Origin of the sequence: Halarcobacter sp., assembly GCF_963676935.1 — a bacterium.
GTDB lineage: Bacteria > Campylobacterota > Campylobacteria > Campylobacterales > Arcobacteraceae > Halarcobacter.
This window is the reverse complement of sequence record NZ_OY781470.1, coordinates 2,997,415-3,055,085: the sequence shown is the minus strand read 5'-3', so window position 1 is coordinate 3,055,085 and position 57,671 is coordinate 2,997,415. Positions and strand designations below refer to the sequence as shown.

The following is a 57,671-nucleotide window of genomic DNA, read 5'->3' as shown; positions in this document are numbered from 1 at the left end:
TTTCTTAGTTTTTTTTAAAAATCGTTATATACTTAAAGATATAACAAAAGGATAAAAAGTGGAAATATCATCAAGTTTAACTCTTGAATTGCTAAATCAACCTTTTTTATTAGAAAAAAGAATAGATCTTTTATTTGCTATTAAAAAATGTGGTTCAATAAGCAAAGCAGCAAAAGAGGTACCAATGAGTTATAAAAAAGCTTGGGAAGCAATTAATACTATGAATAACCTATCATCTAATCCAGTTGTTCAAACAGAAACAGGAGGAAAAGGTGGAGGGGGTACAAGTTTAACTCAATATGGAGAAAATATACTTAAAACCTATCTTGTATTAAAAAAGGAACATAATAAGTTTTTAAATAACTTAAAAGAGATGGCGGATATAGATACTGGTACCTTAAAAAATATTAGGAGATTGGCTATGCAAATAAGTGCAAGAAATCAAATAAGTGGAATAGTTGAATATATAAATGAAGGTCGTGTTAACGCAGAAGTTTTTATAAAACTTAAAAGTGGTTATACCCTAGTTTCAAATATAACTAAAGGTGCAGTAACTAACCTTGGACTTAGTGTAGAAGATGAAGTAACAGCTATTTTTAAATCAAGTACTGTACTTTTAACAACAGATTTTACACTTAACATTAGTGCCAGAAATAAATTTCAAGGAATCATTGAAAGTATTCATGAAGGTGAAGTTAATTCAGAAGTTATCATAAATATCGGAGGAAGCGACAAAATTGCATCCGTTATAACCTCAAGCTCAATAAAAACACTGGGATTAAAAGAGGGAAGTGAAGTTAGTGCCGTAATAAAAGCTAGTGATATTATGGTTGGTAAATAAATTTATTATAGGAGAAAAAAATGATTAAAAAGATTTCGTTAGGATTACTTTTATTAGTAAGTAGTGTGTTTGCAGATAAAATAAATATAGCAGTTGCTGCAAATGTTAGTTATGCAATTAGTGAATTAAAAGCTGAATTCAACAAAATTTATCCAGATATTGAAGTGCATGAAACACTTACAAGTAGTGGAAAGCTAACTGCCCAAATCAAAAATGGAGCACCATATGACCTGTTTATGGCAGCAAATATGAAATATCCAAATGCTTTATATAAAGATGGTTTAGCAGTTACAAGACCTTTAATTTATGCACAAGGTTCCTTAGCATATCTAAGTAATAAAAAACTTGATTATTCAAAAGGAATAAATCTTGTAACCCAATCAAATATTGAAAAAATTGCAATTGCAAATCCAAAAACTGCACCGTATGGAAAAGCAGCAGTTGAAGCCATGACAAATGGTGGAGTATACGATAAAATAAAAGGAAACCTTGTATATGCAGAATCTATTTCACAAACAGTTACTTATGCACTAACAGCTACAGATGTAGGTTTTATTGCAAAATCAACACTGTATAGTGATAAAATGAAACAGTACAAAAAAGGTGTAAATTGGGAAGATGTAGATTCAAAACTTTATACACCAATTAATCAAGGAATTGTTCTATTAAAAAGAGCAGAGAATAATCCTAGTGCAGCTGCTTTTTATACATTTATGTTAAGCAGTAAAGCTAAAAAAATATTAAATGATTACGGATATTTAGTACCATGAATAAAATAGTTGCAACTATTTCTCAAATTCACAATATTGATAACCTCAATATTGTGGAATTTGATTTTGAAAATATGAAATTGAAAATGATGAGTCTTGATTTATCAAATGATATTAAAGTTGGACAAAAAGTTATTTTAACAGTAAAACCAACAAATGTTGCAATGGCAAAAAACTTGCAAGGGGACTTAAGCTATTCAAATCAAATACCAACAGATGTAGAAAAGATTGAAGAGGGAAAACTTTTAACAGTAGTTAATACTAAAACAAAAAATACTAAACTACAATCTATTTTTACAAGCTCATCTTTAAAAAGAATGAATATAAAACAAAATGATAAAGTTACACTTTTATTTAAAGCAAGTGATTTATCAATATTGGAAGTGATTAATGATTGAAATATTAAAAAGCCTAGAGTTTGAACCTTTTTTACTATCTTTTAAATTAGCAGGAATTACAACTTTGATTTTGTTTGTAATAGCATTACCACTAAGTTGGTACTTATCACAAACAAAATCAAAATTAAAACCATTTTTAGAAGCATTAACAGCACTTCCTATTGTTTTGCCACCTTCTGTTTTAGGTTTTTATATTCTTTGGGCTTTATCACACAACTCCCCTTTAGGAGTATTTTTTGAAGAGTTATTTGGATATAAACTTGTATTTAACTTCACAGGACTTGTAATAGCTAGTTGTTTTTATTCTTTACCTTTTATGGTTCAACCTATGCAAAGCGGTTTTGAAAGTGTAAATAAAAATATGTTAGAAGCTAGCTTTATAGCAGGAAAAGGGAAAATACAAACTTTATTAAAAGTTGCTCTACCAAATATAAAACCCTCACTACTTACTGCAATTATTGTAACTTTTGCCCATACAGTAGGTGAGTTTGGAGTTGTACTTATGGTAGGTGGAAGTATCCCCGGAGAAACAAAAGTGGCATCAGTTGCAATTTATGAATTTGTTGAGATTATGGATTATACAGCAGCTCATGTATATAGTGCAATAATGGTGGTCATAAGTTTCTTGGTACTTTTATGTGTATATATTTTTAATCACAAACAAAATAAAAAGCTTGGACTTTAGTCTTATACTTGACAATACAAGGATAATATATGAAAAAGAAAAATTTACTACTTATAATTTCAACAGATAATGTTGATTCAATATTAAAATTTCCATTACTTTATGGTGGAGTATCAATTCCAAGAGGATATTGGAAAAGAGTTCATATTATGTTTTGGGGAGCTTCTATTAAAGTTGCAGCATCAAAAAAGAAAATAAGAAAAGAGATTAAACAGATGCAAAAAAATGGTGTAGAGTTTAGCTCATGCATTGTTTGTGCTGAAGAGTATGGGGTAGTTAAGTCTTTAGAAAAAATAGGAATAAGATGCAACCATACAGGTGAACTTTTAAATAAAGCATTACAAAATGACAAATTATGGGCAACACTAACAATATGATAAAAATAGATATAAACAAACAATTACATGGCTCTACAGGAAAAATGGATTTAAATGTAAACCTTGAGATAAAAAATAGAGACTTTGTTGCATTGGCAGGAGTAAGTGGAAGTGGGAAAACAACACTTCTTAGAATACTTGCTGGACTAGAAAATGCAAAAGGAACTTTAGAGGTTGATAATGAGATTTGGCTTGATGAAAAGTTTTCACTCCCTCCTCAAAAAAGAAAAATAGGTTTTGTTTTTCAAGATTATGCACTCTTTCCAAATATGACAGTTTTGGATAACCTCTTATATGTAACAAAAGATAAAAAGTTAGCAAACTATTTACTTGAGATTACAGAATTGAAAGAACTATCAGAAAGGTTACCAAATAGTTTAAGTGGAGGTCAAAAACAAAGAGTAAGTCTTTGTAGAGCTATGATGAACAAACCAAAGCTTTTACTAATGGATGAGCCTTTATCTGCACTAGATCCAAGTATGAGAACTAAACTTCAAAATGAGATTTTACAACTGCATAAAGAGTTTAATACCACAACAATAATGGTAAGCCATGATCCAAGTGAAATATATAGATTAAGTAATAGAGTTATTGTTTTAAACCAAGGTCAAATGATAAAAGATGGAAAAGCAAAAGATATTCTACTTCAAACAACTGGGAGTGCAAAGTTTTCTTTAGAAGGAGAGCTTCTAGATATAACAAAAGTTGATGTGATTTATGTTGCTATTGTAGCTATTGGGCAACAAATTGTTGAGATTGTAATTAGCAGTGAAGATGCTCAAGATTTAAAAGTAGGAGAAAAAGTAAATGTAAGTACAAAAGCTTTCGCTCCAATGATAAGACAAAATTAAAGGGGATAAAATGTTAAAAAAAATATTTATATTAACACTTATATTTACTGTTTTTGTAAATGCAGAAGATTTAAAGATTGCTTCTGGTGCAGGTTATAAAAAAGTAGTTCTAAAAGTAATAAAAGAATATGAAAAAAATGGAAAAAATATAGACGGTTTCTTTGGAAATATGAGACAAGTATCTACTCAAGCAAAACAAACTGATATTGATTTAGTTATTGGAGACAAAAACTTCTTATTAAATAAAAGTGGTCTTGATATAAAAAACTATAATTCTTTAGGAAAAGGAAAAGTTGTTATTGCCTTCCCTAAAGACACAATACTTACTTCATCAAAAGACTTATTAAAAAAAGAGATAAAAAAAATTGCAATGCCTCAACCTAAAAAAGCCATTTATGGAATTGCTGGTTTAGAATTTCTAAAAAATGAGCAACTTTACAAAAATGTAAAAGATAAATTATATGTAGTTGCAACTGTGCCCCAATCCTTAACTTACATACTTACAAAAGAAGTTGATGCTGCAATTATAAATCTAACTGTAGCCCTAGAAAATAAAGATAAGATAGGTGGATATATTGAAGTAAATCAAAATAGTTATTCCCCTATTGAAATTATAGCAGCTAAAACTACTTCGTGTAAAGATGAGTGTGAAAAGTTTTTAGAGTTTATGCAATCTACTAAAGCAAAAGAGATTTTTAAAGCTTACGGACTGTAAAATGGAAGCTATAGCCTTAGAACAAATATCAAATCCTCTTTGGCTAAGTTTTAAAACCCTTTTTGTCACACTTATATTATTTTTACTTTTAGGGGTTCCAATTTCATACTTATTAACTAAAAAAGAGCTTCCTTTTAGATGGCTTTTAGATACTTTAGTTACATTGCCTTTGGTATTTCCTCCTATTGCTGTAGGTTTTTTTCTTCTTTTGCTTTTAGGAAAAGAGAGTTTTATAGGGAAAATACTTCTACAAGTTGATATTGAGATAATTTTTAGTTTTACAGGAATTATAATTGCAGCATTTATTGCAGGGCTTCCACTAATGGTTAAACCATTGCAAGCAAGTATAGAACAGTTTCCAAAAGAGATAAAAGAAGCTTCTTACTTAAGTGGTAAATCAAAAATATTTACATTTTTGTTTATAATACTACCAAATGTAAAAAATGCCTTAATTATTGCATTATTAATTTCATGTGCCAGAGCATTAGGTGAGGTTGGAATTACACTAATGCTAGGGGGCAATATTATTGGCAAAACAGATACTATATCTTTAGCCATATATAATGCAGTATTTGATGGAGAATATAACTTAGCAATGGTTTTGAGTGGAATATTAGTATTTATATCCCTTTTATTTTTTTTGGCACTTAATTTTTTTGAAAAAAGAAAAAAAGTATTATAATATTGCTAATTATCTAAAAAACAAATGATACATTAAAACAAATTTATAGAGGTAACATGTTTAACTTATCTACAACCGAATTAGAAAAATACATACAAGATGACATCCCATACGATGATTTAACCACAAGTTTACAAAATTGTAATAACAAAAAAGCCCAGCTTGAAGTTTATACAAGAGAGGATATTATTGTATCTTGTACAGAAGAGGCAGCAAAAATAGCCAAACTACTTAATTGTGAAGTTGAATATTATGTTAAGAGTGGATTACAAATATCCAAAAATGATATTTTATTAAGATATAATGGTTTCTATGAAGATATACACAAAGCCTGGAGATTAACACAAATATTACTTGAATACAGTTGTAAAATCTCAACTCAAGCATCAAAAATGAAACAATTAATAGATGAAGTAAACCCTTCATGTGAACTTCTAATAACAAGGAAAACTTTTCCTTTTTCAAAAAGATTTTGTATAAAAGCAGCTATTGCTGGTGGAGCAATGCCCCATAGACTAGGTTTATCTGAGTCAATTTTATTTTTTGATGGGCATAGACTTTTATATAAAGATTCTCAAGAGTTTTATAATGATATAAAAAGAGTTAAAAAAGTCTCTTCTGAAAAGAAAATTGCAGTTGAAAGTGAAGATTATGAAGATTGTCTAAAGTTAATGAAAGCAGGAGTAGATACCTTACAATTAGACAAAATCGACTTTCAAACTTTAAAAAAACTTGTTTCATACAAAAATGTAAACTTTCCAAATATAAAGATTTTAGCTGCTGGAGGAATTAATTTATCAAATGTAAAAGATTATGCTTCTTGTCAAATAGATGGGGTAGTTACTAGTTCAGTTTATGTAAGTGGAATGGCAAATTTAAGTAGTAATATAAAGATTATAGAGTAGAGGAATGTATATTGCAATAACTCTAAAAAAACATGGAGTTACCAATGGATATAGAAAAAGTACTATTCCCTTTAGTTTTAATTGCTTATATTACCCTCGCTATTTTATACGCAAATTATAAACATAAAAAGAACTAAATTTTATGGAACACTTCTTGCATATAAATTAATACCTTTTGTAAATTAGATTTAAAAGAGTAAGGAATTCAATGCCCCTTGCTCTTTTATTTTTTACAAATACTAAAAAAGGAATAGATTCTTATGCAAGTGGCAACTACAGAAGCAACACTAAATTATGCTAAAAAATTTTCCAATTATAAAGATTTTTATATAAAACATAATGACTTAATTTTTTCAAAACTTGGACTTGGAACATTTAATAAAGAACCTTATAAAGAAGAAAACTATGTATTTCATTATATTGAAGCCGTTAAAGAATCAATCAAAAAAGGTATTAATCTAATTGATACTGCAAGTAATTATAGATATGGACAAAGTGAAAAAGAGATAGGTATTGCATTAAAAGAATTATATGAAGAAGATAGTGTAAAAAGAGAAGAATTAATAATATGCTCAAAAGGTGGGTTTATTCAACTTGATTACCCATTTCCAGAGAATCCATATGAATGGATAAATGAAAATATAATAAAAGCTAAATTAGCAACACAAGATGATATAGAATTAGACCAACACTGTCTAAGTGCAGATTTTATAGAGTGGTCATGTAGAAGATCATTAGAAAATATAGGTATTGATACTTTTGATATCTATTATCTACATAATCCAGAAATTCAATTATTAAAATTAGGAAATGACAAGTTTCTAAAAAAAGTAGAGTCTATATTTAAACGATTTGAAAAAATGGTTAATATGGGACTTATTAAATATTATGGTGTAGCTGTATGGAATGGTTTTATTAGTGAAATACGTGAAGAAAATATAAACTTAGAAGATTTAGTTAAAATTGCCAAAAAAGTTGGTGGAGAGAATCACCACTTTAAATATATTCAAACACCATTCAATATAGGTAAAACTTCAATTTACACCTTACCTTCTCAAACTGTAAAAGGTGAAGAATGTACTTTATTACAAGCTGCACACAGACTTAAAATAGGTGTAATTTCAAGTTCATCTTTACTTCAAATGAATCTATTTAAAAAATCATTCAAAGCAGAAACTGGTTACCTACTAGATCCTAAAATGATTTTGAAAAATGATATTCAATTAGCACTACAATTTGTACGTTCAACGCCAGGGATTATAAGCTCACTTTTTGCATCAAAAGCACCAATTCATATTAGAGAGAATTTAGAGATAACAAAAATTAAAATAACTCCTAGAGCAAACTACGACTTAATGTATAGAGTATAAAAGGTTATTATATGATATATGATGTAATAGTTGTAGGTGGAGGTGTAGCAGGGCTTATGGCTGCAATTGAAGCTAAAACAGATACAAATAGAGTAGCTATTATCACTAAAGGCAATATCTTTAAATCAAATTCAGCAATGGCAAGTGGTGGAATAAATGCTGTATTAGACCCAGAAGATAAATCTGCTTTGGAATCACATATTGAAGATACTTTTAAATCATCAAAAGGATTAGGGGATAGAAAAAATATAACCTATATGTGTAAAAGATCTTCTGAAATTATCTCAAAATTAGTTTCTTATGGAGTTCCTTTTCAAAGAGATGAAAAAGGAAATATTGAACAAAGACCATTTGGTGGAGCAGGAATAAATAGAACTTGTTATGTAGGGGATAAAACAGGTAGTGCAATTACTCAGTCTTTAATAAAAAAAGCAAAAGAGTTAGGGATAAAATTTCTTGTAAATACCTATGTGATGAATATTATTAAAGATTCAAATAGAGTATGTGGAGTTATCTCCTTAAGAAGATTAGATTCTACAGTTTTAGTTTATCCTGCAAAATCAGTTGTATTAGCTGGGGGAGGTTATGCAGGAATATATAGAGGAAATTCTACAAATGCACAAGATTATACAGGAGACCTTTTAGCAGTTGCTCTAAGAGCAGGGCTTACCTTAACAGATATGGAATTTGTACAATTTCATCCAACAGGTATTGCTAAAACAAATTACCTTGTAACTGAAGCCGCTAGAGGTGAAGGGGGATATCTAATCAATAGTGAGGGTGAAAGATTTGTAAATGAACTTGATACAAGAGATAAAATTGCAAAAGCTATTTTGGAACAACAAAACAAAGGACAAAAAGTTTATCTTGACCTAAGACATATTGGATTAGAAAAAATCCAAAAAAAGTTGCCCTCTTTATACACAGTAGCTTTTAATCAAGTAGGTATTGATATAAGTAAAGAACTACTTGAAATAAAACCTGTTGCCCACTATACAATGGGTGGTGTTTTATGTGATATGACCCAAACAAAAATAGAGGGGCTTTATGTTTGTGGAGAGATGTCTGCAAATAAAATACATGGAGCTAATAGATTAGGAGGAAATTCACTTCTTGAAGGAACAGTTTTTGGAGAACTTGCTGGACAAAAAGCTTTAGAGTTTTCAAAAAAGCATGAATTTTCAACTATTGATTACAATCTCGTAATCAAAGATATTCTTAATGTAGATAAAATTTTTGCAGGTGAAACATCAAAAAACTTTAATGCAATAAGAGTTTCATTAGGAAACTCCATGTTTAAATATGTAGGTATATTAAGAACTAAAGAGAGTTTAGTGAAAGCCTTTGATTATATTAAATACCTTAGAAACCAGTCTTACTCTTTACACTGTATAAATAAAGAAAGAAGAAATAATGTTGAACTTATCTCTATTTTAGAGTTAAGAAATGCCCTAGAGGTTTCAGAAGCAGTTATTTTAGCAGCTAAAAAAAGAAAAGAGAGTAGAGGTGCACATCACAGAAGTGATTATGAAGAAACAAAAGAAAAGTACACCAAACATATTTTAATAAAAGAGATTAAAAAAGGTTTCTTCAAATTAGAACTAGAAGAAAAAGATCTCTTAAACAAAATAAGAGAACTTATTATCAATAAACACTAGAGTGTAATTTAACTTAAAAAAGGAGAAGATATGGCAAAAGTAATGCTTAGAGAAGATAGTGGTGTGATATATTTTTATGTTGCAAAAAAAGATATGGAAGAAACAATTGAATCTTTAGAATTTGATACTGAAGAAAACTGGGGTGGAGAAGTTGAACTTTCAAATGGTGAAACTTGGTGGATACAACCAGGGCCTAAAAACTTACCAAAAGAAGAAGTTTGTAAAAAGATAGCTGACTAATCATTCATTGGGTATTTTATAGACATGACTAGCTGTAAATACCCTAATTTTTATACTATAATATAATAACTATACAATCTAATGTTTATACTGCAAAAGGAGTTCAATAATGGCATTAATGGATAAATCTGCATGCGAGGGATGTTTAACAACAAAAGAATTAACAACACTTTATGATATCGCTTCGATGATGGCAAATAATTATGATTTGAAAACATCATTGGAAAAATCAATGAAGATTTTAAAAAACTCGCTAAGTCTTACAAATTGTACAATTCACCTCTTAGAAGAGGATGATACTCTTAATGTTTTTGCCTCAGTTGAACTTTCATCAATACAAAAAAAACTTTCATGTTATAAACTAGGAGAGGGTGTTACAGGTATGGCAGCAGAAGCTAAAGAACCTGTTGTAGTAGAAAATATACATAATGATTCACTATTTTTAAATAAATCAGGAAAAAAAGATTTTAATAACCTATCATATGTTGCTGTACCTTTAGTTATAGAAGATGTAACCATTGGGGTATTAGGAGCAGCACTTACAAAAAGTACAGAAATAGGTTTTGAGGACTGTGTTAGAATATTGACAATTATTGCTTCAATATTTGCACAATCAATTTACTCTTATCAACTAAATAATAGAGAGAAAGAGAGATTAAAAGAGTTGAAACTTTATTATAAAATGGAATGGGATTCAAAAGTTCACAACTTTGGAGATATTATTGGAGATAGTCCTAAAATGCAACAGGTATTCCAAGTAATACAAAGAATCGCTCAATCAGATGTTACAGTACTAGTTAGAGGGGAAACTGGTACAGGTAAAGAGTTAGTAGCAGCTGCAATACATAAAAGAAGTAAAAGAAAAGATGAGCCTTTTATTAAACTAAACTGTGCTGCTATTACAGATACATTATTAGAGAGTGAACTATTTGGACATGAAAAAGGTGCATTTACAGATGCAAGAGAAACTAGAAAAGGTAGATTTGAATTAGCAGATGGAGGAACACTATTTTTAGATGAAATAGGTGATATATCTGCATCAGCACAAGTAAAACTTCTAAGAGTTTTACAAGAAAGAGAGTTTGAAAGAGTTGGTGGAAGCAAAACAATAAAAGTAAATGTTAGGCTTGTTGCAGCAACTAATAGAAACCTTGAAAAAATGGTTGAAGATGGAGAGTTTAGAGAGGATTTATACTATAGACTAAATGTTATTCCTATTGATTTACCACCAGTTAGAGAAAGGGGAGATGATATTAGACAATTAGTTGAATTTTTCCTAGAAAGAGCTATTAAAAACCATAAAAAAGTTGTAAAAATAACTGATGAAGCAATGGAGATACTTATGAATTATCCATGGCCAGGGAATGTAAGGGAGCTTGAAAATACTTTAGAAAGAATAGTTTTAATGGGAAATGAAGAGGGGATTAATAAATTTGATATGTTGCTTCTTCTTCCTGCACTTAATGATGATAATCTTAAAAAAGGATACAAAACTATTCCTATGGAAAACAAAACCCTAGAAGAGATAGAAAAAGAGGCAATAGAAACTGCTTTAGAAAATAATAACTTTAATCAATCTCATGCAGCAAAAGAGTTAGGCATTACACTTAGACAAATTGGTTACAAAATCAAAAAATATGGAATATCAAATGATTTATAAAAATGAAGAATTTAAAATTACAGATGAGATTATAGATATAGGTTATATGGCTGAAGATGTTGATGTTGAAGATGTTAAAGATCAAGAATTAACCATAAAAAAAGCAAGTCCCGAAAGAACAATTCAAATATTTTTATCATATCCAGATTTTGAAGATTTCAAAGAGGAGATAATATTTTTTGATGATTTTATAAATGACTCAAAAGTGGAAATAAATACATATCTTTTCTTTAATAAAAAGATAGAATTACCCAAATTAAAGAAGTTAATTCCAGTTTTTGATGTAAATAATGAGTTTGGAGAGATGTACGGAACGAAAATTGTAAGTGGGTCTATGGAAAACAAATTAACAAAGGCTTTATTTATAATTGGAAAAGATGGAGCTATTTATCATATTGATATACCCCAAGACTTAGAAAAACCTCTTGATATCGAAAGAGTAAGAGTTGAGCTTAATAAGGTATATCAATCCTACACAGGAGTTGGATGTCATGGATGATATTATTGAAAAATTAAAAAGTGGTACCTTAATTCCATTTTTAGGAATGGGTGTCTTTGAAGGTACAATAGCATCTGATGGTACACAATTACCATTTGATAGCGACTCAATGATTTTAGCACTAAATAATGGTAGAGCTATGAGTCCAAGGTTAATGTATGAGTATAGTCGTGCGGCAATGAGCTTAGAACAAAGAAAAGGTAGAGAGTTTGTTGTTCAAATGACAAATCATATCTTTAGTTCAAAGGAGTATGAAGTACCAAAAGTTTACCAATGGTTATCAAAATTTAAACCAAAATATATAATTGATACCACAGTTGATGACTCATTGCAAAAAGTATATAGTGATTGTGACCACTTCTTAATCACAGGGATTTCTAGAATTACAGCAGATTATGACAGATTTATTATTTATAAATATGAAGTATCATCTAGTGAATATAAAAAAGTGGAAAAAGAGGAATTATCATTAGATTTACCAATTCTGTTTAAACCAATGGGTTCAACAAAACCTGAAATGAATTTTATCATTTCAGATGCTGATTTTGTTGATTGGTTAACTGAAGCTATGGGTGGATATGCAATTCCTCCTATATTAAAAGATTATAGAAAAGATAAAGAGTATCTTTTTATGGGAGTTGACTTTTCAAGAGATACTTTTAGAATGGTAGCAAATGAAGTAACTATTGGTCTTAAAGGTGGTTTTACACTTTTAAATAAAGAAGAACTAACAAAGAAAGAGGATAAATTTATCAAAACTCATTCATTAGAAAATGTTAAAATGAGTATTAATGAATTTATAGATAGCCATGGCGAATAAAACAAGTACCTGTGACTTCTGCGGGAAAGAGATAAAAGAAGTAAAGAAAATATTTAGTAGTGAAACTTCACATATTTGTGATGAATGTATAACAATGTGTTCAACAGTTTTAGAAAAAGAAGCTATACAAACATCTAAAAAAGAGTTTCAAAAAGGGCTAAATGTACCTATAAAAATAAAAGAACACTTAGATGAATATGTAATTGGACAAGAAGATGCAAAAAAGGTATTAGCTGTTGCATTATATAACCATTACAAAAGAATAGACAAACCTATCATAAAAAATGTAGAGATTGAAAAATCAAATATTATGTTAGTTGGACCAACAGGTTCAGGGAAAACACTTTTAGCAAAATCTTTAGCAAAAATCATGGATGTACCCTTTGCAGTTGCAGATGCAACAGCCTTAACTGAAGCTGGTTATGTGGGAGAAGATGTAGAATCTATCCTTTCAAGATTACTTGCAGCTGCTGATTTTGACCTTGAAAAAGCAAAAAGAGGTATTGTATATATCGATGAAATTGATAAGATAGCTAACAAAAGTGAAAGTGCCACAAGTGGTAGAGATGTAAGTGGAGAGGGTGTTCAGCAAGGACTTTTAAAGATTTTAGAGGGTGCTGATGTATATGTTCCTGTAAAAGGAAGTAGAAAAAACTCAACTGCTGAAACTGTTTTATTTGATACTACACATGTCTTATTTATCTGTGGGGGAGCCTTTGTAGGTTTAAGAAAAGATACAGAGAAAGAAAAAGCTTCAGTAATGGGATTTGTTAATGGTAAAAAGGAAGAGGAGATAAAAAAAGAGATAGAGCCAAAAGAGCTTATCAACTTTGGACTTATTCCTGAATTTATGGGAAGAATCCCAGTAATTGCTGAACTTGATAAATTATCAAAAGAGGATTTAATAAGAGTTCTAAAAGAGCCTAAAAATGCCATTACAAAACAATATGAAATCCTTTTTGAATTAGATGGGGTTGAATTAAACTTTAGTGATAGTGCACTTGAAGAGATTGCAGAAATTGCAGTTGAAAAAGATGTAGGAGCTAGAGGCTTAAGAGGTATTATAGAAAAGATAATGCTTCCACTACAATATACTATACCTTCAGAAGAAAACTTAAATTCATGTACAATTACTAAAGAGTATATAAATAAAGAAAAAGAGATAGATTTAGTTTATAAAAAACCTTCAGAAGAAAAACTTACAAACAAAAAAGAGATAAGTTACAGTGATATTAAAAAATAATCTACAAATACGTAATGCAGAGATTGATGATATAGAGTCATTAATCCCTCTTTTAAAACAACTATTTACGATAGAGAAAGATTTTTGTTTTGATAAAGCAAAACATGAAGAGGGTTTAAGACTTTTATTAAAAAGAAAAGAAGCTATTGTTGTAATTGCAAAATTTGAAGAAGAAACTATTGCAATGGTTACCATGCAGACAATCATTTCAACAGCTGTGGGAGCAAAAACTGGGCTTATTGAAGACTTTATTGTAAGTGATGACTATAGAGATATGGGAGTAGGAACTTACCTTTTTGAATATCTAAAAAAATATGCAAATAAACATCATATAAAAAGATTACAATTAGTGTGTGACAATGACAACACTAATGCAAAAGAGTTTTATCTAAAAAAATCATTTAAAAAAAGTAACCTATCAGCTTGGTATAACCATTTAGATTAATTATGGAATAGTTTTTGCATCTTTAACTCTATATTTTAAAGCGAAGGATGAAAAAATGGCAGTTAGAATTACAGAAGAATGTATTAGTTGTGAAGCATGTGCACCAGAGTGTCCAGTTGCAGCTATCTTAGAAGAGGGTCATGAGAAGAATCCATATGAAGATTACTTTTATGTTAAACCAGAATCATGTGTTGAGTGTGTTGATCATGCTGATGCTCCAAGATGTGCAGAAGCTTGCCCAACTGAAGGTGCAATAGTTTGGGATATGCCTTATACTGCAGAATTCAATGAATATTATGCAGAAAAAAATGAACAGGGTATTTACAAAATTAGAGAACACAAGAAAAAAGGTCTTATGTTACCTGAAGTAAAAGAACAAAAATTTATTGCAGATATCTCAATGGCTGATAGAGAAGCAGCAGCAAACGTTCAAGATTTTTAATAGTAAAAGAAGAGTATCCTCTTAATAGAATACTCTTTTATAACCTCTCTTTAGGGAGAGGTTTTGAGAAATAAAAACCTTGAAAATATTTACAACCTAATTTTTTTAGTTTTTCATAAATCTCTTTAGTTTCTACACCCTCTGCAATAACATCAAAACCAAATTTATTTCCTAAATCTAATATAGCAATTACTAATATTTCATCATTATCATCAACTAAAATATCTTCTATAAAAGATTTATCAATTTTTAATTCATCTATTGAAAGTTTTTTTAAATAAGCTAAAGAAGAATATCCTGTACCAAAATCATCAATTGAGATAGATATACCAAGCTTCTTTAAATAATCGATTTTTGAGATAGCATCATCAATATTATTTAAAAGTATACTTTCAGTAATCTCCAGCCTTAATAATTTTGCATCAATCTTATAGTCTTTTATAATTTGTTCTATAAAAAATACAAAATCATTTTTACTAAATTGGCTTAAACTAACATTTACAGACATTCTCCATATGGCTCTTTCTGGATTTGATTGCCATTTCTTAATAACTCTTGCAGTCTCTTCAAGCAAGTAATATCCAAACTCAATAATAAGTCCACTCTCTTCAGCTATGGGGATAAATTCATTAGGACTTATATTTCCTAACTTTTCATCTTTCCATCTAGCTAATGCTTCAACACCTACTACATTGGTATTAATATCTACTTGCTTTTGATAAGCTATAGATATCTGTTTTAATTTAATTGCTTCCCTTAGCTTTCCTGTTATAATTGCTTTTCTTTCCAACTGGCTTTGAAGAGCAGAATCAAAAAAATTGTAATTGTTTCTGCCACTCTTTTTTACAAAATTCATAGCACTATCTGCACATTTTAGTATTTCATAATAACTAAAGCTTTCATCAAAGATAGAGATACCAATACTTGCTGTTAAAAGATACTCTTCATCTTTAATATAAAAAGGTTTTTGAATATTATGTAATATTTTTTTTGATATATCTTTTATAGTATTAGCTGCATCAAATTTATCGTGAAAGTCAGTATCAATGAGAATAAAAAACTCATCACCACCAAACCTTGAGATAGTATCACAACTTCTTATTAAATGTTGTAATCTTTTTGCACATTCTATTAAAATTTTATCTCCTACAAAATGTCCTTTTGTATTATTTATATTTTTGAAGTGATCTAAATCTATTACAATTAGACCTCCATAGTATTTTGTTCTTGCTAATTTAGCAAGAAAAAGTTCCACTCTATCTTGAAGTAATGCTCTATTTGGAAGATTTGTCAAAGAATCATAAAAGGCAAGTTTAACAATCTTATTATCTTTCTCTTTATCTTGACTTAGATCGAGAATCGCTACAACTCTAACTTTTTCATTATTTAAGTAGATATATTTACCCTTAACTATACAAGGAAATTTTTGTCCACATTTTCTAAGCATTGTTATCTCATAAGGCTCTTCATAACCTGTAGCAAGAACTTTTTTTATAATAGGTAAAGAATCTTTATCTATAAAAGTTCTCACATCTTTACCCACCATTTCATCTTTTGTATAACCAAAAGTTTTCAAAGCTACATCATTTAGCTTAATACACTTTTTATTGCTATCATATACTAAAGTTGATTCAATAGTTGAGTTTAGAATAGCCTCAATTGTCTCAATATTTTTTATATTTTGTTCTCTTTTTTTACTTTCTTTGTCCTTTATTGTTGTTATATCAACGCCTACTCTGACTTTTACACTGATTCTTTTTTTATAATCTTCAATTACTTTTTCACTAAATAAATATATTTTATTATTTATAGTATTTAGATACTCATTTACATTTTCCCCCCAATGAAACTCATCATAAGAATCTAAATAATATTTATCCGTGACTTTTTCTAATAATTCATGACACTTAAGACCAATTATATTACCAAACTCCTTTGTACATTTCTCATTACAGAAAATGATCTCTTGTGTTTCAATATTAACTGTATAAACAAGAGCATTAACTTGATTGGTAAAGGAGTCCATTGGATATTTTTTGACCTTTTTATAAGGAACTTTCTCTTCCATTGTAGACTCCTTTTACGCAATCTCTTCTATCTCAACAACATCATCTTTTTTCTTTTTCTCTTCTATTTTAAGATTTCTATCAAACTCTTTTTCATTTACACTCTCAACAATAGTCTTAGCTATTGCATCAGTTTTAGTAGCCACCTCATGGGTTTGTGTTGCAATAGCTGCATTTTGTTGTGTCTGCTGATCTAATGAAGTAATAGCATCATTAATCTGTTCAATACCTGTAGACTGCTCTTTACTTGCCATCTCAACATCAGAGATGATATCTAAAGTATTTTTGATATTTTTATTAAGTCCTTCATATCCAACTATCATCTCATCAGCGATCTCTTTTCCATAATTAGCTTTTACTGTTGCATCCCCAACTAACTCTTTAATCTCTTTAGCAGCTTCAGCAGATCTTGAAGCTAGATTTCTAACCTCTTGTGCAACAACAGCAAAACCTTTTCCAGCTTCACCTGCAGTTGCTGCTTCAACAGCAGCATTAAGTGACAAGATATTTGTTTGGAAAGCAATCTGATCAATTACAGTAATAGCTTCATTAATAGAGTTAACCTTATCATTAATATCATCCATTGCTGAAGTTGTTTTTGTTGCTAAATTTTGTCCATCATTTGCCGAGTTACTTAACTCTTTTGCATAATTAGACATCTTTACAACATTCTCTGTATTATTTACAATATTCCCTGTAATCTCTTCTAAGGCCGCGGCTGTTTCCTCTAAAGCTGCAGCAGCTTCATTTGAGTTTTGATTTAGAAGATCCACATTTTTAAGTAAAACATTTGAACTTTCATCCAAAGTTTTACCATTGTTATCACTCTCTATTAGCATTCCTGTAATAGATTGACCTAATATATTAACTCCTTGAGCTAATCTTAATAAGTGTTCTTTTAGATTTTTTGTCTCTACACTATTCATATATTTATAATCAGAGTATTGTGCTAAGATTGTTAATATTCTATCAATATTCGCTTCTAAATTAGAACTCATATCATTTAATAAAGAGATAAGCTTCTCTAAAGCCGGATTTGAAGACTTAACTTTTACTCTTTGGTATAAGTCACCTTTTTCAAGCTCGCTTAAGACCTCAATAACCTTTTGTATAACATCTCTATCCTCTTCAACTGAAGTTTTTGTTTTAAGAATATTAGCATTTACCATTTTTGCCATTACCCCAAACTCATCTTTTCTATTTTCATCTAGAAGTTTTGTATCTTCTGCTTCTCTATTTAAGTACTTAAAGAAACTCTCTAAGCCCCACTTAAAGTCATCCAATGAAGATACAATTAGCTTTACCATAAAGATTGAAAAAACAATAAAAATTGCAGTAAAAATTAGAGCCATTATTAAAAGTGTAACTTCCATTGTTGTAATTGAATCTTCTTTTAATAAAATAGCACTTTTATTAATCTTATTTAATGATTCTTCAAGCTTATCACTTGAATCTATCATTTTTTCTATATATTTTTTATACTCAGCAGTATTTGAATTATTTTTCAAATTTGCTTCACTCATTAAATCAAAATAATTGTTATATATTCCAATATATTTTAACATATCATCACAAATCTCTTTATTGGTTTTTTGAGATAATGAAGCTTTAAAACTATCAATATCTTTACTAAAAGAGGCTAATAAATTAGTCACATTTTTTGATGAATCAATACTAGGATTGTTCATAAACTGATAGACTGCAATCCTCATTTTTAGGAAATCTTGCAGAAAAATCTCTGTTTGCATTGCAGCAGTATTTCTTTCATTTGAAATACTAAAATAGTATTTAAATGTAACACCTGAACTGATAATCACTATCAGAAAAACAACCGGGAAAAGCATAAGCTTAACTCTTGTACTAATATCCTTCATCATAATTTATACCCCTTTTTATTATTAATAATGGAGTATCTTATCTTATCTTATCTTTTCATTAAGGTTAAGAAAATTATTTTTTAGAATTATTAATATTTAACAGAGGCATCTCTCCATAAAGAGATATAAATTCATGTAATAATACTGTTTCTAAATGTTGATAGTTATCAGTTTTAATAAATCTAAAATACAGTAAATTATCTTCCAAATAATTTCTCATTTTTAAAGAGTGCCCTTTATTATTTTTATACTCATTCAACCTTTTATATAGATTTTTAGTTGAACCAATATAGATTGTAGTAGATTGACTATAATTATAATCAACTTTTGAAATAGATATCAATTCATAAACAGCAGAAGTGTTATAAAGGTTACAAATATTGTCATTATTCAAAAACTCTATTTTTGAAAAGTATAGCTCAAATCTTTTATAGTTGTTACTTACATAGCGTTCAAACCTATTAGGTATAAAATATTTAGTTCTAATCTTAAAAACCTGAACGGTTGAGATATTTACACAATACTTCTTTTTTAACTCCTCTTTTATAAATTTATCTGTTGAATAAGGGTATTTACTAAGAATAAGTTTTATTTTTATGTAGTTTATAAAATGGTTTTTAGGGGTTAAATATGAGAGTTTAAAAACACTGTTATCCCTGTCTCTATAGTTTGTATTATTTAAAATAAGACTAATAATAGGCTTAGATAGGAAGCTATTAAAAAGTATTTTATGAAGTCTCAGAATATCGTCATGTTTTATTTTTTTTAAGTCTTTTAAATCATTACTTCGTAAAAACTTTTTTTGTAAAATCTCTATTACTCTTATTACTTCATAAGTCTTTTGATTTTTTATATTTATATTGATTAAAGAGTTTATTTGGCACTTATTTGAATAGATAAATTTTATTAGATTCTGTTTATGAAGAAACTTAATCTCTCCATTATTTTGTACTGTAAAAACTTCGTTTAACTGCCTACTACCACTATATCTATTTAGATATACAATTTTTACATCTGATTTGTCTAAATCATTATCAAGCACATTTTCTACAAATCTTATAAATGATCTATTTGTATATTTGTAAAGCTTATAATTAAAAATATTTAGTAAATTATTTCTATTTTGCAAGAAAATATTTTAGCATAAAAAAACTTTAGAAAATAATGAGAACCTTTATATCCCTATTTTAGTACTTATTAGCTTATAACCTACACCTCTTATATTTACAATCATTCCACTTTTTAGCTTTTTTTGTAACTTATGAATCATACTTCTCATACTAACAGCTTCCATCTCTTTGTTGTCCCATACATACTCATGTATCATCTCTGAAGTTACAGTTTTGTCAAGATTATTGATAAATAAAGTAAGTAGAAGTTTCTCTTTTTGAGTTAATACAATTTCATGATTATGTTTATATAAGGCTTGATCTTTTAAATCAAAACTAAAGCCCGATCCTAAATCTATAACATCCTTATCAACATCACTATTTAGTATAGTTTTTATATGATATTTAATATGAAGCATCAACTCTTCAAGCTCAAAGGGTTTTTTTAGATAATCATTACAACCTAAATCATAAGCTTTTGAGATATTATCTATATCTAATTGGGCACTAACAATTATTACAGGTAAATTATCGTGAACTTTTCTAACTTGCTGTAAAACCTCATGTCCTGAGAACCCTGGTACATTTATATCTAAAATATATAAATCATATTTGTTATTTAATACTTGTGTCATAGCATCATAACCATCATCAACACTTGTAACAAAAAAACCTCTATCCTCTAAGGCTTTGCTAATAAGTCTATTAAGGGAAAAATCATCTTCTAATAAAAATATCTTCATCTAGGACTCTTTACTACAGAATCTATATTAAATATAAAACTTGTACCTACATTTTTAGAACTTTTTACCTCAACTTTAATCTCATATTTATCACATATCTCTTTTACTATATTTAAACCTAAGCCTAAACCTAGTTTTTTATTTGATTGTTGATAATAAGCATCAAACACCTTTGACGTATCCTCTATACCTATTCCAAAATCCTCTATTATAATAAGATGTTTACCATCCTCTTTTCCAAAAAATAGATTAATTTCCCCTGCTTCTTTACTATATTTAATAGCATTGCTTAAGGTATTATCTATTACTCTTTCAAACTCATATTTGTTCATATATATATCAAACTCTTCGTTATATCCCAAATCTATATGTATATCCTTTGTATTTGCTAACTCATCAAAAAACTGTACTCTAGAACTAATAAAGTTCAATAAATTTATCTTTGAAACCTTATACTCTCTACTGTGTTTTTTTATCTTATAAGAAAGGTCACCATATATTGAAGAAAGGGTTTTAACTGAAGCTTTTATGGCTTCAACTTGTTTAGAAAGACCATACTTTTGCTCTATTAGTTCACTATTTAAAGAGATTATAGAAACAGGGGTATTCATCTCATGCATAATCTTTTTTACAAATAAATCTTGTTGTTCTAAAAGTCTTGCAATCATGATTTTACTTTTATGAATTTGAAGTTGTGTTTTTATTCTAGCTAATATCTCTTTGGGTTCAAAAGGTTTAGTAATATAATCAACTCCACCCTCTTCAAAAGCTTTTACTTTATCTTCTACACTATCAAGGGCTGAGATAAATATAATAGGAACCTCTTTTAGTTTTTCCTCTTTTTTAAATAATCTACAAAGTTCATAACCGTCAATATTTGGCATCTTAATATCTAATAAAATCAAATCAGGAGTATTTAGTTTAGCAGCCTCTAAAGCCATCATCCCATCAGGGGTAGCTCTAATATCATAATCTTCATCTTGAAGAACTTTATTTAAGTATTGTAGGTTTTCTAACTTATCATCAACAATTAATATAGTATATTTTTTAGTCATATAACCTCTAATTTATTCTGTGATTTTAGTTATTATAACTTAAAAAAAGAGAAAGAAAATAAACAACCTGTATGAAACTTAAACAACTATTTATTCTTTTACTTATCATAAACAGTAGTGCTCTTATTAGTGTTGTATTTATCTTAAGTGAGTACCAAAGAGCTGTAGACCAACTGGAAAATGCTTATAAGATGCAACATCGTTCCCTTATACTTGCAGATGAATTAAGACAAAGCAGTGATGATTTAACAAGAATGGCAAGAACCCATGTCATAACTGGAAAAGATATGTTTAAAAAGCAATTTCATACTGTACTTGATATTAGAAATGGGGATAAACCAAGACCAAAACATTACAATAGAATATTCTGGGATTTTTATACCCTTGATGAAAATAAAGCAAAATTAGATGGAGCAAAAATCCCCCTTAGAACTCTTATGAAACAAGCAGGTTTCCCCGAAGAGGAGTTAGAACTCTTATATGAATCCCAAAGGGAATCTGATGATTTAACAAATCTTGAAACAAAAGCGATGAATGCCATAAAGGGTATTTTTCAAGATAGAAAAGGAAACTATACAATAAAAAAAGAGCCAGATTTTGCATTAGCTAGAAAAATCATGCATGGAGAACAATACCATAGGGCAAAAATTGCCATAATGAAACCCTTAAATGAGTTTTATAAAGCCTTTGAAACAAGAACACAACAAAAAGTTGATGAGGCACATGAAACAGTTAAAAGGATGGAAACCTACCTCTCAATGGCAGTATTATTTCTAATCATACTATTTATTTTCTCCTTTATATTTATTATTTTACGTAGAATAATTCATCCAGTTGAGATATTAAATAAAGGGATGTTAAAACTAGCAAAAAATGAGATGGATATTGACTTACCACAAAAAGTATTTATGGATGAAGTAAGTGAGATGATTGGGGCAGTTGAAGTATTTAAAGATAATGCTATTCAACTAATTGAATCACAAAAACAAAATGAAAGACTTCTTGATTTGGCAGGTGAAGGGATTTTTGGTCTGGATTCAAAAGGAAGATTTATTTTTATAAATCCAACAGCATCGAACCTTTTAGGATATGATTCTAAAGAATTAATTGGAAAATATCTAAATAAAACTATAGCTAAACATCTTTTTTCTAAAGGTGCACAACAAAAAGAGAGATTGATGTTGATTAAAAAAGAGGAGCAAACTTTTATATCAAAAGATAATAAAGAGTTTCCAATAGATTATATAAGTACTCCTATTTATTCAAATAACTCTACAATTTTAGAAGGTTCAGTTGTTGTATTCTCAGATATAACCAAAAGAAAAGAGTATGAGAACCAACTAAAAAAAGCAACCCTTGAAGCACAAAAAGCAAATAGGTCTAAATCTATATTTCTCACAAATATGTCCCATGAGTTAAGAACACCACTAAATGCAATTTTAGGATTTACCTCTTTACTAAAAAAATCAAAACATATAGAAAACTCTGAAAAACAAAATATAAACACAATTTACAGTAGTGGACAACACCTTTTATCCTTAATAAATGAGATACTAGAATTTGCAAAAATTGAAGCAGGAAAGATAAATATAAACCCAAATGATTTTAATCTATTTAAACTCTTAGAAGAGATAGAATCTATGTTTACCTCAAGATGTGAAGCAAAGGGTTTAAATTTTTCACTAAACATTGACAAAAGTGTTCCAAAATACATAAAATGTGATGAAAAAAGATTAAGACAAATTCTAATTAATATACTTGGAAACTCTTTAAAATTTACAAACAAAGGTTATATAAAAGTAAATATCCAAGCAAAAGATTCAAAACTGTTAGTAGCTATTAGCGATACAGGAATTGGAATGTCAAAAGAGGCATTAAAGATTGTATTCAAACCCTTTGAACAAATTGAAGAAAAAACCCATAAGCACGAAGGTACAGGTTTAGGACTTGCAATTACAAAAGAGCTTATAGAAAAGATGAATGGTAAAATTGAAGCAGAAAGTGAACTAAATAAAGGTAGTACATTTAGCTTTGAAATAAAAATAGAAAAAATTGATTTTGTACAAGAGAAGGAGTATGAAAAAAATACTATTTTAAAAGTCAAAACTACAAACAATATAAATATATTAGTTGCTGATGATACAAAAGCAAATAGAGATTTATTAGTTCAACTTCTAAACTCTTATAATATAAATACTCTACAAGCAAAGGATGGAGAAGAGGTATTAAACCATATAGAAAAACATGATTTTGATTTAATATTTATGGATATTCTTATGCCAAAACTAGATGGTCTAGAAACAACAAAAATATTAAAAGAGAAAGTACAAACTAAAGATATCCCTATTATTGCCATATCAGCAAATGTCTTTGAGGATGATAAGCAAAAAGCTTTAAATAATGGTGCAAACTTTTTCCTACCTAAACCCTTTGAAGAAAAAGATATAGCAAATGCCTTACAAAAATTCTTAAAAATTGATTTTGAATATGAAGAGGAAAAAACACAAAATAGAATCATTTTAGAAAAAGATTTAGCAATAAAAATAGCTGATTTAGCAACAAAACTTGATGGAAACTCAATACTTGAACTTCTTAAAGAAAATGATATAGATGAGCATACAAAGACCAAGATAACAACACTTATAAATAATTTTCAATTTGATGAAATCTCAAAACTATCTACAAGCTTGTATAAATAATATACGATACTTTCTAAATATTTAAAAAAAAGCAACACTAAGGCAACACTACTTATTTATACTTCCAACATAGAATATCAAATGATATTTAAATAAAAAGGAGTACAAATGAAGAAAATGTTTGCAAAAGCAATTGTAACTTCTGCCTTATTAGGTGGGATGTTGGTTCACGCTGCTGATACTATTAAAGTTGGTGTTTTACACTCTCTTTCTGGAACAATGGCAATTTCTGAAACTACATTAAAAGATACGGTTTTGATGTTAATTGATGAACAAAATAAAAAAGGTGGGGTTTTAGGGAAAAAACTAGAAGCTGTAGTTGTTGATCCTGCTTCAAACTGGCCACTATTTGCTGAAAAGATGAGAGGTTTATTAACTCAAGATAAAGTTGATGTAACATTTGGTTGTTGGACATCAGTTTCTAGAAAATCTGTTCTTCCAGTTGTTGAAGAGTTAAATGGTTTACTATTCTACCCTGTACAATATGAGGGTGAAGAGTCATCTAAAAATGTATTTTATACAGGTGCTGCGCCAAACCAACAAGCAATTCCTGCAGTTGATTACTTAATGAACGAAATCGGTGTTAAAAGATGGGTTTTAGCTGGTACTGACTACGTTTATCCAAGAACAACAAATAAAATCTTAGAAGCTTACTTAAAAGCTAAAGGTGTTCCAGCTTCTGATATTATGATTAACTATACTCCATTTGGTCACTCAGATTGGCAAAGTATTGTAAGTGATATCAAAAAATTTGGTAATGCAGGTAAGAAAACAGCAGTTGTTTCAACAATCAATGGTGATGCAAACGTTCCATTCTATAAAGAATTAGGTAACCAAGGTATCTCTGCTGAAGATATTCCAGTTGTTGCTTTCTCAGTTGGGGAAGAAGAGTTATCAGGTCTTGATACAAAACCTTTAGTTGGTCACTTAGCTGCGTGGAACTATTTCCAAAGTGCAGAGTCTGATTTAAATGATGAATTTATTGCAACTTGGAAAAAATTCATTAAAGATAACAAAAGAGTTACAAATGACCCTATGGAAGCTACATATATTGGTTTCAATCTTTGGGTAAAAGCTGTTGAAAAAGCTGGAACAACTGATGTTGATAAAGTTAGTAAAGCTATTATTGGTCTTGAAGTTCCTAACTTAACTGGTGGAACAGCTAAAATGCTTAAAAATCACCACCTAACAAAACCAGTACTTATTGGTGAGATTCAAGAAGATGGTCAATTTGAAACTGTATGGTCAACTGATGGTGAAATTGCAGGTGATGCTTGGTCTGATTTCTTACCAGCATCAAAAGATGTAATTGCTGACTGGACTGCACCAATTAATTGCGGTAACTACAACACTGTAACTAAAAAGTGTTCAGGTCAAAACTACTAAAAATTTAAAAAAAGAGAGGACTTTATCTCCTACAAAGTTCTCCTCTCTTTTTTACAAAAGGCACTTATATGAAAATCAATATTTTAAAAATAATCTTTCTTAATTTATTTTTCTTTAGCTCATTATTCGCAAATTTTGAAACTGATATTGAAAAATTAAAAACTAAATCCTTTAAAACAAAAGCAGAAGTTATAAAAGAGTTAGTTGAAAAATATGCAGAAGATGAAAGAACAGAAATTTTACTTAAAAAGATGGTAGAGGGTGACCTTCTTTATACAAAAAAAGAGGGAACATTTGTACTTCTTGAAAAAAAAGAGGGAAGTACTTATCATACTAAAACTTTTTTAGAGGGAAAACTACTTAAACCTCAAAACAGAAGAGAGTTTAAAAAAGTAAAAACAAACAATAGATTAAGAAGTATTATTAAATCAAATCTTGCACAAATGAATCTTTTTTCAAAGAAAAAAGAGATAAGACTTAAATCAGCAAAAAATATCTTATCAAATGTGGATGAAGACTCTAAAGAGTTAATAGAAAAAGCTTTATCAAAAGAGAAAGACAGTGAAGTAAAAGAGGTATTACTTGAAGCAAAAACTATTATACTTGCAAAATATTCAAGTGGACAAAAGCAAATCAAAGCGGTAAAAGATTTAAGTGATTTTATCTCTTCAGATACCCTTGCAACTTTAAAAACAATTGCAAATCAAGATAATATTAGCAAAGAGTTACAAAAAGCTGCAAATAGTTCTATTACATCCGTTGAGACTATTAGATCATATTATAGTGTTTTAGAAAAGGCATTTTTTGGTCTTAGTATGGGTTCAGTTTTACTCCTTGCAGCTATTGGACTTGCAATTACCTTTGGAGTAATGAAAGTTATCAATATGGCTCATGGTGAGATGATGATGATTGGAGCTTATACAACATATACACTTCAACAAGTTATGCCAAACTTAATAGAATACTCTATAATTGTGGCTATCCCTGCTGCATTTATTGTAAGTGGAATAGTGGGTATTATTATTGAAAGACTTGTAATTAGACATCTATATGGAAGACCACTTGAAACCTTATTGGCTACATTTGGGATTAGTTTAATTTTGCAACAAATAGTAAGAACAATCTATTCTCCACTAAATCAAGAGGTTAAAACTCCCCAATGGATGAGTGGTGCATTAGAGATTAATAGTGCTCTATCACTTACATACAATAGATTATATATCATCATATTTGCAGTATTAGTTTTCTTTGGAATATTAATGGTTCTAAATAAAACCTCTTTAGGATTAAAGGTGCGAGCTGTAACACAAAATAGACAAATGGCTCAAGCAATGGGGATTAAAACATCTTGGATAGATGCCATGACTTTTGGTATAGGTTCAGGAATTGCTGGAATTGCTGGAGTTGCATTATCACAACTTACAAATGTAGGTCCAAATCTTGGACAAGCCTATATTGTTGACTCCTTTATGGTTGTTGTATTTGGTGGAGTTGGTAACCTTTGGGGAACACTAATTGGTGCACTAACACTTGGGGAGATTAACAAATTTATAGAACCAGTAGCAGGGGCTGTTTTAGCAAAAGTTATCATCCTTGTATTTATTATTTTATTTATTCAAAAAAGACCTAGAGGACTTTTCCCTCAAAAAGGTCGAGATGCTCAAGATTAAGGTGGAAAAGATGATGAAAAGAAAACCAATAATATTACAGATTTTAGAAAATGATAAAGGTGGGAAGATAGTTCTTTCTATTTTAGCCCTTGTAGTTGCTTATGTTTCATTTGCTAATCTTCTTTTACATCAAGATTCAGCACTATATGTTTCAACATATACGGTTACACTTCTTGGTAAATACTTAGCCTTTGCACTTCTTGCCCTTGCCCTTGACTTAGTTTGGGGATATATAGGGATTCTAAGCCTTGGTCATGGGGCATTTTTCTCACTTGGTGGATACGCTATGGGGATGTATCTTATGAGACAAATAGGAGATAGGGGAGTTTATGGAAACCCTGATTTACCAGACTTTATGGTTTTTATGAACCTAAAAGAGTTACCTTGGTTTTGGTATGGTTTTGATAATCCTTTATTTACACTTATTATGATTATGTTTGTACCAGGATTACTTGCTTTCCTATTTGGATATTTAGCATTTAGATCCAGAGTTACAGGAGTCTACTTATCAATTATAACCCAAGCTATGACTTATGCTCTTATGTTAGCATTTTTTAGAAATGATATGGGGTTTGGGGGAAACAATGGACTTACGGACTTTAAAGATATTTTAGGATTTGACTTACAAGCTGATGGTACTAGAATCGCTTTACTTATAATCTCTTTTCTTGCTCTTTTTGCAGGATATCTAATAGCAAGATTTATTATAAATTCAAGATTAGGAAGAGTTTGTATAGCAATTAGAGACGCCGAGAGCAGAACAAGATTTATAGGATATAAAGTTGAACAATATAAACTATTTATTTTTATAGTAAGTGCAGCAATGGCTGGTGTTGCCGGAGCTTTATATGTACCACAAGTTGGTATTATAAATCCAAATGTATTTTCACCACTATTCTCTATTGAGTTAGTTATCTGGGTTGCCATTGGTGGAAGAGGGACTTTATATGGAGCTATTGTTGGAGCTTTCATTGTAAATTATGCAAGTACATATTTTACATCAGCTCTTCCAGAAGTTTGGTTATATGCTTTAGGTGGATTATTTGTTGTTGTAACACTATTTTTACCACGTGGTGTAGTAGGACTTATTTCAAAATTAAATATGAAAAAAGAGAAAAAGGGGTTTGCAAATGTTACTGCTTAAACATGATAATGAACAAAATGTAGGTGATTTAAAAAAGGGGGATAGAATCCTTTATTTAGATGATGTTACAGTTAGTTTTGATGGATTTAAAGCCCTAAACTCTTTATCTTTATCTATTGAATATGAAGAGTTAAGATGTATCATTGGAGCAAATGGGGCAGGAAAATCTACCATGATGGATGTTATAACAGGGAAAACACAACCAGATAAAGGGGATGTGATTTTTGGACAGGCAGCAAATCTTTTAGAGATGGATGAACCAAGTATTGCCCAAATAGGCATAGGAAGAAAATTCCAAAAGCCAACAGTTTTTGAAGGGCATACAATCTTTGAAAATCTTGAACTTGCAATGAAAGATGACAAAAGATTTTTCAAAACTTTATTTGCAAAACTTCAAGGGGAACAAAAAGATAAGATAGAGGAAACTATGGAGTTAATCGGCTTAAAAGAGCACTACAATACAAATGCTTCTATCCTTTCTCATGGTCAAAAACAATGGTTAGAGATAGGAATGCTTCTAATGCAAAGCCCAAAACTTCTATTAGTAGATGAACCAGTAGCTGGTATGACACCAGGAGAGGTTGAAAAAACAGGTCAAATCTTAACAGACCTATCAAAAAACCATTCTGTAGTTGTTGTTGAACACGATATGGAGTTTATTAGAAGTATTGCTAAAAAGGTTACTGTTTTACATGAAGGTTCAGTTTTAGCAGAGGGTTCAATGAAAGATGTTCAGAACAACGAGAAAGTAAGAAAAGTATATTTAGGAGAGTAGGATGATTACAATTAAAAATTTAAACCAATTTTATGGGCAAAGTCATACTCTTTGGGATTTAAACTTAGAGATTGAACAAGGGAAATGTACTTGTCTTATGGGAAGAAATGGAGTTGGTAAAACAACTTTAGCAAAAGCAATTATGGGATTGCTTCCAACTAAAAGCGGTAAAATTATCTATGAAAACAAAGATATAAGCAAACTTGGTAGTGAAAAAAGAGCAGCTCTTGGAATAGGCTATGTGCCACAAGGAAGAGAGATATTTTCTCAACTAACAGTTAAAGAGAATTTAGAGATAGGACTTTTAGGAAATAGAAACGGTTTAAAACAAGTTCCTGAAAAAATATACGAACTATTTCCTGTTTTAAAAGATATGCTAAAAAGAAAAGGTGGTGACCTTAGTGGTGGTCAACAACAACAATTAGCAATAGGAAGAGCACTTTGTTTAGAGCCAAAACTTCTAATACTTGATGAACCTAGTGAAGGTATTCAACCAAATATTGTACAACAAATTGGGGGAGTAATAGATTATCTTACAAAAGAGGAAAAAATAACTGTTATATTAGTTGAACAAAAACTTCCATTTGCAAGAAAACATGGAGATGATTTCTATTTATTAGAGAGGGGAAATGTTGTTGCAAAAGGTGAAATTGAAGATTTAAGTGATGAAATAGTAGAACAATATCTATCAGTATAAAATATCTTATTTAATCTTTTAAAGATAAAGGAGTTAATAAAAACCCCTTTATCAAAATGGTTTTAAACTAAAACCATTTTAATTCCTACACAACATAAAAAGATTGCAAAAGCAAGCTTTAGTTGTTTTACATTTAGTTTATATGCTAATTTCACCCCATAAGGTGCAAAAAACATTGTCATAGGTACAAGTACTATAAAAGCTAACCAGTTAACATATCCAGTTGATGCTAAAGGAAGATTCTCTACATTCCACCCAACAATAATATATCCAATTGTTGCAGGCACACTAATAATCAAACCAAATAGTGAAGCTGTACTAACAGCTCTGTGAATTGGAAAAGAAAATAGTGATAACAATGGAACCATCAAAGTCCCTCCTCCAATTCCTAATAATGAAGCAAAACCACCAAGAAGTGTGGCAAAAATAGATTGCCCAAATCTTCCTGGAAGAGACTCAGCTATTACAAGTTTCTTAAAACTACTAATAATCATATTAAGAGATACAAGTAAAAGTAAAATACCAAACATAAATTTTAAATTTGTTCCATCTATAAATTTAGATGAAAATGCTCCAATTAAAACTCCAAGAATCACAAAGGGAATCCATCTTTTAGATAAATCCCAATCAATTCCACCTTTTTTATGGTGAGACCTTGCAGACATTATTGAAGTGACAACAATAGTTGATAAAGATGTACCAATAGCTAAAGGCATTGCAATTGAGATATCAATATTCATATAGATAAATATATGATAAAGCATAGGGACAATTACAATCCCTCCACCAACACCAAGTAATCCTGCAAGCAAGCCAGCTACTACGCCACTTGCCAACAAAATTGGGACTAATACTAATAATTCATTCATAAAAATTTATCCTTATTTAAAAACTTGATGCCTTACCATCACTTCTTGGGTCAAATGCCCCTTTTATAGTTTTTGATGTATCATAAACTAAAGCTCCTGCGTGACCAACGACAGAATCTAATTCACCTAAAATTTCAACATCATGACCTTTTTCTTTTAATTCATTAATCAACTTCTCATCAAATCTAGATTCTAGTTTTAAACTTTGAGAGGAATTACCCCAAGTTCTTCCTAGAAGCCATCTAGGATTATTTATACAAGCTGACAAATCTTCATTGTAATAAGCATATCTAGAAAAAACTGCTGCTTGAGTTTGTGGCTGTCCATCTCCACCCATAGTTCCATAAGCCATCACTCTTCCATCATCAAACAATGCAATTGCAGGGTTTAAGGTATGGAAAGGTTTTTTGTGTGGTTCTAAAGCTTGAATATGAGATGAGTCTAAAGCAAAACTACAACCTCTATTTTGCCAAACAATACCAGTTTCAGGCAATGTTAATCCACTTCCAAACTCATGATAAATACTTTGAATAGCACTTACAACTCTACCTTTAGAATCTATTGCACCAAACCAAGTTGTATCACCAGGTGCTGCATTTTCTCCCCAAGGTAAGGCTTTTTCTAAATCTATCTCTTTACTTAATTCATCAAGATATTCAGGTTCAAGCCAAGCTTGAAGCTCTTCAGATGTGGCAGCAGTATTCATTTTATCTCTGTGTCTAAAGGCGATTTTAGTAGCCTCTACTAATAAATGAACATGATTTGTAGAATCTTTTTGTGGTAGTTTTTCTACCCATCTATCAAATAAACCTAAAATCATAAGTGAAGCTACACCTTGAGTTGGGGCTGAAGCATTAAACAGTTTTGCATTACTTGTTTTCATCTGCAAAGCTTTATTCCAAGAAGCATGATGTTCATTTAAATCTTTATGTGATAATAAAGAATTCCTTTGCTTTAAATCATTTGAAATATCTTGGGATAAACTTCCTCTGTAAAAATCATCATACCCGTTAACTCCAAGAGTATTAAGTGTTTTTCCTAATTTTTCTTGAACAAGTGTTTCACCTTTTTGAGGTACCTTTCCCTTTGGATAATAGATACTTGCAAAATATGAATCTTTTATTAATTCATCTTTTTTCTCTTCTAGTGTTTGAGATAAAGATTCTGTAACTATAATTCCATTTGTTGCTGAGTTTACTGCTTCATCTACAAGTTTTGAAGAGGAAAGTTTCCCATCCCAATCTTTTTTACTTTTCTTATATGCTAAATCCCATGCAGAAACTGCTCCTGCGACACTATTGGCAGCTAATCTTCCCCTAAAAGGAATAGAATCTAAACCTTCATAAGCACTCATATTTACATCAAATCCAGAGAATCCAGAAGCTTCAATAAAACTAACACCCTCTTTAGGGTCATAAATCAACCAAAATGCATCTCCACCAATTCCCGTCATATGAGGATAGTGTACTGCTAAAGATGAGGCAACTGCAATTGAAGCTTCAATTGCATTTCCCCCTTGTTTTAAAATTTCAAGTCCTGCATCTGAGGCACAATGGTGTGGTGAAACCACCATACCATTTTTTGATACTTCTGTTTTAGGTAAGTTATTCATATTACATCCATCCTATTGCTTTTGGTAGCCAAAGGGCTATTTCTGGGAAAATCATCACCAATGCAATTACAATTATTTGAATTGCAATAAAAGGTAATACCCCCTTATAAATCTCCATAGTTTTTATCTCTTTAGGAGCAACCCCTTTTAAGAAAAAGAGTGACCAGCCAAAGGGTGGAGTTAAAAATGATGATTGAAGGTTTAAGGCTACTAAAATACCTAACCAAATCATATTTATATCAAGTGCATGGAATATTGGTAATACTAATGGTAAAACAATATATGATATCTCAATCCATTCTAAGAAAAATCCTAAAACAAATAAAACCAACATCATAAATAGAATTGATCCCCACATTCCCCCTGGTATTGCTGCAAAAAGATCTTCAACTAAATAATCCCCGTCTAAACCTCTAAAACTAAGTCCGAAAACTTGTGAGGCGATAAGAACGAACATAATCATACCAGTCACTTTCATAGTTTCATATAAAGTTTCTTTTAAAATTGCTAAATTTAATCTTTTACTTAAAAATACAATCACTAATGCTCCAATAGCACCCATAGAAGCTGCTTCTGTAGGAGCTGCAAGCCCACCAATAATTGAACCTAATACGGCAAAAATTAATAAAAAAGGTGGTGCAACAGATTTAAAAAACTCAATCCATAACTCTTTTTTTGAGTAGGTATCTCTCTCCTCTTGATCAATTGGAGGAACATGGTGAGGTGCAAATTTACTTAAAAGAATTATATAAACAATATAACAAGTAGCTAAAAGTAATCCCGGCATTAATGCAGCAGCAAATAAAGGACCAATAGCTTCTCCACTAATATCAGCAAGTAAGATTAAAACTAAACTTGGTGGTAAAATTTGTCCTAATGTTCCAGAAGCACAAATGGTACCGCAAGATACACTATGGCTATAATTTCTTTTTAAAAGTGTTGGTAAAGCAATCATAGTTAAAGTAACAACTGTTGCACCAACAATACCCGTTGAAGCACCCATTAAAATACCAACTACAATTATAGCAATTGCCATACCACCAGGTTTTTTACCAGATAATAATCCTAAAACATCAAGCATCTTTTCTGCTAAGCGGGATTTTTCCAATAAAATACCCATAAAAACAAAAAGTGGTACTGCCAATAAAGTATAGTTTGTTAATACACCAAAAATTCTTGAAGGCAAAAGATTAAATAGATTTAAATCAACTCCTATAACCCCAAAAAATAAACCAGCCCCTGCAATTGCAAAAGCAACAGGAACTCCCAATAGTATAAGCGCAAAAAGGGATACAACCATCATAATTGCTAATATTTGTGGATCCATAGCCTACTTTTCCCCTTTTATATGTGATATAGCTCTAAATAGAACTGCTAACCCTTGTACTAAAATCAGTGTGAATCCTAAAGGGATAAGTGATTTTACTAAATATCGATATGGTAAACCTCCAGGGTCAGGAGAAACTTCACCAGTTGCATAAGATTGCATTACATATTGACTTGATAGATAAATGATAAAAAGTGAAAATGGAATAATAATTAATAATGGAATTAAAACATCCATCCAAACTTTTACATTTTTACTGTAATGGTGATAAAAAAGATCAACTCTTACATGTTCACCTTGTTGAAATGTAAATGCAGAACCAAACATTGCAATTGCTGCTAATATATGCCATTGAAGCTCTTGCTCAGCAATTGAACTTACATGAAAAAAATATCTAAAAAGAACATCCCCTGAAACCTGAAGCACCAAAATAAAAATCAACCAAGAACTTATTTGACCGATACGTTCTATGAACGTATCAAGTCTATTTGAAATATTTAATAAGTTTATCATGATGATAACTTAGTCATCACAACTTCTTCACTTTTATTTTGCCAATCATCATGCATTGCTTTAAAAGCAAAGTAACTGTCGTGAACTTTTTTTACTAAAGGATCTTTTGCTGTAAGTTTGTCATATGTAGCAAATGTCACTTCTCTTAATTTTTCAATAACTGAATCTGGTAATGTTTTAGCAATTACCCCTTGATTTTTAACTAAATCTTCTAGTGCTTCTGAGTTATTTGCTTCAGACCATGAAAGTCCCATAAGATTACATTCAGCAGCAACTGTTTTTACGATTGCTTGTAAATCTTTTGGTAATGAATTCCAAGCATCTTTATTAATTAGACACTCACTTGTATTACTTGGTTCTCCCCAACCTGTAGTATAATAATATTTAGCAGCTTTTTGGAATCCCATTCTTCTATCTTGGAAAGGTCCAACAAATTCTGCCGCATCTATAACACCCCTTTCGAGTGCAGGGAAAATTTCACCACCTGGAAGAAGTTTAACACTAACTCCTAACTGCTCTAATACTTTACCTGCAAGCCCTGGAACTCTCATTCTAAGACCATTTAAATCCTCAACATTATTAATCTCTTTTTTGAACCATCCTGTCATTTGTACACCAGTATTTCCTGCTGCAAGACCTATAACATTAAATGGTTTATATACTTCATCCCATAACTCTTGTCCTCCACCAAATTGAAGCCAAGCATTTGTTCCTTGAAAGTTCATACCAAATGGCACCGCTGTAAAGTATTGTGCTGCAAAAGTTTTACCTGCCCAAAAAAATGAGTTACCCCAGTTCATTTGAATAGTTCCTTTTGAAACTGCATCGAAACCTTCCATTGCAGGTATAAGTTCACCAGCAGGATAATGTTTAATTCTTAATCTTCCATCAGACAAATCTTCAATTCTTTTACAAAAATAACTAGCACTTCCAGGCCCAGTAGAATAAAAAGGGGCACCTGCACCATAACAATTTGTCATTTTCCATCTAAAAGTCTTTTTTGAATCTGCACTTGCAATTGATGGTATAGCAACAGCAGCACCAAGACCAGCTAAACCAGTTTTTTTTATGAAATCTCTTCTATTTTTAGTCATGTTATTCCTTAGTTTTTAATTTAGATTCAATATAAATCCACCTAATAAAATCTCTCTTTTAAAATAAGAGCTAATAGATTTAAAACACTAAAGAGTTACTTTTCAATAATTAAATCTAATAACCTTACAATTAACTGTAGTAAAGTTTAGTCCCTCAAGTATGTTTTCTAATTGTATTTTATAACTAGAAGAAATTTTTGTAAAGATATTTTTTATCAATAATTGTACATAATTAATGTATATTTTATATACAACATATGGTTACTTTTTATATATACGTAGAAACTATAAAGAAATATACTATTGTAATTGTATTTATGATAATATGTCGCTTATAAAACCTATAGCTAAGGCATTTGTCTTGAGTAATTTACTGTGGTTTAATATGAGAAAAGATGAATTAAGGTAAAAAATGAGAATAGAGATAAAACCAAAACCTCTAACAAGAGAAGCTTTCAAGAAATTTGGAGAAGTAATAGAAAAAGAAGGTAGAGCTTCTATGATGATAAATAGAAATTCTGCTGAAAAATTTTATGAAATCTGTAATATGGATACAAATGAAAAAGGTGGAATCACAACCTTACATATATATGTAGGGAATAAAAGAGAATTTCCACTACTTATTGATATGCTAGAAAAACATCCTCTTTTTTCTCAAACATTTATACCAAGAAGTAAAGAACCTTTTTATTGTGCAGTTGCATTAGGTGGAAGGGAACCAGATTTATCAACTCTTGAGATTTTTGAAACAAATGGTGAACAAGGAGTTCATTATAATAAAGGGGTTTGGCATTTTCCATTAATTTGTATAAAAGATAAAGAAGAATTTATTGTTTTAGATAGAGCAGAACCAAATAAAGAAGAAAAAATGATAGTTGAACAAATAGAATTTAATATGAAAGATGAAGAGATCTATCTAGTAAGAGATTAATTTTATAAAACAAGTAAATAGATTTAAATAAAATAGAAAAAGAGATTATGAGTATATCAATAAATTTTACAAATGAAATATTTTCCCTAAATAAACTTCAACTTCCTACTAGGTATTATTATTTTAACGATACTGAGAATTATATAAAACTACTTAGTATTGGGGAGGGGATTTTCCCCAATGATAGAATTAAATCAAATATAAACCTTGAAAATTCAAATGCAATTTTTACAACGGAATCTGCAACGAAAGTTTATCCGTCTAAAAAAGATTTTGGAATAAACTATATAAATATCAAACTAAAAAATTCAAATTTAGAATTTTTGAATGATGAACTTATTTTATATAAAAGTTCAAAACTTTTACAAATACTTAGAATCGATGCTGATGAAAATTCAACTTTTTTTTATAGTGATATCTTAACACAAGGGAGAAGTTACGAACATTTTGATTTTGATTCAATGTTAGTTAGAAATAAATTTTTCTGCAATAAAGAATTAGAGTATTATGAAAACTTTGAAGTGTTAGGAAAAGATTTAAAAGATTATATAAAAAGACATGAAAACAAAAACTATATATATTTAAAGCTTTATATAAAAACAAATGACAATGAAAAATTTCTTAATACCCTACATTCAAATGGTTTTAACTCTTTTACTTTTTCTAAATCTAAAAATATGATTTTAGGTTCATTATCTTCAAAAGATATGATTGATATAAAAAAAGATCAAAAACAAATTTGGATTCTTTATAGAAGTTTTTTAGAAAAAAATGAGTTTAATTTAGGAAAAAATTAATTTATTTTTTCATTATCACTTAACATATATTTAATTTTTTCTGCCATAAAATATCCCCTTCAGATATGAAGGACCATTCATGCAAACCTCTATAATAAAAACTTCAATTATTCTTTTCGTTGTTGTTACAATAGTATTTTCAACAATATATACACCCCAAGCAATTTTACCAACATTAAAAGGAGTATTTCACATAAGTGTTTTAGAAATAAACTTACTACTCTCTGGCATGTTATTTGTTTTGATGATTGCAACACCTTTTTATATTCCCATATCAAATCGTTTTGGAAAGAAAAATATTATGATATTTTGTACTTTCTTCCTTTTCCTTTCTGTTTTATTATCATCTATAACTTCAAATTTTTATGTTCTTCTTTTTAGTAGATTTTTACAAGGAGTATTTGTCCCTGGGATAACAGCAATTATGCTCTCTTATGTTCAAGAGATTTATCCAAAAAACCATCGAGGTTTAGGTATGGGTATTTATATGGCAGCAACTAGTTTTGGTGCTGTTATTGGAAGACTATTAGCTGGATGGATTACTTTTTTATACTCATGGAGAATTGCTTTTTTAGTATTTGCTATTCTTTTATTTATTGCTTTTTTTGCAATGATTTTTGCATTGCCAGTTAACAAAACAGAATTAACAAATAAAAGAGTAATTAATAAAGATGCCTTATTTAGTTTCCTTTCAAATATAAAAATATTATCAGTATTGATTATTCCCACTATAGTATTTTTCTCATTTATGGCAATTTCAACTTTTGCCACATATCATTTAGCCCAAGAACCTTTTAATCTAGATGCTAGCCAATTGGGTAATATATTCTTAGTCTTACTATTAGGGGTGATTATAAGTCCCCTTGCTGGGAGATATTCAGATATTATTGGAAGATTAAGAATTATATATTTAGGTATTGCCATTTTAATCTTAGGTATATTTTTAACCCTATCCCAATCAATTAGTTTAGTAATAGCTGGACTTGGGCTTGTAACTATGGGAATGTTTTCTGTGCAATCAGTTACACCCACTTATCTTGGAGAATTAGTACCTGAAAAAAAAGCTACAATATCTATTTTGTATCAAAGTTTCTTTTATCTTGGTGGTTGCTTAGGAACTTTCTTACCATCAATTTTTTGGGAATATTATAAATATAATGGAGTTACAAGCTTTTGTATTGCTTTAATTCTAATTGGTTCCTTACCTTTAGCATATATCAATTTTAATAAAAAGAAAGAAGCATAGAAATTAGAGAATCAGTCCTTTTAACTTTGTATATTTTAAATCCATAACATAAATTCTCAACATAAATATGAATATATTATATACATATTAATCCTCTAAACAATCATATAATACACTATATATCCCATTAAAACTGCTTATTCATATTTTTTATAAAAAACTATTGAGTCTATAAAGAAATTTATATTTTTCTAGATTGTATAAATTGTAGACAATTATTGTGAACAATTATTGTCTACAATCTGATAAGATGATTTTCATAATTTATCAGTGATAAATATTACATATATTAAGGAGACAAAAGATGAAAAGATTTCTGAAAATAGGTTTAGCAGTAGGGATGCTAAGTAGTGTACTTTTAGCTCAAGAGACTATAAAGATTGGATTTGTTGGAACACTTTCAGGTGCAAATGCTGCATGGGGTACTTCAAATGTAAGATCAATGGAAACATCAGCAGACATATATAATAAAAATGGTGGTGTAGAAATTGGTGGTAAAAAATACAAAGTAGAGATTGTACCTTTTGATGATGCATTCGATCCAAAAATTGCAGTTGCTGGTATGGAAAAAATGGCACAAGAGGGTATTAAATATGTAGTTGGTCCAAATGATGATGCCCAAGCAATTGCGGTAAAACCAATTGCAGAGAGAAACAAAATTGTATATTTTCCATATGCCTTTGATAAAAGTTTATATGTAAAACCAGCAAACTATGCTGTATTTGGAATGATTGCTTCATATCAATGGGAACCATCAGTTTATAAATGGCTAAAAGATAATAAAGGTGTTAAATCTGTAGCATTCATTGCAGCAAATGCAGCTGATCCACTAAACCAAAGGGACAATGGTATTAAAATCGCCCAAGACTTAGGTTTAAAAGTTGTTGAAGCAAAAGCTACATATAAAGCTGACACTAGAGATTTCTTTTCAGTAATTACTCCAATTATTAAGAAAAAACCTGACCTTTTAGTTCTATCAGGAGTATCTCCTGCTACTGCACCACTAATTATTAAAACAGCAAGACAATTAGGTTTTAAAGGTTATATGGCAGCTGGAACTGCACTTGATGCAAGTATTTTAAAAGAGGGTGCTGGAGATGCAGCAAATGGATTTATTTGTCAAGGTGGAGCAGATGCTTCTATTCAATCAGAGAAAATGGAAAAATGGGTTGAGCACTATACTAATAAATATGGTGAATACAACGATGAATCAAATACAAAAGTATTTGCTTTAGAGTATATTTTAGCTGTGATGAAATCAAATCCAAAAGCTATCAATGATGCGGATGAGTTTTTAAAGACTGTAGATTCAGGTTGGTCAGCACCAAACCTTTTCTTCAAAGACAAAGATGCAAAACTTAAATTTGTAGGAAAAACTACATTTGGTCAAAATAGACAGTTAGGGGTTCCTTTAACTCCAAAAATTTACAAAAATGGAAAGTTTGAAACACTATTCGTAGGTCAAGCAGATTAATTTAAAAGAGGTATCTTTTGATACCTCTATTATGAAAAAATAGGGAATTGATTTTATGGAACAAATACTACTCAATGGTTTAATTACAGGTGCTCAATATGCCCTTATTGCCTTAGGTTTAACACTAATATTCTCACTTATGAGTATATTAAACTTTGCACATGGACAAATGTATGTTTTAGGTGCATTTGTAACTTACTATGTTTATGGGAAACTAGGACTTCCTTTTATTGTAGCTATTATTGCTTCAGGTTTAACATTAGCACTAATAGGTGCCATATTTGAAAAATATCTTTTCAATACCGTCTTAAAAAGATCTGTTAGAGAAGAGAGTTCAATGCTTCTTGCTGCTGGTACTGCTTTTTTCTTAGATTCATTAATACTAATTGTATTTGGGGAGAAACAACGAAGTGTTCCAGCACTTGTTGATGGAGTATTTTTTGGTGAAGATTATGGAATAGATTTAATCATCCCTTATAACAGAATTGTTATTGGATTAATTGCAATAGTTTTAATTGTTTCATTTATTCTTTTTATGCAATATTCAAAACCAGGTCGAGCTATGAGAGCTTTAGCTCAAGATAAAACAGCAGCTCAACTAATGGGGGTTGATTTAGATAAATACAGCTTATTTGGCTTTGCACTTGGAGCAATGCTAGCAGGTGTTGCAGGAAGTTTATTAGTAACTATTACAGGGGTAAACTCTGGTATTGGGGGAGGTATCTCTATTCAAGCTTTTACAATGATTATGATTGGTGGGGCTGGGGTTATTTCAGGTGCTATCTTAGGTGGATTTATTTTAGGTCTTGTTGAAGCTTTTGGTCTTTACTATCTTCCAGGAGATGTAACTTACCTTACTATATTTGTATGTTTAATGATATTTCTTACTCTTCGTCCACAAGGACTTATGGGTAAACCTTGGGGGTGATTTGTGGAAAATAAAAGTTTTATATTAAAAGTAATAATTGCATTAATAGTTTTATTAATTGTTATACCTAGTGTTTTAGTTTTAACACAAAGAAATGATTACCTTTATGGTATCACCTCAGTTGCTGTTCTTTCTATGATTAGTGCAGGAGTTTGGTTAACTTTTTATATGGGAAGAATCAATATAGGACAAGGAGCTTATGCCCTAATTGGAGCATATACAACTGCTGTTTTAGTTACCCAATTAGGTTTATCTTTTTGGATATCTATTTTTGTAGCAGGGTTTGTAGCAGCTTTTTTTAGTATTCTAATAGGTATCCCTATTTTAAGATTAAAAGGGGTGTATTTTTCTATGATTACACTAACTTTAACAGAAGTTGCAAAACTTCTAGCAATAGCTTTAGTTCCAATTACAAATGGTCCTAGGGGGATTACAAATATTCCATTACCAGGGGAACTTAGTATTTTTGGACTAACACTTATCCCAGATTTTGCCACTATGGAAAACAGTAAAATCGGATTTTATTATCTTGCAGTAATTGCTATGATTATAACTTTTGCAATAATGTATAGACTTACAAAATCAAGAATGGGGATTTTACTTAGATCTTTACAACAAAATGAAGAGTTAGCTTCCTCTTTTGGGGTAAATATTGCATATTTAAGAGTTATCTCTTATGCCATTGCTTCATTTTTTGGTGGAGTTGGAGGAGCAATTTTTATAAACCTTACCCAATCAGTTTATCCAACTACTTTCCAAGTAGCTGACTCAATTAACTATATGCTTTATACATTCTTAGGTGGTTTAGCCTATGTATTTGGACCAATATTAGGTTCTTTTGTATTGTATTTTTCTTGGGATTTATTATTTGTATTTAAAGAGTATCAACTACTAATCTACTCAGGGATAATGATTATTTTAATGGTATTTTTACCAAATGGAATTTTGAGTTTAAGGTTTAAAAAATGAAAAAAAGAGTTTTAGAGATAAACAATCTAACAAAAAAATTTGGTTCTTTATATGCTGTAAATGATGTCACCTTTGAAGTTTATGAAGGGGAGATTTTATCTGTTATTGGTCCAAATGGAGCAGGGAAATCAACAACATTTAAACTAATCTCTTCATTTTTGCGCCCAAGTTCTGGGGAAGTGATTTTTAATAAAGAAAAAATATCTGGTTTAAAACCACATATTGTAGCAAGAAAAGGTGTAGTTAGAACCTTTCAAGAAACAACAGTTTTTAAAAGTATGAGTGTTAGGGATAATATTATTATAGCCCACCAATTACAAGCAAAATCAAATCTTTTGGGTTTTTTCTTTAATACAAAATTAGCAAAAGAAGATACTCAAAGATTTGGTAAATCTGCCGATGAGATTATTGAGTTTTTAGGCTTAAGTGATGTTAAAGATGAGCTTGCATCAAATCTTCCCCATGGTTTATTAAGGGGTTTAGGTATTGCAAATGCTTTAGCTTGCAAACCAAAAATATTACTTCTTGATGAGCCTTTTGCAGGGATGAATCATGATGAGACAAGAAGATGTATGGATATGGTTAAACAAATTAAAAACTCAGGGGTAACTGTTTTATTGGTGGAACACGATATGCCAGCTGTTATGGAGATATCAGACAGAATTGTAGTTATTAGTTTTGGTGAAAAAATAGCAGAAGGGAAACCTGCTGAGATTCAAAAAAACCCTAAAGTAATAGAAGCTTACTTAGGTGTAGAAGATGAAGAGTTAGGAATTTAACATGGCATTATTAGAGTGTAAAGATTTAGAAATAAACTACGACCAAGTAAGAGCAGTAAAAAAAGTAAATTTAACTCTTGAAGAGGGTGAAACTATCACTTTAATTGGAGCCAATGGAGCTGGAAAATCTTCAATTCTAAAAGCAATAACAGGTCTTAAAAAACCAAGTTCAGGTGAAGTGATTTTCAATGGGGAAAGTCTAAATGGTGTAAGTCCTTCTAAAATAGTTGAAAAAGGTATTGCCATGACTCCTGAGGGAAGAAGAGTATTTCCTTATATGAGTGTAAAGGATAATCTTTTAATGGGTGCTTTTACTAGAAAAGATAAAGATGGAATTAAAGAGGATTTAGAAAAAGTTTTAGAAAAGTTTCCAAGACTTAAAGAAAGATATAAACAACAAGCAAGCACTATGAGTGGAGGGGAGCAACAAATGATGGTTATTGGACGTGCTCTTATGTCTAGACCCAAAGTTTTACTAATGGATGAACCAAGTCTTGGTATTGCCCCAAAACTAGTTCAAGATATTGCAAGATCAATTGTACAAATTAATAAAGAGGATAAAGTCTCTGTTATCCTAGTTGAACAAAACTCAAGAATGGCACTAAAGGTTTCAAATAGAGCCTACGCAATGCAACTTGGCGAAGTATTATTAAGTGGAAACTCAAAAGATTTAATGCACGATGAACGAATAATTGAACTATACTTAGGAGGAACCCACTAATGAAACTTGCAATTATAAACCCAAACTCTACAGAATCTATGACAAAAAAGTGTGAAGAGGTTGCCTTAAAATTCAAAAATCCTGATACCCAAATTTGGGCTTCAAATCCTATAAATACTCCAAAAAGTATTGAAGGACATTTTGATGAAGTAAAAAGTTTAATGGGGCTTATGGATGAAATTAAAAAAGCAAAAGAGTGGGGTGCAGATGCATATGTGGTTGCTTGCTTTGATGACCCAGGATTAGAAGCTGCAAGGGAGCTTGTAGATGGTCCAGTTATAGGTATTTGTGAAGCAGCTATGCATATGACATCAATTGTTTCTTCTAGTTTTTCGGTGGTAACTACTTTAAATAGAGCTATTCCAATTATAGAAGAGTTATCACATAAATATGGTATGGATAAATTTTGTAGAAAAGTAAGAGCAGCTGATATTCCAGTTCTTTCTTTAGAAGATGGCACTTGTAATGCAATGGAAAAAATAGAGAGTGAAATTTTAAAAGCAGTTAAAGAAGATAATTGCGAAGCTATTATTTTAGGGTGTGCGGGAATGGCTGATTTAACAATTGAGTTATCAAAAAGGTGTAATATTCCAGTTGTTGATGGTGTTTTATGTGCAATTAAGATGGCTGAATCAATGGTTGGGGCAAAACTAATGACAAGTAAAATAAATGCATATGCCTATCCTATTGAAAAGTGAGAAAACATTAACTTTATATGAGATAGCTTTAACGTAAAATTTTGGTGTGCCGTTTATATTAATTGCATTCTGGTTATTATTTACAGAAACTAGAATGTAAATTATAATATAATAAACTAGCACAAAATGGAAAAAAGTGGGAGAAACTTTTAATGGATAAAAAAGATTTATTTACTTTAGAGGATAATATTGTAAACTTTATATTTGATGCAATTTTTACAAAAAATCTTCAACCAGGTACTAAATTATCAGAAAGTGTTTTAGCAAAAGAGTTAAACACAAGTAGAGATGTTGTAAGAAAAGCCTTTAGTAAACTACAAACTATGGGAATTTTAAGTTATAAAAAAAATCAAGGGTTTAATGTCGTTTGGCTTAGTGAAGAGAAGGCAAAAGATATTTTTACAACAAGAAAAATAATTGAAGCAGGTATTGTTGAAATTGTTACAAAAAGACATTCAAAGGAAAATTTAGACCTATCATCAATTTTAGAAAACATTGATACAGAAGAGTACTTGAAACTATCCAATAGAAATGGGGAATATGTTAAATCATCTTGTGATTTCCATCTAAATTTGGCTGCATTAAGTGAAAATGAATTTTTAATTAATGCCCTTAAACCTTTAATCCCTTTAAGTATCCTTGCTGCTTTAATTTATGAAGATGAAAATACTGAGTTTTCTTCATATGATGAACATAGAGTTTTAATTGAGACAATAAAAAGTAATAATGTTACTAATGCAAAAAATGTTATGTTAGAACATTTAGATCACTGTCTTGATGTTTTAGATTTTGATTTAGATACAATTAATAAAAAAAATAAATTTCTTTTTGCTAACTAGTTATTTGTATAACTTAGTTAGTTTTACCCTTCTTACTCTATTTTTAAAACAAATGTATAAAAAATAAACAAAAATTGTAGACAATGATTGTAGACAATCTGATAAAATACTCTCATATATAAATTTTAAAAGCAGTTTTTGCTTTTTTATGAGAGAGAAAATGATTAACAATAACTATCCAAGAGATTTAATTGGTTACTCAAATAACCCAATAAATCCAAAATGGCCAAATAATGCAAAAGTAGCTTTACAATTTGTTTTAAACTACGAAGAGGGAGCAGAAAACTGCATCTTACATGGGGATGAAGCAAGCGAAATATTTTTATCAGAGATGAACAATCCCCAAGCTTTTTATAATCAAAGACACAAATCTATGGAATCATTGTATGAATATGGTTCTAGAGTTGGGGTTTGGAGAATCTTGGAACTTTTCAAAGATTTTGATATCCCTCTTACAATCTTTGCTGTTGCTATGGCTGTAGCTAGAAACCCTAAACTTGCTGAATACCTTGCCCTTAACAATTATGATATATGCTCCCATGGATATAGATGGATAAACTACCAAACAATTGAAGAATCTATTGAAAGGGATCACCTTTATAAAAGTATTGAAATATTAGAGAAAATGATTGGCACAAGACCACTTGGTTGGTATACAGGACGGGATAGTGAAAATACACGAAAACTAGTAGTTCAAGAGGGTGGTTTTTTATATGATAGTGATGCATATAATGATGATTTACCATATTTTGCACCAGAGATTACAACAAAAGAACACCTAGTAATTCCATATACAATGGATAATAATGACATGAGATTTGTTTTTGGTGGATTTTCTTATAGTGACCAGTTTTACAACTACCTAAAGGATAGTTTTGATGCCTTATACCTTGAAGGAAGTAAAACTCCTAAAATGATGTCTATAGGGATGCATTGCAGAATTTTAGGGAAACCTGGAAGAATCATGGCTATGAGAAGATTTTTAGAGTATGTAAAAGGTTTTGATGATGTTTGGTTTGCAACAAGAGGTGATATTGCAAACCATTGGATAGAGAATTTTAGTAATAAGGGATCAAAATGATAAATGTTGCAAGTCGCGAATTAGGTGCAGAAGTAATATATACAACAGATGAATTTTTTGCAAGTGCAAATAGAATGCTAGCTGAAACAGAAGCTGTATTTAAAGATGAGTTTGATGATAACGGTCATTGGATGGATGGTTGGGAGACTAGAAGAAGAAGAGATGGTGGAAATGACCATTGTATTATAAAGCTAGGAAACCTATCAAAAATCAACGCATTTTTAGTTGATACCTCGCACTTTAGAGGGAACTATCCACTAGCTATTTCTATAAAAGGTTGTTGTGAAAAAAATAAAGATGATAAAACATTTTTAGAAGAGATTGATAGTGTTGAATGGATTGAACTTTTAACTCAAAGTGATTTAAAAGGTCATACAAAACACGATTTTAATTCCCTTTCTCAAACTGAATTAACCCATTTAAGAGTAGATATTTACCCAGATGGTGGAATAGCAAGATTTAAAGCCTTTGGTGAAATCTGTTTTGATGAAAAACTATATGAACAAGAAAATATCAATGTAGCATCTATGAGAAATGCGGCACGGGCAATTTATACAAACAATGAGTTTTTTGGTCCTTTAAAAAATATATTAAAAGATGAAGAAGCTATTAATATGGGTGATGGTTGGGAGACTAGAAGAAGAAGAGAACCAGGATTTGATTGGGGAATTATTGAGTTAGCTAAGCCTGCAATTATAGATAATATCATGATTGATACAAACTTTTTCAAAGGAAACTTTGCAGATAAGTTTTCAATTAGTGCAGCTTATTTAGAAGAAACAACAGATAATTCAGTTGTAACACAAAGTATGTTTTGGGAAGAGTTAATTGCACCTCAAAAATTAGAGATGCACAACAAACACTATTTTGATAAAAGTTTTTTAAAGCATCAAAAACCAATTACACATATTAGAATAAATATTTTCCCAGATGGTGGAGTTTCAAGACTTAAACTGTTTGGAAAATTTGTTAAAAAAGAAGAGATAAAGGCTTAAGATGAGAATGGAACTTAAGCCAAAACCTCTTACAAAAGAGGCTTTTGAAAAGTTTGGAGAAGTTGTAAGTTGGGAAAACAGAGATTCAAAAATCATAAATAATGGTTATGCCCAAAAATTTTATGAGCTTTGTACTATGGATGCAAATGAAAAAGATGGAAGTTCAACTTTACATATCTATATAGGTAAAAATAGAGAGTTTCCTTTACACATCAATATGTTAGAGAAACACCCATACTTTTCCCAAACCTTTATGCCAAGAAGTAAAGAGCCATTTTTATGTGTTGTTGCTTTAGGTGAGGGGAAGCCTGACTTTTCAACAATAGAGGCTTTTGTAACAAACGGAGATCAAGGGGTTCATTACAATAGAGGGGTTTGGCATTTTCCATTAATTTGCCTCAAAGATAAAGAGGAGTTCATCGTAATTGATAGAACAGATAAAAATCAAAAGCAAAGCAAAATTGTTGAGTGTATTGAATATGAAATTAAAGAAAAAGAGATTTTTCTAATAAAAGAGTGATTTATGAGTGATATTAATATTAAACCCCCATAAGTGACTTTTTTATTTCAATTTTTATATATCCATAAAAAAGTCGCTTTCGCCAGCGTGATTATAAATAAAGATATATTAAAAAGAAGAATAATGAGAGAGAAAATACTTTAGTTTGCACTACAAAACAATATTTTATTGCCTTTTTTGTAGTGCCCATGGAAAAAATACATAGGGATGATTATGATACAAGATGTAAATAGTGACTCGTTGTCACCTACAAAAAAGAGTGAAAAAAGTTGGAAATGGTTTGAAGTGTCAAATATATGGGCAAATGATATACAAAGTCTTTTTGGATATACCTTAGTTGCCTCACTATTCATAAATTATGGAGTAACAGGTTGGACTGCCTTTTTTGCACTGATTGTTGCAGGATTGTTGGTTACATTTTTAGTCAATATTTCAGGTAAAGCTGGTGTTGATTATGGGATTCCATATCCAGTATTAGCAAGATCTAGTATGGGTGTAAATGGGGCAAAAGTATCAGCTATAATAAGAGCTGTTGTTGCAGTGTTTTGGTTTGGAGTACAAACATATTTTGCTTCAACCGCCCTACACCTTTTAATTACAGCTTTAACAGGTATTCACCTTGAAACAAAATTTTTTGGAATAGATGCAATTGGTTGGTTATCATTTTTTGTTGTATGGATACTTCAAATGGTTATTTTTTCAAAAGGGATGTCTTGGGTATCAAAGTTCTTAAACTTTGCAGCACCTTTTGTTTATATTATTATGATTGGCTTATTAGTTGTTTTATGGAGTAAATCTGGAGGAGATTTATTTAATGTGGCAAACAATATTTTTTCAAATAAAGGCTCAGATTTAAGTAGTGAAATCAATGGTTTCTTTGCAATTTTGGGAACTATGATTGCTTATTTTGCTGCTGTAATGATTAACTTTAGTGATTTCTCAAGATATGCAAAAGATAATAAATCTATGGTTATAGGAAATCTAGTTGGATTACCATTTAATATGGTATTTTTTTCTGCTTTAGCACTTTTGATTACTGCTGGTTCTGTTGTAGTATTTGGAGAAAAACTAACAAATCCTATGGATATTGTTGAAAAAGCTGATAGTACAATTTTAAGTTTAATTGCTGCAATTACATTTTTTACAGCAACTGTTGGTATTAACCTTGTTGCAAACTTTATTCCTGCTGTTAATGGTATCTCAAATCTTGCACCAAAAAAACTTTCTTTTAAAAAATCTGGAGTTATTACATCACTATTTGCACTTATAATTGGTGCATTTTGGGTTAGTTTTATTAGTCAAGTTGGAATTAGTCCAATAGTGAACACTCTTGGTGCAACACTAGCTCCTTTATATGGAATTTTAGTTGTTGATTACTATTTTATAAAAAAACAAAAATTAAATATAGATGCTTTATATGATGAGAGTGAAAATAGTGAATATTATTATGATAAAGGTTGGAATAAAAATACAATCATTGCATTTTCAATTGGTGCAATCTTCTCAATATGTACGGTATGGGTTGACGCATTAAGTTCACTAAATGGTTATGGTTGGATTATTGGTGCAATTCTAGGTGGGATAATTCATCTAGGACTAGCAAAAAATGTAACAGAAGAACAATTAGCATTTAACTAAAAAGGGAAATTATGGAATATAAAGTATTAGAGGGAAATTTAACAGTAGATAAATCTCTTTATGAATTAATCAATGAAGAGATTTTACCAATAACAACAATCTCTAAAGAGCTTTTTTGGAAAAACTTTGAAAATACTATTGAGGAATTGACACCTGAAAATAAAGCTTTATTAAAAAAAAGAGATGCCTTTCAAACACTAATTGATTCATGGCATATAAATAATAAATATGATGAAAATAGTCTTACTGAATATAAAAACTTTTTAAAGCAGATTGCTTATTTAGTTGAAGAAAAAGAGGATTTCAAAGTTGAAACTTCAAATGTAGATGAAGAGATAAAACTTCAAGCGGGACCACAACTTGTGGTACCTGTAAAAAATGCTAGATTTGCTTTAAATGCTGCAAATGCTAGATGGGGAAGTTTATACGATGCTTTATATGGAACAGATGTAATCCCTACAAATGGTGAATTAGCCATCACAAAAGAGTACAATGAAAAAAGAGGAGAAGCAGTTGTAAACTATGCAAAAGAGCATTTAGACACAGTTGCTCCTTTAAAAGAGGGAAGCCACAAAGATGCAAGATCTTATAAAATTGTAGATAACAAATTAAAAATTATTCTTAAAAATATTACAACTACTTTAAAAGATGATTCAAAATTTGTTGCATACGAAGGGGAGAAAGAAAACCCTAGATCAATAGTTTTTAAAAACAACAACCTTCATGTAATAGTTGAGTTTGATAAAGATAGCTTTATTGGAAAACTTGATATTGCAGGGGTAAAAGATATAGTTGTAGAAGCTGCTGTTTCTACTATTATGGATTGTGAAGACTCTATTGCTGCAGTGGATGCCCAAGATAAAGTTGAAGTTTATAGAAACTGGTTCGGTCTTATGAAAGGCGACTTAGAAGATAGCTTTGAAAAGGGTGGAAAAACAGTTACTAGAAAACTAAATAGTGATAAAAAATATAAAACTTTGGATGACAAAGAGTTAACTTTGCATGGGAGAAGTCTACTTTTCATTAGAAATGTTGGTCATCTTATGACAAATCCAGCTATTTTGGATAAAGATGGAAATGAAGTATTTGAAGGGATTATGGATTGCATGATTACAACTTTAGCTGCGATTCCTGATTTAACTAATAAAAATGAGAAAAAAAATAGTAGAACAAAATCTATTTATATAGTAAAACCAAAAATGCACGGACCAGAGGAGGTTGCCTTTGCCGTTAAACTATTTGATAAAGTTGAAAAAACTCTAAATCTTCCCAAAAACACTATAAAAATTGGTATTATGGATGAGGAGAGAAGAACAACTATAAACCTAAAAGAGTGTATTAGACAAGCTACTAAAAGAGTTGTATTTATCAACACAGGATTCTTAGATAGAACAGGTGATGAGATTCATACTTCAATGTTAGCTGGTGCCATGACACCAAAAACAAAGATGAAAAGTGAAACTTGGATAAAAGCTTATGAGACGTGGAATGTTGATATTGGTTTGGAGTGTGGACTTCAAGGTTTCTCTCAAATTGGAAAAGGGATGTGGGCTATGCCAGATGAGATGGCTAAAATGATGGATGAAAAAATATCTCACCCAAAATCAGGAGCAAATACTGCTTGGGTACCATCTCCTACAGCTGCAACTTTACACTCAATTCACTACCATAAAGTTGATGTATTTAGTATTCAAAATGAACTTAAAGGGAAAAGAAGAGCAAGTGTAGATGAACTTTTAACTATTCCATTACTAAAAGAGACTTTATCAAAAGAGACAATCAAAAATGAGATTGATAACAACTGCCAAAGTATCTTAGGATATGTTGTAAGATGGATTGATGCTGGAATTGGATGTTCAAAAGTTCCAGATATAAATAATGTAGCACTTATGGAAGATAGGGCAACACTTAGAATCTCTTCTCAACATTTAGCAAACTGGATTGAGCATAAAATCACTTCAAAAGAGGAAGTGTTGGAATCTTTAAAACAGATGGCAAAAGTTGTTGATAAACAAAATGAAAATGACTCAAGTTATATAAATATGGCACCTTCATATGATGGATATGCCTTTAAAGCAGCTTGTGCACTTATTTTTGAGGGAAAAGAGCAACCATCAGGTTATACTGAACCTCTTTTACATAAATATAGAAGAGAATATAAAGCTCAAATTATATAATTAGTGCATATAATTTATACAACTGGAAAAATAATAAGCTTTTCATTTTAGATAATATAATAAAGAAAAATAAAGGGGAGGCATCTGATGTTTTTAACCAATCGTGAGCAAGAAAAACTGCTTATTTATACAGCTTCCAAGCTAGCTTGGGAGAGAAAAGAAAGAGGACTTAAACTAAACTATCCTGAGGCTTGTGCAATTATCAGTTCTTTTATACTTGAAGGGGCTAGGGATGGTAAAAGTGTTGCCCAACTTATGGTTGATGCAACTAAAGTTTTAAGTGCAGATGATATTATGCCAGGTGTTGCTTCTATGATGCACATGGTACAAACAGAAGCTACTTTTGATGATGGTACAAAGCTTGTAACAGTACATAACCCTATCCCTGTTACAAAATCCCACATAACTCCAGGGGAATACTTTATCGATGAAGGAGAGATTGAGCTAAATGCCAATTATGATGTAACTACTATTGAAGTGGAAAATGTGGGAGATAGACCAATTCAAGTTGGTTCACACTACCATTTCTTTGAAACTAATGCCTTTTTAGATTTTGACAGAGAAAAAGCTTATGGTCAAAGATTAAATATCCTAAGTGGAACTTCTGTTAGATTTGAACCAGGAAGTAAAAAAGAGATTGAAGTAGTACCTTTTAATGGGAAAAGATATATTGCAGGATTTAATGGTCTTGTAAATGGTTACCTTGATGAAAAAGAGACTAAAGAAAAAGCTATGAAAAACCTTGAAGAGTTTATAGGGAGTAGAGTATGAAGATAAGTAAAACAAAATATGCCTCAATGTATGGACCAACAACTGGTGATAGATTTAGATTAGCTGATACCTCTTTAGTAGCAAAAATTGAAAAAGACTACACTACCTATGGTGAAGAATCAAAATTTGGTGGTGGTAAAACCATTAGGGATGGGATGAGTCAATCACCCCTTGCTGTGGAAACTGCTGATTTGATTATCACAAATGCTGTAATTATTGATTATACAGGTATTTACAAAGCTGATATTGGAATCAAAGATGGAAAAATTTCAGCCATAGGGAAATCTGGAAATCCATACAACACTGATGGTATCACTGAGGGTTTAGAGATAGGTGCAAATACAGAGATTCTATCTGCAGAGGGGAAAATTATAACTGCTGGGGGAATAGATTCACACATTCACTTTATAAGTCCAGGTCAAATAGATGAAGCCTTAGCAAGTGGAGTAACCACTATGATTGGTGGGGGAACTGGTCCAAATACAGGAACAAATGCTACAACTTGTACTCCAGGTGAATTTAATATCCATAAAATGATTGAATCTGTTGATGATTTACCACTAAATTTTGGTTTTATGGGGAAAGGAAATAGTTCAAACTATGAGGCTTTAAAGGTTCAAATAGAAGCTGGAGCCATGGGATTAAAACTTCATGAAGACTGGGGAACAACTCCAAACGCTATTGATACTTGCCTAAAAGTTGCAGATGATTTTGATGTACAAGTTGCAATTCATACTGATACACTTAATGAATCAGGATTTGTAGATAATACAGTTAATGCCTTTGGTGGAAGAACTATTCACACTTTCCACTCTGAAGGTGCTGGAGGTGGTCACGCACCTGATATTATGAAAGTTGCAGGTTTAGAGAATATCTTACCATCAAGTACAAACCCAACTTTACCATATACAAAAAACACTATTGAAGAGCACCTTGATATGCTTATGGTTTGTCACCATTTAAGTGCAAAAATTCCTGAAGATGTAAGTTTTGCAGAAAGTAGAATTAGAGGTAAAACTATTGCCGCTGAAGATGTGTTACACGACATTGGAGCAATATCTATTACAAGTAGTGATTCTCAGGCCATGGGAAGAGTAGGTGAAGTTATCACAAGAACTTGGCAAGTTGCAGACTCTATGAAAAAACAAAGGGGCGCTTTAGCAGGTGATAATGAAAAAGCAGATAATGAAAGAATCAAAAGATTTATAGCAAAATACACTATAAACCCAGCTATTGCTTGTGGTATTGATGAGCATGTGGGAAGTGTTGAAATTGGTAAAATGGCTGATTTAGTCCTTTGGACACCTGCATTTTTTGGTGTTAAACCAGAACTTATTATAAAAGGTGGATTTATAGCATTAGCTATGATGGGGGATTCAAATGCTTCTATTCCAACCCCTGAACCAAATATGTATAGACCTATGTTTGGAAGTTTAGGGAAAGCTGCTGCAAACACTAGTGCTATTTTTGTTTCCCATTTAGCAATTGATAAAGGTTTAGAGGAACAATTAGATACTAAAAAAGTTATGTTACCAGTTAAAAATACTAGAAATATTGGTAAAAAAGATATGAAGTTAAATAACTTTATTGGGGATATTGAAGTTGACCCAGAAACTTATGATGTAAAAGTTAATGGTGAGATTATAGAATCATCTTTCCAAGAAGAGTTACCAATGGCTAAGAAATATTTCTTATTCTAATAGAACAAGAAGTTGTTCTATTAAAAGTTTTTAAAGAGAGTGCGAGCACAAGGCTTCATTAAATTATAGGTCCCTTAAAGATGGGACATTTTTAAGGATAGATGAATGATAAAAAAAGTAATAGAGATTAAAAGAGATATTGAAGTACAAGATAGTGTACTTTTAGACTGGTTTGATATGCAAAAACCAAACCTATGTGCAGTTACAAAAGAGGGTGTTGAGTTTATAGTAAAAGCTAAATACACGCACCTTCATGAAAATGACATTTTAGTTTGTGAAGATGGATATAAAATAAAAGTTTCTAAATCTGAAGATAATATTTATATTCTTACCTTTAGTGACCATATTACATTTGCAAGAATTGCTTATGAGATAGGAAATAGACACCAACCTATTTGTATAGAGGATTACAAAATCACTATTTTAGAAGATATCTCTACAGCTGATATTATAAAAGCTTGTGAGTCTATTGATAAGGTAGAGATTAAAAAAACAAAAGCTATTTTCAAACCAAATGGAAATGCACACCACAGTCACTAAGATGAACACCAAAGCATTAAGTAGATTTATACAGCTACTTGATGGAATCTTTCCATCGGGAGCTTTTGTTCACTCTTTTGGACTTGAACCTCATGTGGTTTTAGGTTTTATAAATGATAAAAATAGTTTAAAAATATTTTTAAAAAATATCATCGAAGATCAATACCAAAAGATGGAATTTACTATTGTAAAAAAGGTATTTACTCTACTTAAAGAAGATAAACTAAAACACCTTTTAAAAGAGGATAAAAAGTTTGCTTCTATGTTAAGTTTTGAGTGGGCAAAAGCTTCAAAGGATTTAGGAGAGAACTATTTAAAACATATAGATTTTGATATAAAAAATAGTATTGTAAAAGAGTATTTTAAAAAAGTTCAAAACAAAGAAACATATGGAAACGAACTATTTATTTTAAGTTCTTATGCCTATGAATTAGGACTTGATGAAGATACATTTTTACTACTTTGGGCTAAAAAGAGTTTAATCAATATAGCAAGTGCAAGTTTAAAAATCTCAAGAATAAAACCCTCAGAGATTCAACAAATTTTATTTAGTTTTGATGGAGTTTTAGAAGAAAAAATAAAGCAAAGTTCTACAAAAGTAAGCAATTTTAATCCTCTGTTTGAAGAGGTTATTTTTAGCCACTTAAACCTAGAACCAAAAATGTTTACAACATAAAAGGAATAATTTAATGTCGATAAAAATAGGAATAGCAGGACCAGTTGGAAGTGGGAAAACATCTATTATAGAAAAATTAACAAATATTCTAAAAAATAAATACACTTTAGGAATTGTTACAAACGATATATACACAACAGAAGATGCAAACTACTTAAAAGAGAAACTTGATATAAATAATGAGCAAATCATAGGTGTAGAAACTGGTGGTTGTCCACACACAGCAATTAGAGATGATATTTCCATGAATCAAAAAGCAGTTGAAGAGTTAGAAGAGAAGTTCAACCCTGATATTATATTTGTAGAGAGTGGTGGAGATAATTTAAGTGCAACCTTCTCATATGAATTAATCGATTATTACCTTTATGTTATAGATGTGGCTCAAGGTGGAGATATCCCTAGAAAAAAAGGGGCAGGACTTCTTTTCTCAGATCTTTTAGTTATAAATAAAACAGATCTTTGCCCTTATGTAAATGTTGATTTAGAGCAAATGAAAGAGGATGTTAAGAACAATAGAAAAAATAAACCAAGCCTTTTTCTAACAAACAAAGATGAAGAAAGCTTCAATAGACTAAAAGAGTGGATAGAGGCTTTATTATAAAGTAACAAGAGTCAAAAATAGATATCTTGAAAACTTTGAAATGGCAACTAAAAGTAAAAATTTTTTAAAATCATACTTTAAAATCCCAGCTATAAAAGTAATAGGGTCTCCAATAATTGGAGCCCAAGCTAAAAGAAGTGTTACCCCACCATATTTTGAAAAAAACTTTATATATTTATCAATTTTTTCCCTTTTAAGTAAGTTCTTTCTTTCTAAAAACTCTTCCCCTTTTAAGCCTAAGAAGTAGTTTACTACTGAACCTAAGGTGTTTCCTAAGGTTGCAAAGAAAAGAAGATAATAGATATTGTAGCCTTGTAAAATATCATAAATTAGTACTGCCTCACTTCCAAAAGGAAAAAATGTAGCAGATAAAAAAGCAGAGAAAAACAGAGTCATATAGACCATAAAATACCTTTTTTAAAAGTAAATATTCTATTTATTTAAACTTTAAGTTTCTTTAAGATAGAATTACAACCTTTTAAAGAATAGCACAAAGAGTATCTAGATACTTTTTGTGCTCTTCTTTAGCCCCTTACAATCGTTTTTAGAGACAAAGCCCCAGGATGGGAACATAGCAAGGCACCTCTATTTATGGTGTGTTTGGGTACCTGGAGAAGAGTGCTTTTATGCACTTCTTTTCAAATCAAATCAGAAAAATCCTCATTTAAAATCAAAAGTTTTTTATCTTTTTTATTATAAATAAATCTTTCATCTTGGTTTTTTATAGCTTTTAGAATAATAAGTTTAATATCTTCAGATGTTTTATTATGTTTTTTCATAAATACTGAAAAATTTTGTAGTGTAATAAATTTTTCTTTTTGTATATTTTGTTTATATGTATTTTGAGCTTGCTGTTGATTAAATTCTAATTGAGGCTTATATATTGAACGCATCTCATTAAAAGCACTTTGTAGTAGCTCTATTTCTCTATTAAAAACTCCAATAATTCTTTTTTGATTTTTTTCAAGTCTAATAATCTCTGAACCATACTGTTTTTTCATCCATTTAATAGATTTTTTCAATATTTCTATTTGTTCATCTTTTGCTTTTACTATCTCTTTTATAGTTTCATTTGGAATAAACTCTTTAAGTTCAATAGTTGGTTCTTCTTTTAGTTTGGGTTCTTGGGATTCATTAATATAAACGTATGTTTTACCAGATTTTTTTAAAGATTTTAATTGTTTTTTTCTTATTCTATAGTGTACTCCTTGGAGAGATAATCCAAGTATTTCAGCAGCTTGTGCAGTAGTTACCAATCTCTCCAAAGAAAATCCTTACATTTTGTCACTATCTATTTCAATTACAGTATGCACATTTCCACGTGGTTTAAAGTCAGCTATAACTTTCATATATCTAGGTTTTAACTTCTCATAAAGTGTATCAAATATCTCATTTGCAACATTTTCATGAGAAACTTCTCTATACATAAATGTATTTATATATATTTTAAGTGCTTTTAACTCAATTACTAGTTTTTCTGGGATATATTCCAATTTGATAGTTGCAAAATCAGGGTATCCACTTCTTGGACATTTTGCCATAAACTCTGGAAGTTCTATATTTATTGTATAGCTTTTTTCATTTGTATTTGGCCAAAAATTTTCTTCATTGTTAATATCAAAATCAACAATCTCTTTTTCACCATATTTCATTATTATAAATCCTCTTTATGTTATTTTTTCATTAAAGATATTATTTTATCCAAAATTCACTTACAGATTTTATTATACTATTTTTATATCAATAATGTATCATAGTAAAATAAAATTGAGTATAAGTATTTATTATAGTATACTCATAAAAACTTTATTAGGAGTTATTTATGAAAACTGTATATGATTTATTAATTGTAGGTGGTGGACCAGGAGGTATAGGAACAGCAGTTGAAGCAGCAGTTCATGGAATCGAAAATATTTTGCTTATTGACAAAGCAGACAATCATTCTAGTACTATAAGAAAATTTTATAAAGATAATAAGCGTGTTGATAAGGATTGGAAGGGGCAAACTATTAATATTGAAGGAAATATTCCTTTTATGGATGGGACAAAAGAAACCACTCTTGATTTTTTTGACAAACTCTTAGATGAAGAAAAAATTGATACTGCTTTTAATACTGAAGTTGAAAATATCATAAAAAACGAAGATAATGACTTATTTATGGTAACCACTGCAACAAAAGGTTTTAAAGCAAAAGCAGTTGTGATAACTATTGGTAAAATGGGAAAACCAAATAAACCTGTATATAAAATCCCACCATCTATAAAAGAGTTTGTAAACTTTAATTTAGATAAATGTAATGAGGGTGAAAAAATACTTGTAGTTGGTGGAGGAAACAGTGCTGCTGAATATGCC

At 30.2% G+C, this 57,671-nt stretch carries 58 protein-coding genes and 1 other RNA gene (1 of these 59 running past the window's edge); 46 read left to right on the top strand and 13 right to left on the bottom strand.

Annotated features, from left to right (window positions below; all coding sequences use genetic code 11):
* Positions 1-58 precede the first annotated feature (58 nt).
* The 18 genes from ACKU4C_RS14930 to ACKU4C_RS14845 all read left to right on the top strand — a co-directional run bounded on the left by ACKU4C_RS14930 (position 59) and on the right by ACKU4C_RS14845 (position 14,601).
* Positions 59-841: a TOBE domain-containing protein gene (locus tag ACKU4C_RS14930; protein WP_321313377.1), complete on the top strand. Its 783-nt coding sequence runs from the start codon at positions 59-61 to the stop codon at positions 839-841.
* A gap of 23 nt (positions 842-864) precedes the next feature.
* Positions 865-1,611: a molybdate ABC transporter substrate-binding protein gene (gene modA, locus ACKU4C_RS14925; RefSeq protein WP_321315891.1), complete on the top strand. Its 747-nt coding sequence runs from the start codon at positions 865-867 to the stop codon at positions 1,609-1,611.
* Positions 1,608-2,009: a TOBE domain-containing protein gene (locus ACKU4C_RS14920; protein ID WP_321313374.1), complete on the top strand. Its 402-nt coding sequence runs from the start codon at positions 1,608-1,610 to the stop codon at positions 2,007-2,009. Before modA (ACKU4C_RS14925) ends, ACKU4C_RS14920 begins: the two co-directional genes overlap by 4 nt.
* Positions 2,002-2,694 (top strand): molybdate ABC transporter permease subunit, encoded by a 693-nt coding sequence (gene modB, locus ACKU4C_RS14915; RefSeq protein ID WP_321313372.1) that lies wholly within the window; start codon positions 2,002-2,004, stop codon positions 2,692-2,694. Before ACKU4C_RS14920 ends, modB (ACKU4C_RS14915) begins: the two co-directional genes overlap by 8 nt.
* 29 nt (positions 2,695-2,723) lie before the next feature.
* Positions 2,724-3,071 (top strand): DsrE family protein, encoded by a 348-nt coding sequence (locus ACKU4C_RS14910; RefSeq protein ID WP_321313370.1) that lies wholly within the window; start codon positions 2,724-2,726, stop codon positions 3,069-3,071.
* Complete coding sequence (locus ACKU4C_RS14905) at positions 3,068-3,922, top strand: ATP-binding cassette domain-containing protein (protein ID WP_321315890.1); 855 nt, start codon at positions 3,068-3,070, stop codon at positions 3,920-3,922. The genes ACKU4C_RS14910 and ACKU4C_RS14905 overlap by 4 nt, the downstream gene beginning before the upstream one ends.
* Positions 3,923-3,932: 10 nt before the next feature.
* Positions 3,933-4,637 (top strand): molybdate ABC transporter substrate-binding protein, encoded by a 705-nt coding sequence (gene modA, locus ACKU4C_RS14900; RefSeq protein ID WP_321313368.1) that lies wholly within the window; start codon positions 3,933-3,935, stop codon positions 4,635-4,637.
* 1 nt (position 4,638) lies between these two features.
* Positions 4,639-5,319, top strand: a complete 681-nt coding sequence (gene modB, locus ACKU4C_RS14895) for a molybdate ABC transporter permease subunit (RefSeq protein WP_321313366.1) — start codon at positions 4,639-4,641, stop codon at positions 5,317-5,319.
* A 56-nt stretch (positions 5,320-5,375) separates the two neighbouring features.
* Positions 5,376-6,224, top strand: a complete 849-nt coding sequence (gene modD, locus ACKU4C_RS14890; RefSeq protein ID WP_321313364.1) for a ModD protein — start codon at positions 5,376-5,378, stop codon at positions 6,222-6,224.
* 260 nt (positions 6,225-6,484) lie between these two features.
* Positions 6,485-7,594: an aldo/keto reductase gene (locus ACKU4C_RS14885; RefSeq protein WP_321313362.1), complete on the top strand. Its 1,110-nt coding sequence runs from the start codon at positions 6,485-6,487 to the stop codon at positions 7,592-7,594.
* A gap of 11 nt (positions 7,595-7,605) precedes the next feature.
* A complete protein-coding gene (locus tag ACKU4C_RS14880; protein ID WP_321313360.1) occupies positions 7,606-9,252 on the top strand; it encodes an FAD-dependent oxidoreductase in 1,647 nt (548 codons plus the stop codon).
* 30 nt (positions 9,253-9,282) lie between these two features.
* On the top strand, positions 9,283-9,492 hold the full coding sequence (gene nifT, locus ACKU4C_RS14875; protein ID WP_321313358.1) for a putative nitrogen fixation protein NifT: 210 nt from the start codon (positions 9,283-9,285) through the stop codon (positions 9,490-9,492).
* A 109-nt stretch (positions 9,493-9,601) separates the two neighbouring features.
* On the top strand, positions 9,602-11,152 hold the full coding sequence (locus ACKU4C_RS14870) for a sigma 54-interacting transcriptional regulator (RefSeq protein ID WP_321313356.1): 1,551 nt from the start codon (positions 9,602-9,604) through the stop codon (positions 11,150-11,152).
* Positions 11,142-11,651 (top strand): hypothetical protein, encoded by a 510-nt coding sequence (locus ACKU4C_RS14865; protein ID WP_321313354.1) that lies wholly within the window; start codon positions 11,142-11,144, stop codon positions 11,649-11,651. Before ACKU4C_RS14870 ends, ACKU4C_RS14865 begins: the two co-directional genes overlap by 11 nt.
* Positions 11,644-12,471 (top strand): SIR2 family protein, encoded by an 828-nt coding sequence (locus tag ACKU4C_RS14860; RefSeq protein ID WP_321313353.1) that lies wholly within the window; start codon positions 11,644-11,646, stop codon positions 12,469-12,471. Before ACKU4C_RS14865 ends, ACKU4C_RS14860 begins: the two co-directional genes overlap by 8 nt.
* Entirely contained in the window at positions 12,461-13,714 is a 1,254-nt protein-coding gene (gene clpX / locus ACKU4C_RS14855) for an ATP-dependent Clp protease ATP-binding subunit ClpX (protein WP_321313351.1), read from the top strand. Before ACKU4C_RS14860 ends, clpX begins: the two co-directional genes overlap by 11 nt.
* Complete coding sequence (locus tag ACKU4C_RS14850; RefSeq protein ID WP_321313349.1) at positions 13,698-14,159, top strand: GNAT family N-acetyltransferase; 462 nt, start codon at positions 13,698-13,700, stop codon at positions 14,157-14,159. Before clpX ends, ACKU4C_RS14850 begins: the two co-directional genes overlap by 17 nt.
* A gap of 55 nt (positions 14,160-14,214) precedes the next feature.
* Entirely contained in the window at positions 14,215-14,601 is a 387-nt protein-coding gene (locus tag ACKU4C_RS14845) for a 4Fe-4S dicluster domain-containing protein (RefSeq protein ID WP_321313347.1), read from the top strand.
* Positions 14,602-14,638: 37 nt separating this feature from the next.
* Here the strand turns inward: ACKU4C_RS14845 and ACKU4C_RS14840 are convergent, their stop codons facing one another.
* From ACKU4C_RS14840 to ACKU4C_RS14820, 5 genes are all read right to left on the bottom strand, one after another.
* A complete protein-coding gene (locus tag ACKU4C_RS14840) occupies positions 14,639-16,669 on the bottom strand; it encodes a bifunctional diguanylate cyclase/phosphodiesterase (protein ID WP_321313346.1) in 2,031 nt (676 codons plus the stop codon).
* Between the two features lie 12 nt (positions 16,670-16,681).
* Positions 16,682-18,544 (bottom strand): methyl-accepting chemotaxis protein, encoded by a 1,863-nt coding sequence (locus tag ACKU4C_RS14835; protein ID WP_321313344.1) that lies wholly within the window; start codon positions 18,542-18,544, stop codon positions 16,682-16,684.
* Between the two features lie 73 nt (positions 18,545-18,617).
* Complete coding sequence (locus ACKU4C_RS14830; protein WP_321313342.1) at positions 18,618-19,586, bottom strand: GIY-YIG nuclease family protein; 969 nt, start codon at positions 19,584-19,586, stop codon at positions 18,618-18,620.
* 132 nt (positions 19,587-19,718) lie between these two features.
* A complete protein-coding gene (locus ACKU4C_RS14825) occupies positions 19,719-20,396 on the bottom strand; it encodes a response regulator transcription factor (RefSeq protein WP_321313340.1) in 678 nt (225 codons plus the stop codon).
* A complete protein-coding gene (locus tag ACKU4C_RS14820; protein ID WP_321313338.1) occupies positions 20,393-21,451 on the bottom strand; it encodes a hybrid sensor histidine kinase/response regulator in 1,059 nt (352 codons plus the stop codon). The genes ACKU4C_RS14825 and ACKU4C_RS14820 overlap by 4 nt, the downstream gene beginning before the upstream one ends.
* Before the next feature lie 71 nt (positions 21,452-21,522).
* Between ACKU4C_RS14820 and ACKU4C_RS14815 the strand changes: the two genes are divergently transcribed.
* The 6 genes from ACKU4C_RS14815 (at position 21,523) to urtE (ending at position 29,822) form a co-directional block, all read left to right on the top strand.
* A complete protein-coding gene (locus ACKU4C_RS14815; RefSeq protein WP_321313336.1) occupies positions 21,523-24,150 on the top strand; it encodes an ATP-binding protein in 2,628 nt (875 codons plus the stop codon).
* 108 nt (positions 24,151-24,258) lie between these two features.
* Positions 24,259-25,536 carry an urea ABC transporter substrate-binding protein gene (urtA, locus tag ACKU4C_RS14810; RefSeq protein ID WP_321313334.1) on the top strand — a complete coding sequence of 426 codons (1,278 nt, stop codon included), beginning with the start codon at positions 24,259-24,261 and terminating at the stop codon, positions 25,534-25,536.
* Between the two features lie 68 nt (positions 25,537-25,604).
* Positions 25,605-27,206, top strand: coding sequence for an urea ABC transporter permease subunit UrtB (urtB, locus tag ACKU4C_RS14805; protein WP_321313332.1), 1,602 nt, complete (start codon positions 25,605-25,607; stop codon positions 27,204-27,206).
* A gap of 13 nt (positions 27,207-27,219) precedes the next feature.
* Positions 27,220-28,350, top strand: a complete 1,131-nt coding sequence (gene urtC / locus ACKU4C_RS14800) for an urea ABC transporter permease subunit UrtC (RefSeq protein ID WP_407933771.1) — start codon at positions 27,220-27,222, stop codon at positions 28,348-28,350.
* Positions 28,337-29,125: an urea ABC transporter ATP-binding protein UrtD gene (urtD, locus tag ACKU4C_RS14795; protein ID WP_321313330.1), complete on the top strand. Its 789-nt coding sequence runs from the start codon at positions 28,337-28,339 to the stop codon at positions 29,123-29,125. Before urtC ends, urtD begins: the two co-directional genes overlap by 14 nt.
* A gap of 1 nt (position 29,126) precedes the next feature.
* Complete coding sequence (urtE, locus tag ACKU4C_RS14790) at positions 29,127-29,822, top strand: urea ABC transporter ATP-binding subunit UrtE (RefSeq protein ID WP_321313328.1); 696 nt, start codon at positions 29,127-29,129, stop codon at positions 29,820-29,822.
* 62 nt (positions 29,823-29,884) lie between these two features.
* Here the strand turns inward: urtE and ACKU4C_RS14785 are convergent, their stop codons facing one another.
* Genes ACKU4C_RS14785 through ACKU4C_RS14765 form a run of 5 tightly spaced genes read right to left on the bottom strand, consistent with a single transcriptional unit; the run spans position 29,885 to position 35,237 of the window.
* Positions 29,885-30,691, bottom strand: a complete 807-nt coding sequence (locus ACKU4C_RS14785; protein WP_321313326.1) for a sulfite exporter TauE/SafE family protein — start codon at positions 30,689-30,691, stop codon at positions 29,885-29,887.
* Between the two features lie 16 nt (positions 30,692-30,707).
* A complete protein-coding gene (locus ACKU4C_RS14780) occupies positions 30,708-32,303 on the bottom strand; it encodes a gamma-glutamyltransferase family protein (RefSeq protein ID WP_321313324.1) in 1,596 nt (531 codons plus the stop codon).
* A 1-nt stretch (position 32,304) separates the two neighbouring features.
* Positions 32,305-33,630 carry a TRAP transporter large permease subunit gene (locus tag ACKU4C_RS14775; RefSeq protein ID WP_321313321.1) on the bottom strand — a complete coding sequence of 442 codons (1,326 nt, stop codon included), beginning with the start codon at positions 33,628-33,630 and terminating at the stop codon, positions 32,305-32,307.
* A 3-nt stretch (positions 33,631-33,633) separates the two neighbouring features.
* On the bottom strand, positions 33,634-34,143 hold the full coding sequence (locus ACKU4C_RS14770; protein ID WP_321313320.1) for a TRAP transporter small permease subunit: 510 nt from the start codon (positions 34,141-34,143) through the stop codon (positions 33,634-33,636).
* Entirely contained in the window at positions 34,140-35,237 is a 1,098-nt protein-coding gene (locus ACKU4C_RS14765; RefSeq protein WP_321313318.1) for a TRAP transporter substrate-binding protein, read from the bottom strand. The genes ACKU4C_RS14770 and ACKU4C_RS14765 overlap by 4 nt, the downstream gene beginning before the upstream one ends.
* A gap of 412 nt (positions 35,238-35,649) precedes the next feature.
* On the opposite strand from ACKU4C_RS14765, the gene ACKU4C_RS14760 reads away from it, so the two are divergent.
* From ACKU4C_RS14760 to ureG, 20 genes are all read left to right on the top strand, one after another.
* Positions 35,650-36,168 carry an ureidoglycolate lyase gene (locus ACKU4C_RS14760; RefSeq protein WP_321313316.1) on the top strand — a complete coding sequence of 173 codons (519 nt, stop codon included), beginning with the start codon at positions 35,650-35,652 and terminating at the stop codon, positions 36,166-36,168.
* Positions 36,169-36,215: 47 nt separating this feature from the next.
* Positions 36,216-36,965 (top strand): urease accessory protein UreD, encoded by a 750-nt coding sequence (locus ACKU4C_RS14755; RefSeq protein WP_321313314.1) that lies wholly within the window; start codon positions 36,216-36,218, stop codon positions 36,963-36,965.
* 79 nt (positions 36,966-37,044) lie between these two features.
* Positions 37,045-38,211, top strand: a complete 1,167-nt coding sequence (locus tag ACKU4C_RS14750) for an MFS transporter (protein ID WP_321313313.1) — start codon at positions 37,045-37,047, stop codon at positions 38,209-38,211.
* Positions 38,212-38,515: 304 nt separating this feature from the next.
* Entirely contained in the window at positions 38,516-39,685 is a 1,170-nt protein-coding gene (locus ACKU4C_RS14745) for an ABC transporter substrate-binding protein (RefSeq protein ID WP_321313311.1), read from the top strand.
* Positions 39,686-39,740: 55 nt separating this feature from the next.
* Positions 39,741-40,613 (top strand): branched-chain amino acid ABC transporter permease, encoded by an 873-nt coding sequence (locus tag ACKU4C_RS14740; protein ID WP_129006054.1) that lies wholly within the window; start codon positions 39,741-39,743, stop codon positions 40,611-40,613.
* Positions 40,614-40,616: 3 nt separating this feature from the next.
* Positions 40,617-41,582: a branched-chain amino acid ABC transporter permease gene (locus tag ACKU4C_RS14735; protein ID WP_321313307.1), complete on the top strand. Its 966-nt coding sequence runs from the start codon at positions 40,617-40,619 to the stop codon at positions 41,580-41,582.
* A complete protein-coding gene (locus ACKU4C_RS14730; RefSeq protein WP_321313306.1) occupies positions 41,579-42,361 on the top strand; it encodes an ABC transporter ATP-binding protein in 783 nt (260 codons plus the stop codon). The genes ACKU4C_RS14735 and ACKU4C_RS14730 overlap by 4 nt, the downstream gene beginning before the upstream one ends.
* Before the next feature lies 1 nt (position 42,362).
* Positions 42,363-43,082 (top strand): ABC transporter ATP-binding protein, encoded by a 720-nt coding sequence (locus ACKU4C_RS14725; RefSeq protein WP_321313304.1) that lies wholly within the window; start codon positions 42,363-42,365, stop codon positions 43,080-43,082.
* Complete coding sequence (locus tag ACKU4C_RS14720) at positions 43,082-43,780, top strand: aspartate/glutamate racemase family protein (protein ID WP_321313302.1); 699 nt, start codon at positions 43,082-43,084, stop codon at positions 43,778-43,780. Before ACKU4C_RS14725 ends, ACKU4C_RS14720 begins: the two co-directional genes overlap by 1 nt.
* A 152-nt stretch (positions 43,781-43,932) precedes the next feature.
* Positions 43,933-44,619, top strand: a complete 687-nt coding sequence (locus ACKU4C_RS14715; RefSeq protein WP_321313301.1) for a GntR family transcriptional regulator — start codon at positions 43,933-43,935, stop codon at positions 44,617-44,619.
* Between the two features lie 160 nt (positions 44,620-44,779).
* Entirely contained in the window at positions 44,780-45,700 is a 921-nt protein-coding gene (gene puuE, locus ACKU4C_RS14710) for an allantoinase PuuE (protein WP_321313299.1), read from the top strand.
* Positions 45,697-46,695 (top strand): allantoicase, encoded by a 999-nt coding sequence (gene alc, locus ACKU4C_RS14705; protein WP_321313297.1) that lies wholly within the window; start codon positions 45,697-45,699, stop codon positions 46,693-46,695. Before puuE ends, alc begins: the two co-directional genes overlap by 4 nt.
* Position 46,696: 1 nt before the next feature.
* The gene (locus ACKU4C_RS14700; RefSeq protein WP_321313296.1) at positions 46,697-47,215 is read left to right on the top strand and encodes an ureidoglycolate lyase; all 519 of its coding nucleotides are present in this window, start codon (positions 46,697-46,699) and stop codon (positions 47,213-47,215) included.
* A 213-nt stretch (positions 47,216-47,428) separates the two neighbouring features.
* Positions 47,429-48,853, top strand: coding sequence for an NCS1 family nucleobase:cation symporter-1 (locus ACKU4C_RS14695; protein WP_321313294.1), 1,425 nt, complete (start codon positions 47,429-47,431; stop codon positions 48,851-48,853).
* Between the two features lie 11 nt (positions 48,854-48,864).
* A complete protein-coding gene (locus ACKU4C_RS14690) occupies positions 48,865-51,030 on the top strand; it encodes a malate synthase G (RefSeq protein WP_321313292.1) in 2,166 nt (721 codons plus the stop codon).
* An 87-nt stretch (positions 51,031-51,117) separates the two neighbouring features.
* Positions 51,118-51,801, top strand: a complete 684-nt coding sequence (locus ACKU4C_RS14685; protein WP_321313290.1) for an urease subunit beta — start codon at positions 51,118-51,120, stop codon at positions 51,799-51,801.
* Positions 51,798-53,501, top strand: coding sequence for an urease subunit alpha (gene ureC, locus ACKU4C_RS14680; RefSeq protein WP_321313287.1), 1,704 nt, complete (start codon positions 51,798-51,800; stop codon positions 53,499-53,501). The genes ACKU4C_RS14685 and ureC overlap by 4 nt, the downstream gene beginning before the upstream one ends.
* Before the next feature lie 105 nt (positions 53,502-53,606).
* Positions 53,607-54,041 carry an urease accessory protein UreE gene (locus tag ACKU4C_RS14675; protein ID WP_321313285.1) on the top strand — a complete coding sequence of 145 codons (435 nt, stop codon included), beginning with the start codon at positions 53,607-53,609 and terminating at the stop codon, positions 54,039-54,041.
* Positions 54,016-54,717, top strand: a complete 702-nt coding sequence (locus ACKU4C_RS14670) for an urease accessory UreF family protein (RefSeq protein ID WP_321313283.1) — start codon at positions 54,016-54,018, stop codon at positions 54,715-54,717. Before ACKU4C_RS14675 ends, ACKU4C_RS14670 begins: the two co-directional genes overlap by 26 nt.
* Positions 54,718-54,730: 13 nt before the next feature.
* Entirely contained in the window at positions 54,731-55,318 is a 588-nt protein-coding gene (gene ureG / locus ACKU4C_RS14665; protein WP_321313281.1) for an urease accessory protein UreG, read from the top strand.
* On the opposite strand, the gene ACKU4C_RS14660 is transcribed toward ureG, so the two are convergent.
* The gene (locus tag ACKU4C_RS14660) at positions 55,313-55,723 is read right to left on the bottom strand and encodes a YqaA family protein (RefSeq protein WP_321313279.1); all 411 of its coding nucleotides are present in this window, start codon (positions 55,721-55,723) and stop codon (positions 55,313-55,315) included. The two genes, ureG and ACKU4C_RS14660, sit on opposite strands and share 6 nt — an antisense overlap.
* A gap of 116 nt (positions 55,724-55,839) precedes the next feature.
* Here ACKU4C_RS14660 and ffs point away from each other — a divergent pair.
* Positions 55,840-55,936: signal recognition particle sRNA small type (ffs, locus tag ACKU4C_RS14655), an RNA gene on the top strand.
* 20 nt (positions 55,937-55,956) lie between these two features.
* Here ffs and ACKU4C_RS14650 read toward each other — a convergent pair.
* Positions 55,957-56,583, bottom strand: coding sequence for a DNA-binding protein (locus ACKU4C_RS14650; protein ID WP_321313277.1), 627 nt, complete (start codon positions 56,581-56,583; stop codon positions 55,957-55,959).
* A 9-nt stretch (positions 56,584-56,592) separates the two neighbouring features.
* Positions 56,593-56,970 carry a preQ(1) synthase gene (gene queF, locus ACKU4C_RS14645; RefSeq protein WP_321313275.1) on the bottom strand — a complete coding sequence of 126 codons (378 nt, stop codon included), beginning with the start codon at positions 56,968-56,970 and terminating at the stop codon, positions 56,593-56,595.
* A 170-nt stretch (positions 56,971-57,140) separates the two neighbouring features.
* Here queF and ACKU4C_RS14640 point away from each other — a divergent pair, with 170 nt between their 5' ends.
* Positions 57,141-57,671: the 5' portion of an NAD(P)-binding domain-containing protein gene (locus ACKU4C_RS14640; RefSeq protein WP_321313273.1), read on the top strand. 498 nt of this gene lie beyond the right edge of the window; 531 of the gene's 1,029 nt are visible here — the first part of the coding sequence; the start codon lies at positions 57,141-57,143; its stop codon lies off the right edge, out of view.

Excerpts from the sequence above, each read along its gene's own strand:
- ACKU4C_RS14920 (WP_321313374.1), top strand. The coding sequence starts at position 1,608 with ATGAATAAAATAGTTGCAACTATTTCTCAAATTCACAATATTGATAAC.
- modB (WP_321313372.1), top strand. The coding sequence starts at position 2,002 with ATGATTGAAATATTAAAAAGCCTAGAGTTTGAACCTTTTTTACTATCT.
- ACKU4C_RS14910 (WP_321313370.1), top strand. The coding sequence starts at position 2,724 with ATGAAAAAGAAAAATTTACTACTTATAATTTCAACAGATAATGTTGAT.
- ACKU4C_RS14905 (WP_321315890.1), top strand. The coding sequence starts at position 3,068 with ATGATAAAAATAGATATAAACAAACAATTACATGGCTCTACAGGAAAA.
- modA (WP_321313368.1), top strand. The coding sequence starts at position 3,933 with ATGTTAAAAAAAATATTTATATTAACACTTATATTTACTGTTTTTGTA.
- modB (WP_321313366.1), top strand. The coding sequence starts at position 4,639 with ATGGAAGCTATAGCCTTAGAACAAATATCAAATCCTCTTTGGCTAAGT.
- modD (WP_321313364.1), top strand. The coding sequence starts at position 5,376 with ATGTTTAACTTATCTACAACCGAATTAGAAAAATACATACAAGATGAC.
- ACKU4C_RS14885 (WP_321313362.1), top strand. The coding sequence starts at position 6,485 with ATGCAAGTGGCAACTACAGAAGCAACACTAAATTATGCTAAAAAATTT.
- ACKU4C_RS14880 (WP_321313360.1), top strand. The coding sequence starts at position 7,606 with ATGATATATGATGTAATAGTTGTAGGTGGAGGTGTAGCAGGGCTTATG.
- nifT (WP_321313358.1), top strand. The coding sequence starts at position 9,283 with ATGGCAAAAGTAATGCTTAGAGAAGATAGTGGTGTGATATATTTTTAT.
- ACKU4C_RS14870 (WP_321313356.1), top strand. The coding sequence starts at position 9,602 with ATGGCATTAATGGATAAATCTGCATGCGAGGGATGTTTAACAACAAAA.
- ACKU4C_RS14865 (WP_321313354.1), top strand. The coding sequence starts at position 11,142 with ATGATTTATAAAAATGAAGAATTTAAAATTACAGATGAGATTATAGAT.
- ACKU4C_RS14860 (WP_321313353.1), top strand. The coding sequence starts at position 11,644 with ATGGATGATATTATTGAAAAATTAAAAAGTGGTACCTTAATTCCATTT.
- clpX (WP_321313351.1), top strand. The coding sequence starts at position 12,461 with ATGGCGAATAAAACAAGTACCTGTGACTTCTGCGGGAAAGAGATAAAA.
- ACKU4C_RS14845 (WP_321313347.1), top strand. The coding sequence starts at position 14,215 with ATGGCAGTTAGAATTACAGAAGAATGTATTAGTTGTGAAGCATGTGCA.
- ACKU4C_RS14840 (WP_321313346.1), bottom strand. The coding sequence starts at position 16,669 with ATGGAAGAGAAAGTTCCTTATAAAAAGGTCAAAAAATATCCAATGGAC.
- ACKU4C_RS14835 (WP_321313344.1), bottom strand. The coding sequence starts at position 18,544 with ATGATGAAGGATATTAGTACAAGAGTTAAGCTTATGCTTTTCCCGGTT.
- ACKU4C_RS14825 (WP_321313340.1), bottom strand. The coding sequence starts at position 20,396 with ATGAAGATATTTTTATTAGAAGATGATTTTTCCCTTAATAGACTTATT.
- ACKU4C_RS14820 (WP_321313338.1), bottom strand. The coding sequence starts at position 21,451 with ATGACTAAAAAATATACTATATTAATTGTTGATGATAAGTTAGAAAAC.
- ACKU4C_RS14815 (WP_321313336.1), top strand. The coding sequence starts at position 21,523 with ATGAAACTTAAACAACTATTTATTCTTTTACTTATCATAAACAGTAGT.
- urtA (WP_321313334.1), top strand. The coding sequence starts at position 24,259 with ATGAAGAAAATGTTTGCAAAAGCAATTGTAACTTCTGCCTTATTAGGT.
- urtB (WP_321313332.1), top strand. The coding sequence starts at position 25,605 with ATGAAAATCAATATTTTAAAAATAATCTTTCTTAATTTATTTTTCTTT.
- urtC (WP_407933771.1), top strand. The coding sequence starts at position 27,220 with ATGAAAAGAAAACCAATAATATTACAGATTTTAGAAAATGATAAAGGT.
- urtD (WP_321313330.1), top strand. The coding sequence starts at position 28,337 with ATGTTACTGCTTAAACATGATAATGAACAAAATGTAGGTGATTTAAAA.
- urtE (WP_321313328.1), top strand. The coding sequence starts at position 29,127 with ATGATTACAATTAAAAATTTAAACCAATTTTATGGGCAAAGTCATACT.
- ACKU4C_RS14785 (WP_321313326.1), bottom strand. The coding sequence starts at position 30,691 with ATGAATGAATTATTAGTATTAGTCCCAATTTTGTTGGCAAGTGGCGTA.
- ACKU4C_RS14780 (WP_321313324.1), bottom strand. The coding sequence starts at position 32,303 with ATGAATAACTTACCTAAAACAGAAGTATCAAAAAATGGTATGGTGGTT.
- ACKU4C_RS14775 (WP_321313321.1), bottom strand. The coding sequence starts at position 33,630 with ATGGATCCACAAATATTAGCAATTATGATGGTTGTATCCCTTTTTGCG.
- ACKU4C_RS14770 (WP_321313320.1), bottom strand. The coding sequence starts at position 34,143 with ATGATAAACTTATTAAATATTTCAAATAGACTTGATACGTTCATAGAA.
- ACKU4C_RS14765 (WP_321313318.1), bottom strand. The coding sequence starts at position 35,237 with ATGACTAAAAATAGAAGAGATTTCATAAAAAAAACTGGTTTAGCTGGT.
- ACKU4C_RS14760 (WP_321313316.1), top strand. The coding sequence starts at position 35,650 with ATGAGAATAGAGATAAAACCAAAACCTCTAACAAGAGAAGCTTTCAAG.
- ACKU4C_RS14755 (WP_321313314.1), top strand. The coding sequence starts at position 36,216 with ATGAGTATATCAATAAATTTTACAAATGAAATATTTTCCCTAAATAAA.
- ACKU4C_RS14750 (WP_321313313.1), top strand. The coding sequence starts at position 37,045 with ATGCAAACCTCTATAATAAAAACTTCAATTATTCTTTTCGTTGTTGTT.
- ACKU4C_RS14745 (WP_321313311.1), top strand. The coding sequence starts at position 38,516 with ATGAAAAGATTTCTGAAAATAGGTTTAGCAGTAGGGATGCTAAGTAGT.
- ACKU4C_RS14740 (WP_129006054.1), top strand. The coding sequence starts at position 39,741 with ATGGAACAAATACTACTCAATGGTTTAATTACAGGTGCTCAATATGCC.
- ACKU4C_RS14730 (WP_321313306.1), top strand. The coding sequence starts at position 41,579 with ATGAAAAAAAGAGTTTTAGAGATAAACAATCTAACAAAAAAATTTGGT.
- ACKU4C_RS14725 (WP_321313304.1), top strand. The coding sequence starts at position 42,363 with ATGGCATTATTAGAGTGTAAAGATTTAGAAATAAACTACGACCAAGTA.
- ACKU4C_RS14720 (WP_321313302.1), top strand. The coding sequence starts at position 43,082 with ATGAAACTTGCAATTATAAACCCAAACTCTACAGAATCTATGACAAAA.
- ACKU4C_RS14715 (WP_321313301.1), top strand. The coding sequence starts at position 43,933 with ATGGATAAAAAAGATTTATTTACTTTAGAGGATAATATTGTAAACTTT.
- puuE (WP_321313299.1), top strand. The coding sequence starts at position 44,780 with ATGATTAACAATAACTATCCAAGAGATTTAATTGGTTACTCAAATAAC.
- alc (WP_321313297.1), top strand. The coding sequence starts at position 45,697 with ATGATAAATGTTGCAAGTCGCGAATTAGGTGCAGAAGTAATATATACA.
- ACKU4C_RS14700 (WP_321313296.1), top strand. The coding sequence starts at position 46,697 with ATGAGAATGGAACTTAAGCCAAAACCTCTTACAAAAGAGGCTTTTGAA.
- ACKU4C_RS14695 (WP_321313294.1), top strand. The coding sequence starts at position 47,429 with ATGATACAAGATGTAAATAGTGACTCGTTGTCACCTACAAAAAAGAGT.
- ACKU4C_RS14690 (WP_321313292.1), top strand. The coding sequence starts at position 48,865 with ATGGAATATAAAGTATTAGAGGGAAATTTAACAGTAGATAAATCTCTT.
- ACKU4C_RS14685 (WP_321313290.1), top strand. The coding sequence starts at position 51,118 with ATGTTTTTAACCAATCGTGAGCAAGAAAAACTGCTTATTTATACAGCT.
- ureC (WP_321313287.1), top strand. The coding sequence starts at position 51,798 with ATGAAGATAAGTAAAACAAAATATGCCTCAATGTATGGACCAACAACT.
- ACKU4C_RS14675 (WP_321313285.1), top strand. The coding sequence starts at position 53,607 with ATGATAAAAAAAGTAATAGAGATTAAAAGAGATATTGAAGTACAAGAT.
- ACKU4C_RS14670 (WP_321313283.1), top strand. The coding sequence starts at position 54,016 with ATGGAAATGCACACCACAGTCACTAAGATGAACACCAAAGCATTAAGT.
- ureG (WP_321313281.1), top strand. The coding sequence starts at position 54,731 with ATGTCGATAAAAATAGGAATAGCAGGACCAGTTGGAAGTGGGAAAACA.
- ACKU4C_RS14660 (WP_321313279.1), bottom strand. The coding sequence starts at position 55,723 with ATGGTCTATATGACTCTGTTTTTCTCTGCTTTTTTATCTGCTACATTT.
- queF (WP_321313275.1), bottom strand. The coding sequence starts at position 56,970 with ATGAAATATGGTGAAAAAGAGATTGTTGATTTTGATATTAACAATGAA.